Here is a 56,276-nt window from a genome sequence, read left to right as displayed (position 1 = left end):
CAATACGCAGAGCATTCTGGACCAGCCGCACAAAGACCTGCGCCGCGCCCGCGCCAGCGGCATGAGCCTGATCCCCACCACCACCGGCTCGGCCACTGCCATTGCCGAGATCTTCCCCGAGCTGCGCGGCCGCCTGAACGGCCACGCCGTGCGCGTGCCGCTGGCCAACGCCTCGCTTACCGACTGCGTGTTCGAAGTAGAACGCGCCACCACGGCCGAGGAAGTGAACGCCGCGCTGCAGCATGCGGCCAACCATGCTCTGCAGGGCATTCTGGGCTACGAGGCGCGCCCGCTGGTGTCCATCGATTACCGCACCGACCCGCGCTCGTCCATTATCGACGCGCTGTCCACCATGGTGATCAACGGCACGCAGGTGAAGCTGTACGCCTGGTACGACAACGAATGGGGCTACGCCAACCGCACCGTAGAGCTGGCGCGGCTGGTGGGCCTGGCCGACCAGGGCTAAGCCATGCCAGCCCTGTCCACGCTAACGCCGGCCATCCGCCAGTACCTGCTGGTAACGGCCAACTATTGGGCGTTCACCTTGACCGACGGCGCGCTGCGCATGCTGGTGGTGCTGCACTTTCACCAGCTGGGCTACGCACCGTTGCAGATTGCCGCGCTGTTCCTGTTCTACGAGGTATGCGGCGTGGTGACCAACCTGGTGGGCGGCTACCTGGGCGCGCGGCTGGGCCTGAACCGCACCATGAACCTGGGCCTGGCGCTGCAGGTGCTGGCGCTGCTGATGTTGGCCGCACCGGCCGCCATGCTGACCGTGCCGTACGTGATGGCCAGCCAGGCGCTGTCCGGCATTGCCAAAGACCTGAACAAAATGTCGGCCAAAAGCAGCATCAAGCTGCTGGTGCCCGATGGCGAGCAGGGCAAGTTGTACCGCTGGGTGGCGCTGCTGACCGGCTCCAAAAACGCGCTGAAAGGTGTGGGCTTCTTTCTGGGCGGCGCACTGCTGGCCACGCTGGGCTTTGGCGGTGCGGTGCTGGGCATGGCCGCGGTATTGGCGGTGATCTGGCTGTTCAGCCTGTGGCAGCTGCGGCAAGACCTGGGCAAGGCCAAAGCCAAGCCGAAGTTTCGTGAGCTGCTGTCGAAAAGCCCGGCCATCAACGGGTTGTCGGCGGCGCGGCTTTTTCTGTTTGGCGCACGCGACGTATGGTTTGTGGTGGCGCTGCCGGTGTACCTCAGCACCGTGTTTGGCTGGGATTTCTGGCAGGTAGGCGGCTTTCTGGCCGCGTGGGTCATTGGCTACGGCGTGGTGCAAACGCTGGCGCCAGCCATTACCGGCAAAAAGCAGGGCAGGGTGCCGGATGGCCGCAGCGCCTTTGTGTGGGCGGCCATGCTGGCCGGCCTGCCTGCCGTCATGGCCTTAGGGTTGGCCGCAGGCTGGCCCGCTGGCTGGGTGGTACTGGGCGGGCTGGCGCTGTTTGGCGTGCTGTTTGCGGTGAACTCGTCGCTGCATAGCTACCTCATCGTTAGCTACGCCAAGGCCGACGGCGTGTCGCTGGATGTGGGCTTTTACTATATGTCCAACGCCATGGGCCGCCTCGTCGGTACCGTGCTGTCCGGCTGGGTATACCAGCAGTACGGCCTGGCCGCCTGCCTGTGGATATCTACCGTGTTTATTACCGTGGCTGCGCTGGTGTCGCTGGCCCTGCCGCAGCATGCGGCCAACACTGCCCGAGAAAACGCATGAGCCTGCCCAAAGAAAGCGCCGTGAAACTGTTTGAAGCGCTGGCCTCCGGCGTGCGGCTGGACATCTACCGCCTGCTGGTACGCCAAGGCCACGAAGGCATGGTGGCCGGCCAGATTGCGGCCAACCTGGACCTGCCGGCCAATAATGTGTCCTTTCACCTGAAAGGCATGAGCCACGCCGGGCTGGTAACGGTGGCGCAGGAAGGCCGCTTTCAGCGTTACCGCGCCAACCTGGCGCTGATGCAGCAGCTGCTGGCCTACCTGACCGACGAATGCTGCGCCGGCCAGCCGCAGCAGTGCCCCGAGCTGGCGCTGCCGTGCTGCCCGCCGCCGGTTTCCCCGCTTGCTATGCCTACCCTGGAGCCTGACATCATGTCCGACCGTGTCTACAACGTGCTGTTCATCTGCAGTGGCAACAGTGCCCGCAGCATCATGGCCGAAGCCATCCTCAACCAGCTGGGCGAAGGCCGCTTCCGTGCCTTTAGCGCGGGCAGCCACCCGCGCGGCTTTGTGCACCCGCACACGCTGGCCACGCTGCAACAGCATCAGCACGACCCGGCCAGCGCGCGCTGCAAGAGCTGGGACGAGTTTGCCGGCCCCGATGCCCCGGCCATGGATTTTGTGTTTACCGTGTGCGATGCCGCCGCCGGTGAAGCCTGCCCGGCCTGGCCCGGCCAGCCGATGACCGCGCACTGGGGCTTTGCCGACCCGGCCGCGGTAAGCGGCGACGAGGCCACGCAGCACAAAGCCTTTGTGCGCACCTACCGCGATATCACCACCCGCCTGCGCCTGTTCCTCAGCCTGCCCCTGCACAAGTTGGACCGTCTGGCGCTGCAGCATGCAGTGCACGATATCGGCCGGCCAGACACGCTGAGCAGCGAGGCGCTGGCATGAGCAGTGCGTGCGACGCTCGGCCGCCGTCTGCGGCCAACGGTATGAGCCTGTTCGAGCGCTACCTTAGCGCCTGGGTAGCGGCCTGCATCGTGGTGGGCATCGGCCTGGGCCAGCTGTGGCCGCAGGGCTTTGCCGCGCTGGCCGCCATGGAAATCGCCCGCGTCAACCTGCCGGTGGGCGTGCTGGTGTGGGTGATGATCATCCCCATGCTGCTGAAAATCGACTTTGGCGCGCTGCACCAGGTGCGCCAGCACGTGCGCGGCATCGGCGTGACCCTGTTTGTGAACTGGCTGGTGAAGCCGTTTTCCATGGCCCTGCTGGGCTGGCTGTTCGTGCGGCAGCTGTTTGCCCCGTGGCTGCCGGCCGACCAGCTGGACAGCTACATCGCCGGGCTGATCCTGCTGGCGGCTGCCCCCTGCACCGCCATGGTGTTTGTGTGGAGCCGGCTTACTGGGGGCGACCCGTACTTTACGCTGTCGCAAGTGGCGCTGAACGACCTGATCATGGTGTTTGCCTTTGCCCCGCTGGTGGCGCTGCTGCTGGGCGTGTCCAGCATCGCCGTGCCGTGGGCTACGCTGCTGACCTCGGTGCTGTTGTACATCGTGCTGCCGGTACTGCTGGCACAGGCGCTGCGCAAGTGGCTGCTGGCACGCGGCCCCGCCGCGTTCGAGCGCGCCATGGCTGCTATCCAGCCGTGGTCCATGGCGGCGCTGCTGCTCACGCTGGTGCTGTTGTTTGCCTTTCAGGGCCAGGCCATCCTGGCGCAGCCGCTGGTGATCGTGCTGCTGGCGGTGCCCATTTTGATTCAGGTGCTGTTGAACGCCGGTCTGGCCTACTGGCTGAACCGGCGCCTGGGCGAGCAGCACAGCGTAGCCTGCCCGTCGGCACTGATTGGCGCGTCCAATTTCTTCGAGCTGGCGGTGGCCGCCGCCATCAGCCTGTTCGGCCTGCACTCCGGCGCCGCGCTGGCCACGGTGGTGGGGGTGCTGATCGAGGTGCCGGTGATGCTGCTGGTGGTGCGCGTGGTCAATGGCAGCCGCGGCTGGTACCAACAGGGCTAAGGTTGGCCGCACTGTGCAGCAAAAAGCCGATGGCGAGGGCCATCGGCTTTTTGCTGCACAGTGCGGGCGTTTACTGCGGCGGCTGCCACACGCCATCGTAAAAGAAGCGGCGGTAGCTGTGCAGCCACGGCTGGATATCGTGGCCGCCGGCGGCCAGCCAGTCTGCGTTGTAATAGCTGTTCAGATAGCGGCTGCCGTCGTCGCAGATCATGGTGACGATGCTGCCTGGCTCGCCACGCTGCAGCATGTCGGCCATCAGCAGGCACACGCCGTAAAAGTTGGTGCCGGTAGAGCCACCGCACTTGCGGCCCAGCACTTCTTCCAGAAAGTGGATGGCGGCGTAGCTGGCTACATTGGGCACGCGAATCATGTGGTCGATCACCGTGGGGATGAACGACGGCTCCACCCGCGGGCGGCCGATGCCTTCCACACCGGAGCCGCCCTCGCAGCTACAGTGCGCGTCGCCGCTAACGTAGCTGGCGTAAAAGGCCGAGTTTTCCGGGTCCACCACGCACACGCGGGTTTGCTTTTGCTGGTAGCGCACGTAGCGGCCAAAGGTGGCGCTGGTGCCGCCGGTGCCGGCGCCGCACACAATCCAGCGCGGCTCCGGCTGCGGCTCCAGCGCCATCTGGCGGAAGATGGTATCGGCAATATTGTTGTTGCCGCGCCAGTCGGTGGCGCGCTCGGCGTAGGTGAACTGGTCCATATAGTGGCCGTTCAGCTCGCGCGCCAGGCGCTGCGATTCGTCGTAGATAGTGGCCGGGTCGTCCACCAGGTGGCAGCGGCCGCCGTAAAACTCGATGGCGCGAATCTTCTCGCAAGACGTGCTGGCCGGCATCACCGCAATAAACGGCAAGCCCAGCAGGCGGGCAAAGTAAGCTTCCGACACCGCTGTGCTGCCGCTGGACGCCTCGATCACCGGCGTGCCTTCCTTGATCCAGCCATTGCTCAGCGCGTACAAAAACAGCGAACGCGCCAGCCGGTGCTTCAGGCTGCCGGTAGGGTGGGTGGACTCGTCCTTGAAATACAGCTGGATACCGGGTGCCGCCGGTAGCACCAGCGGAATCAGGTGGGTGTCGCTGCTACGGTTGAAATCGGCCTCGATCTTGCGAATGGCCTGCATCAGCCAGCTTGTCATGGTGTCTCCTCGCCGGCCCGGGTTGGCCGCAAACGTCTTATTGGATACAAACCATTGTAGCGGGCCGGAACTGTGGCCATCAGTGGCAGCAGTGGCACAAAACGGGGATACAGTTGGGGGCTTGGGCTTGGGCTTGGGCTTTGGCTTTGGCTTTGGCTTGGGGTTGGCTTGGGTAGCGGTATGGTGGGTAAAGCGCAGCGTGTCCACCAGTCTGGTGTGGGTAAGTAGTGGGCACAGGGTGTGGGCGTCAGGGCGTAGCTTGGGTTGAGCGCAGCGAAGCCCAACGTTTACCGAGCGTTTGGCTACAAGTTTCAAAAGCGCGGTAAACGTTGGGCTTCATTTCATTCAGCCCAAGCTACCGTACTGCAGATTGCTGCCGGTCGCTGTCGGTGACTAGGCGATTACCCGCAGGCTGATTGGTACGAATAATGGACCATGGTGTGATGTGGTTTCTGCTAGCGGATTTGTGTTTACCCAGCAGCGCCGCAAGCCACCTGCGGCCAACCTTGAACGCAAAGAAAAAGGACCCGCAGCGTGTGCTGCAGGTCCTTGCTTTCTTGGTGGGCCCCCCGGGAGTCGAACCCGGCACCAACGGATTATGAGTCCGCTGCTCTAACCAGGCATGAGCTAGAGGCCCTAGAGGGGGTCAATTATAGCAAATAATTTGCTTATTGGTTACCCGGTTCGTTGTCCAGGAAGCTGCGCAGGCGCTCGGAGCGGGTAGGGTGGCGCAGCTTGCGCAGGGCCTTGGCTTCGATCTGGCGGATACGCTCGCGCGTTACGTCAAACTGTTTGCCTACCTCTTCCAGCGTGTGGTCGGTGTTCATGTCGATACCGAAACGCATGCGCAGTACCTTGGCTTCGCGCGGGGTGAGCGAGTCCAGTACTTCTTTGGTGGCGTCGCGCAGGCTGGCGTACATGGCGGCTTCGGCCGGGGCTACGGTCACCGAGTCTTCGATGAAGTCGCCCAGGTGGCTGTCGTCGTCGTCGCCGATCGGGGTTTCCATCGAGATGGGCTCTTTGGAAATCTTCATGATCTTGCGGATCTTGTCTTCCGGCATCTCCATTTTTTCGGCTAGCTCGGCCGGGTCCGGCTCGCGGCCGGTTTCCTGCAGGATCTGGCGGCTGATGCGATTCATCTTGTTGATGGTTTCGATCATGTGTACCGGAATACGGATGGTACGTGCCTGGTCTGCAATGGAGCGGGTAATGGCCTGACGAATCCACCACGTAGCGTAGGTGGAGAACTTGTAGCCACGGCGGTATTCGAACTTGTCCACCGCCTTCATCAGGCCGATGTTGCCTTCCTGGATCAGGTCGAGGAACTGCAGGCCGCGGTTGGTGTATTTCTTGGCGATGGAGATCACCAGGCGCAGGTTGGCCTCGATCATTTCGCGCTTGGCCAGGCGGGCTTTGGATTCGCCCGACGACATCTGGCGGTTGATTTCTTTCAGATCGTTGATGCTCAGCATGGACTTCTGCTGCATATCGGCGATCTTGGTTTGCTTCTCGATAATGGCGTATTTGAAGCGGCCCAGTACGTCGGACCAGTCTTTGCCACTGGCGATTTCTTTTTCAACCCATTCCAGCTTGCATTCGTTGCCGGGGAAGTTTTTCACGAAGTACTGGCGGTCCATGCGTACGCGGGTCACGCAGATGTCCAGGATTTCGCGTTCCAGCTTGCGGATGCCGTTGACGCTGCTGCGCAGGCTTTCGCACAGGCTTTCGATCTGGCGGGTGGAGAAGCGCACGCCCATGAACAGCTCGGTGATGGCCGCCTGGGCTTCGTTGTACTGTTTGCTGGCGAAACCGTGTTTTTCCAGGGCTTTGAGCAGGGCGGCGTATTGCTCGCGTACCTGGGCAAAGTGGGCCAGGGCTTCTTGTTTCAGCTCTTCGAGGTTGGCTTCGCTCACGGCAGCTTCGTCGACGGCTTCGTCTTCTTCGTCTTCTTCTGCTTCGTCGTCGGCCAACTCGGCGTCTACTTCTACCGGCTCGGCAAATTCTACTGCGACCGCGGTGTCGGCTTCGGGGTCGATCATGCCATCGATGACTTCATCGATGCGCAGCTCGCCGGCTTCGACACGGCTGATCAGCGCCAGGACCTCTGCCACGGAACCCGGGCAGGCGGACAGCGCCTGAATCATGAACTTCAGGCCTTCTTCGATACGCTTGGCGATCACGATTTCGCCTTCGCGGGTCAGCAGCTCTACCGAGCCCATTTCGCGCATGTACATGCGCACAGGGTCGGTGGTGCGGCCGAACTCGGAGTCGACCGAGGACAGGGCGGCTTCGGCTTCTTCTACTGCGTCTTCGTCTGCCACGGCCGGGGTGGCGTCGGACATCAGCAGGGTTTCTGCATCGGGCGCTTCGTCGTAAACCTGGATGCCCAGGCCACCAATCATGGTGACGATGTTTTCGATCTGTTCGGCATCGGAGACGTCTTCGGGCAGGTGGTCGTTGATCTCTGCATACGTGAGATAGCCACGTTCCTTGCCCAGAGCAATCAGCTGGCGCAAGCGTTTACGCTGCTCTTCCAGGCTCATTGGCTCGGTTGCCGGTTCGTTGTTCTGTTTCTTGGTGTCGGGAGATGCCGCCATTTGGTTTCCTGCTCGAAAAAGCCGAAAAAAACAATTGATTATATCACAACTACGTGTACGGGGCTCGGTCAGCTGGCTGGGGTTGGCCGCATGCGGCGGGCTAGCAGGGTGCGCAGAAGCTGTAGTTCTTCTTGCGACAGGTGCTCGTAGCCTTTGTTAGACAGTGTCGAAACCAGCTCGTCATCGTAGCGGTCCATGAGTTTGTCAAAACCCAGTATGAAGTTTTCCCGGTCCAGCTCGTTGGGGTTGATGAATTCTTCACTTCTGAGTTGTGAGTCTTGCAGCACCGAATCAATGATGGATTCGTGCTCGGTATGGCGGAAACCTTCCGCCAGCACGGCGCAGCTGGGTAGCTGTTCGCTGGCTTGTACTCTTTCGATGATGGCCACCAGGGCGGCCATTTCGCCTTCGTAGATTTCGTTCTCGCGTATCTGTATGGCCAGTGCCCATTCCGGGTTCATCAGTACGTCGCGGATCTGCTTGCGCATGATGGGGGTGCTGGCCGGGCGGGTGGATTCGCGTGGCAGGCGGTATTCGCGCCGGCCTTTGCGCTCGGGCCGGCTATGGCCCATCAGCATGTCGATTTCGTCGACTTCCATCTGCGCCAGCTCGGCCAGGCGCTTCTTGATGATATAGCCCAACATGGGGGCGGCTATCTGGTCTAGCAAGGGCTTGGCTTGCTTGATCAGGTCGGCGCGGCCTTCCGGGCTGGATAAATCGACGCTGGCGGTGAGCTCGCGGGTGAAGTAGGCCGAGAGCGGAATGCTCTGCTCGCGCAGCGCGGCTTCGAAGGCTTCGCGGCCGTGTTCGCGGATGTAGCTGTCCGGGTCATGCTCTTGCGGCAGAAACAGAAAATGCAGCGCCTTGCCGTCTACCAGCTGCGGCAGGCTGTTTTCCAGCGCACGCCAGGCGGCTTTCTGGCCGGCTTTGTCACCGTCGAAGCAGAAGTACACTTGGTCGGCGTGGCGCAGTAGCTTGCGCACGTGTTCGCCGGTGGTGGCCGTGCCCAGCGTGGCTACGGCGTATTCCACGCCGTATTGCGCCAGGGCGACGACGTCCATATAGCCTTCTACTACCAGCACGGCGTTGGCGTGGCGGATAGCCTGGCGGGCTTCGTACAGGCCGTACAGCTCGCGGCCCTTTTCGAATAGCGGGGTTTCCGGCGAGTTCAGGTATTTGGGCTCGCCTTTGCCCAGCACGCGGCCGCCAAAGCCGATGATGGCGCCACGCTGGTTGCGGATGGGGAACATCACGCGGTCGCGGAAACGGTCGTAGCGGCGGCCTGTGTCTTCGGCCTCGATCACCAGGCCGGACTCCAGCAGCGCAGGGTTCAGGTAGTCGCTGAATACGGCTTGCAGGTTTTGCCAGTCGCCGGGGGCGTAGCCCAGGCCGAAGCGGGCGGCGATTTCGCCGGTCAGGCCGCGGCCTTTCAGGTAGCTGATGGCGTTAACGGCACTTTTGAGCTGCTGCTTGTAGTAGGCAGCAGCCTGGCTGAGTGCGCTTTCCAGCGAGAGCTGTTTTTCGCGCGCGGCGCGGCTGGCTTCAGGGTTGGCCGCACGTTCTTGCGGTACTTGCAGGCCGATGCCTTCGGCCAGGCTTTTGACGGCGTCCACAAAGGGCAGCCCCTGGTATTCCATCACGAAGCCGATGGCGGAGCCATGCGCACCACAACCAAAGCAATGGTAGAACTGCTTGGTGGGGCTAACGGTGAAGGAGGGGGATTTTTCTTTGTGGAACGGGCAGCAGGCCATGTAGTTCTGGCCTGCCTTTTTCAGCGGAACATAGCGATCCACCACGTCGACAATGTCGACGCGGGACAGGAGCTGATCGATGAAGTCCTGCGGGATCATCCGGCGGGCTTAGCCGGCCAGCTTGGCTTTGATGCGGGCAGACACGGCGCCCATGTCGGCACGGCCGGCCATGTGCGGTTTCAGCAGGGCCATCACTTTGCCCATGTCCTGCATGCCGGCAGCGCCGCTGGCGGCGATGGCGCCGTCGATCATGGTGTCGATTTCTTCGGCAGTCAGCTGTTGTGGCAGGTAGGCGCTCAGCACGGCCATTTCGGCTTTTTCTTTGTCAGCCAGGTCTTGGCGCTGGGCAGCTTCGTACTGGGTGATGGAGTCACGGCGCTGTTTCAGCATTTTGTCCACCACGGCCGTGATGCCGGCGTCGTCCAGCTCCACGCGCTCGTCCACTTCTTTTTGCTTGATGGCCGCCATCAGCAGGCGAATGGCTGCCAGACGGTCGGTTTCGCGAGCTTTCATCGCGGTTTTCATGTCTTCGGAGATGCGGGCTTTCAGGCTCATGATGGTGTCCGTGCGGGGTGGGGTAAGGTTGGCCGCAGCAGGGCTGCAGCCAGCGCATAAATGGCAAAACCGCAGGGCGGGCCTGCGGTCTTGTGCTTGCTACCGTAAAGCTTAGTACAGCTTCGGTGGCAGCATTTGGCTGCGGATGCGCTTGTAGTGGCGCTTCACGGCAGCAGCTTTTTTACGCTTACGTTCTGCAGTTGGCTTCTCGTAGAATTCACGGGCGCGCAGTTCGGTCAGCAGACCGGTTTTTTCGATAGCGCGCTTGAAGCGACGCATGGCAACTTCAAACGGTTCGTTCTCTTTAACGCGGATAGTCGGCATTTAGCTGAGGTCCTTAAATCTTTTGGCTTGAGGCATTTCTGCCTCGAGGAAAATGAGTATTCTAAACAACGTTGTAGCTTTTGTAAAAGCCAGATGCGTGGCAACGGGTATTAGTGTGCACTGCGCATCATCCCGAACGGGAAGAAATCACCCCCTCACGTGGCGAACTCGGTGTCGCCGAATAAAAGCGTTTAGGCATACGCCCGGCCAGGTACGCTTCGCGACCGGCCTGGACGCCCAGTTTCATGGCCAGTGCCATACGCACAGGGTCTTGTGCGGCGGCAATGGCAGTATTCATCAGTACCCCGTGGCAACCCAGCTCCATGCCGATGGTTGCGTCCGAGGCGGTACCCACGCCGGCGTCAACCAGCACGGGGACATTCGATTGCTCGATGATGAGCTGCAGGTTCCACGGGTTCAGAATGCCCATGCCGGAACCGATCAGGCTGGCCAGAGGCATGATGGCGCAGCAGCCTATCTGTTCCAGCTCTTTGGCGACGATGGGGTCATCCGAGGTGTAAACCATCACGTCGAAGCCTTCCTTCACCAGGGTTTCGGCGGCTTTGAGCGTGTCGCGTACGTTGGGGTACAAGGTATGCGGGTCGCCCAGTACTTCCAGCTTCACCAGGCGGTGGTCGTCCAGCAGCTCACGCGCGAGGCGCAAGGTCCGCACGGCGTCGTCTGCGGTGTAGCAGCCCGCCGTGTTGGGCAGCAGTGTATACCGGTTTTTTGGCAAAAAGTCCAGCAAATTCGGCTCGTTAGGGTTTTGCCCCAGGTTCACGCGGCGGATGGCCACGGTAACGATTTCGCAGCCGGAAGCGTCCAGCGCGTCGGCGGTTTGCTGGAAGTCGCGGTACTTGCCGGTGCCAACCAGCAGGCGCGATTGGTAGGATTTTCCGGCGATGATCAATGGGTCTTGCACGCTTGGTCCCTTGCTAAAGTTAACCGCCGCCCACGGCGACGACGATTTCCAGCGCATCACCCTCTGCAAGCGGGGTGTTGGCGTGCTGGCTACGCGGTACGATTTCGCCATTGCGTTCTATGGCAATGCGCTTGCCGGTGAGGCCCAGCTCGGCAATCAGGGCGGCCAGGCTGTCTACGTGCCCGGAGAGCGTGCGGTCTTCACCGTTAATACGAATGCGGGGCATGGTGCTAGCGTCTTTCTGCGCGCTGGACGACTTCCACTTGCTGAACCTGTGCCAGCACCTTTTCCAGATGCTGCAGGTTGTCTACCTGCAGGCGGAAATGAATGTGGATGTAGCCGTCCTGGCTGTGGTTGTCTTGCGTGTCGACGGTTTCGATGTTGGCCGAGGCGTGCGAGATGGCGGCGGCGATATCGGCCAGCGCGCCGCGCTGGTTAAACGCCAGAATGCTGATGTTCACGCCGAACATGCGGTCTTTTACTGCTTCCCAGCGTACTTCCAGCAGCTTTTCTGCCTCCACGCGCTGCACGTTGTGGCAGCTGCCGCGGTGAATCAGCAAGCCTTGGTCTTTTTTGGCGATGCCGACAATCTGGTCGCCCGGTATCGGGTTGCAACAGTTGGACAGGTGGATGGCGGCGCCTTCGTTGCCACGGATGGCAATCGGGCCCAGCGCGGCCTGCTGTGCCTGCTGGCCGGATAGCTCCAGCAGCTTGCGCGCCACCACGGCGGCCAGCTGTTTGCCGGTACCGATGTCGGCCAGGATGTCGCTAAAGCGGCGGTTGCGCTCGCCCAGGCGGGCCAGCAGCGCGTCTTCCAGCTCTGGCGTGATGTCCGGCTCAAAGGCCGACAGCGCGCTGGCGGCCTGGCGCAGCAGCTTTTGCCCCAGCTGGATGGCGTCTTGTGTCTGTAGCGATTTCAGGTAATTGCGAATGCCGGAGCGTGCACGGCCGCTTTGCACGAAATTCAGCCACGATGGGTTGGGCTTGGTTTGCGTGGAGGTAATGATGTCCACAGTGTCGCCGTTACGCAGCACGCTGCGCAGCGGTACCAGGTTGTGGTTCACGCGGGCGGCGATACAGCGGTGGCCCACGTCGGTGTGTACCGCGTAGGCAAAGTCCACCGGGGTGGAGCCGTGCGGCAGCACGATGATCTTGCCCTTGGGTGTAAACACGTACACCTCGTCGGGGAACAGGTCGATCTTGATGTGTTCCAGGAACTCGACGGCGTCGTCGCTTTCGGCCTGCATGTCCAGCAGGCTTTGCAGCCACTGGTGTGTGCGCTGCTTGGCCGCGTCGATGCTGGCGTGACCGGATTTGTACATCCAGTGCGAAGCAATGCCTGCTTCGGCCACCGCGTTCATTTCACGGGTGCGGATCTGCATTTCCACAGGGGTGCCGTAGGGACCGAACAGGGTGGTGTGCAGGCTCTGGTAGCCGTTGCCCTTGGGGATGGCGATGTAGTCCTTGAACTTGCCCGGAATGGGCTTGTACAGGCTGTGCAGCGCGCCCAGTGCCAGGTAGCAGCCGGGGTTGTCTTTGACGATGATGCGAAAGCCGTAGATATCCAGCACTTCGGAAAACGACAGGCTTTTTTCCTGCATTTTCTTGTAGATGCTGTACAGGTTTTTCTCGCGGCCTTTGATGGTGGCCTCGATATTGGCCTCCACCAGCTTCTGGCTAACGGCTTTCAGGATCTTGTCCACCACCTCGCGCCGGTTGCCGCGTGCGGCACGCACGGCTTTGGACAGCACGTGGTAGCGGTGCGGGTGCAGGTGCATGAACGCCAGGTCCTGCAGCTCGCGGTAGACCTTGTTCAGGCCGATGCGGTTGGCGATAGGGGCGTAGATTTCCAGCGTTTCCAGCGCTATGCGCTGGCGCTTGTCTTCGCGCATGGCGTCCAGCGTGCGCATATTGTGCAGGCGGTCGGCCAGCTTCACGATGATCACGCGGATATCGCGCGCCATCGCCAGTACCATCTTGCGGAAGTTTTCCGCCTGGGCGGTTTCCTTGGTCTGGTATTCCAGCTTTTCCAGCTTGGACAGCCCGTCTACCAGGTCGGCAATGGTGCGGCCAAACTGGTCGGACAGCGTGGGCTTGGTGACGCCAGTGTCTTCCAGGACGTCGTGCATCAGCGCTGCGGCCAACCCTTGGGCATCCAGCCGCCAGTCGGTGAGCATGGTGGCGACCGCTAGCGGGTGGGTGATGTAGGGCTCGCCGCTTTTGCGGGTCTGGCCTTCGTGCGCGTCGCGCGCGGTGATGAAGGCCTGGCGCAGCAGCTGTACGTCTTCGGGCTTCAGGTAGCGCGACGCGGCCAGGAATAACGCCTCGGCCTCGGCGTCAACGAGGGCGTTGTAGTCGATAGGGGAGGCGTTATCCGCGGTCATCGGCAGAATCAGCCTTTGTGGCGGGTGAGGATTTCGCGGCCAACGTGGCCACCGGCGATCTCGCGCAGGGCAACGACGGTAGGCTTGTTACGGCCTTGCTCTACAAAAGCGGTGGCACCGGAGGCTACCTGACGGGCACGGTAGGCAGCTGCCAGGGTCAGGTCGAAGCGGTTGTGGATGCGGTCGAGGCAATCGTCAACGGTAATACGGGCCATGGTATGTCTCTTTCACAAAGGGTGAAGCAAAAAGATAAGGGATTGTGCGATCCGGATAAAGCCCTAGCGGGGCGTTTGCATGCCGGCAATGCTGCTGCCGTGGCGCTGCAGCTGGCGTGCGGTGTGCAGGCGCTGGCTGCGGATCACGCTGATCAGGTCCAGGCGGGCCTGGTCGAAATCATCGTTCACGATCAGGTAGTCGTACTCGGCGACCTGATCGATTTCCATGCGTGCCTCTGACAGACGGCGCTGGATCACTTCTTCGCTATCGGTAGCACGGCCACGCAGGCGGGCTTCCAGTACGGGCAGCGATGGCGGCAGGATGAACACGGCCACGGCTTCGCCAAAGACCTTGCGGACCTGGCGTGCCCCCTGCCAGTCGATTTCCAGCAGGATATCGTGGCCTGCGGCCAACCTTTCACGCAGCCAGCGCGCGCTGGTGCCGTAGTAGTTGCCGTAGACCTCGGCGTACTCCAGGAAGTCGCCAGCGGCGATCATGCCTTCAAAGGCGGCGCGGTCGACAAAATGGTAGTTCTTGCCGTCCACCTCGCCTTCGCGCGGGGCGCGAGTTGTATAGGATACCGACAGCTCTACACCGGGCTCCGCTTGCAACAGCGCGGCCACCAGCGAGGTTTTACCGGCGCCGGAGGGGGCCACCACGATAAAAATCGAGCCTTGGGCTGACGTCATGTAAGCGCTTCCTAACGAACTTGAGCAATATTTCAGGATACCACAAGGCGCTGTTGTGGTTAAGCCGGGCTTGCCACCGATAAACTGCAGCGCAACAAACGAGCGTTTCAGGTTAAAATCGCGCGTTTTTCAAACAGTTACGTCTCAAAAGACGAGGGGAGGGCATGTCATCATGCTAGAAAGCTTCTTCAAGCTTAAAGAGCACGGCACCGACGTCAAGACCGAGGTCATTGCCGGTTTCACCACGTTCCTGACAATGGCTTACATTGTTATCGTGAACCCGGCCATCCTGTCGATTACCGGCATGGATTTCAACGCCGTGTTTGTTGCCACCTGCCTGGCTGCTGCGCTGGGTACCGCCATCATGGCGCTGGTGGCCAACTACCCGATCGCGCTGGCGCCGGGTATGGGCCTGAACGCCTACTTTACCTTTACCGTGGTAAAAGGCATGGGCGTACCGTGGGAAGCGGCGCTGGGTGCCGTGTTCATTTCCGGTATCGTGTTCCTGGCGGTGAGCCTGTTCAAGGTGCGTGAAGCCATCGTGAACGCCATTCCCCAGTCGCTGAAATTTGCCATCTCGGCAGGTGTGGGCTTGTTCCTGGCCATCATCGCGCTGAAAAACGCCGGTGTGGTGGTGGATCACCCCGCTACGCTGCTGACCATGGGCAATATGCACGACCCGAAAGTGCTGCTGGCTATCCTGGGTTTCTTCATCATCGTGGCGCTGGAGTACCGCAAGGTGCACGGCTCCATCATTATCGGTGTGCTGGCCGTGACCGCGCTGTCCATCATGCTGGGCCTGTCCAGCTTTGAAGGCATCTTCGCCCCGGTGCCGAGCATCGAACCGACTTTCATGAAGATGGACCTGCAAGGCGCCATGACGGCTGGCCTGCTGGGCGTGATTTTCGTGTTCTTCTTTGTGGATCTGTTTGACACCACCGGTACCCTGGTAGGTGTATCGCACCGTGCCGGCCTGCTGGACAAAGACGGCAAGCTGCCACGCCTGAAGCGTGCGCTGATGGCCGACTCGGTAGCCATTACCGCCGGTGCTGCCATGGGTACGTCGTCTACTACTGCCTACATCGAATCGGCTGCGGGTACCGCCGTGGGTGGCCGTACCGGCCTGACCGCGCTGGTGGTGGCCATCCTGTTCCTGGCCTGCCTGTGGATCTCCCCGCTGGCCAAGACTGTACCGGCTTACGCTACCGCGCCGGCACTGTGCTACGTGGCCGTGCTGATGACCCGTGGCCTGGCCGAGATCAACTGGGATGACCTGACCGAATCCGCCCCGGCGGTGATGACTGCCGTGGCCATGCCGTTTACCTTCTCCATTGCTGACGGTATCGCCTTTGGCTTTATCAGCTACGCCGTGATCAAGATTCTGGCTGGCCGCTTTGCCGACCTGAAACCGGCTGTGCTGGTGATTGCCGGCCTGTGGGTGGTGAAGCTGGCGTTCTTCCACTAAGGCATAAAGTATGGAAAACCTGAGTAACCTGGACTATTCGCGCTACCTGAAGGGCTGGATCCGCACCGTGCCGAACTGGCCGAGTGACGGGGTGATGTTCCGCGATATTACCCCGCTGCTGCAGAACCCCAAGACCTTCCGCATGCTGATCGATATTTTCGTGCACCGTTATATGGGCGAAAAGATCGATATGGTGGCGGGCCTGGACGCGCGCGGCTTCATCATCGGTTCGGTGCTGGCCTACGAGCTGAACGTCGGCTTTGTGCCTATCCGCAAAAAGGGCAAGCTGCCCTACACCACGGTGGCGGAAGAGTACGAGCTGGAATACGGCAACGCCACGGTGGAAATGCATACCGATGCGGTGAAGCCGGGTGACCGTGTGGTGCTGATCGACGACCTGATCGCCACCGGCGGTACCATGATGGCCGGTTACAAACTGCTGCAGCGCCTGGGCGCCGAGGTGGTGGAAGCCGCCGGCATTATCGAGCTGCCCGAGCTGGGCGGTGGTGACTTGATGCGCGGCCTGGATATTCCGCTGTTTACCGTGTGCTCGTTCGACGGCCACTAGCCGTTGCGGCCATGGCCATGAAAAGCCCTGCTTGCTTGCGCAAGCAGGGCTTTTTTGTCGGGGTTGGCCGCAGGGCAGTGCTGCGGCCAACCTTGGTAGGCGCTTACAGCTTGAAGCGTGCCAGCAGGTCCTGCAGCTCGTCGGCCAGGCGCTGCAAATCGGCCACCGCACCGCTGGCGTGGGCCAGCGAGGCATCGGTATCGGCCGTCATGGCGTGAATCGCCTCGATATGGCTGGCGATATCGCGGCTGGCCAGTGATTGCTCGGCAGTCGCCGAGGCAATATGGCCCACGGTGTCCAGCACCCCTAGGTTATGGCTGCGGATCTGGGTAATGGCGCCGGCGGCGCGTTCGGCCAGCATCACCCCGTTTTCTACCTGGCGGATGGCGCTGTCCATGCTGCCGGCAGCCCCTGCGGTGGCTTCCTGTACCTGGCGGATACTGGCGGCAATTTCTACCGTAGCCGACGCGGTGCGCTCGGCCAGTTTGCGTACTTCGTCGGCCACGACGGCAAAGCCGCGGCCTTGCTCGCCGGCCCGTGCCGCCTCGATAGCGGCATTCAGCGCCAGCAGGTTGGTTTGCTCGGCAATATCCTTGATCACCTGCACGATGCTGCTGATTTGTTCCGAGCGGTTTTCCAGCCCGTTCAGTACGCCACCCAGGCTGCGGATGGTGTCGGCAATGCGGCCGATTTCGCTGGCGGTGCTGTGCACGCTGTCGGCGACTTGCTCGGCTTCGTTACCTGCGCTGCGTGCCGCGTGCTCTGCTACACGTGCCGATTCGGCAATACGGCTGATGCTGCCGGATAGCTGGCTCACCGCGCCGGCGGTGTGGGTGGCGGCCTGCGCCTGCTGGCTGGAGTGTTGGCTGATCTCGGTGGTTTCGCTGGCCAGTGCGGCTACTGCGTGGTTGACCTGGCTGGTGCGCGTGCGCACATCCAGCAGCATGTGGCGCAGGGCCTGGCTGAAGTGGTTGAACGCCGCGGCTGAGGCGCCGATTTCGTCTTTACCGCTAATGGCCAGTTGCCGTGTCAGGTCGCCATCGCCACCGGATAGCTCGCTCAGTGCGCTTTGCAGGCGGCCTAGCGGGGCTACCAGCTTGCCCAGCAGCAGGGCCAGCGCCAGCAGAATCAGCAGCAGGGCTAGCAGGCTGATGCCTGCTGTTTGCAAGGTGGCGGCACGGGTATCGGCAAACGCACTGGCCAGCGGGATGGAGATGCGTACTGCCCACGGCTGGCTGGTGCGGCCAACGTTGACTGGCTGGATCAGGTGCAGGATGTTGTCTGCGCTGTATTCGAAGGCCTTGCCCTGCTGGATGGCGGTGCTGGCAGCTGGGGGCAGTGTGCTGTCTTTTTTGCCGATGAGCGCTTTATCCGCCGCACCCAGCACCATGGCCTGGCTGGAGTAGATGGTCATGAAGCCGGTGCCGTAGGGCTGTACCTGCGCGGCGAGGGCTTGCAGTTTGCCCAGCCCCATGTCGATACCGGCTACGCCCAGGAACTGCCCGTTGCGGAGGATAGGGTAAGACAGGGTGGCCATCAGTACTTTGATGTCGCGGTCTTCGTAGGGCTCGGTCATCACCGGCTGCCGGCTGGCTTTGGGGCTGGCGTAGTATTCGTCGCCATCGACATCTTCTGCGCCCCAGACCGTGTCTTCTTTGCCGTCTTTGCGAAACCAGTACACCCCGGCACGGCCTTGGGCGTCGTTTTCCGGTTTACCGGCCAGCTCGCTGTCGCGCCCGTCCAGCGCATTGGCTTCCCACAGGGTGAAGATCCCCACGGCATCGGGGTGTTGAGACAGCAGCGCCCGGGTTTGCTGGCTGGCCAGCTGGCGCAGGTCGGGTGTGCCGCTGCCGGGCAGGGCTTGCATGCCGGTGGCCAGGGCTTCGACTGCGGTGTAGCTGCGTTCCAGCAGGATGCGCAGCTTGTCGGCCTCGCCCTGTGCCTGGGTGCGCGCATGCGCCAGGACGCTGTTTTCGGCATGCTGCAGGGTGAGCCAGCTATTCAGCCCGATCAGGGTGGCAAACCCCACCATGACCAGTAGCCCGGCACCGAGCAGCAATTTGGTTTTGATGCTGTGGCGCATGTCTTATCCTTGTTTAAGATATTTAACATTATTCAGGCTTTTCACTGCAGCAAGCAATAAATTTACCCTGATCACAGCCCGCGGCTGCCACCGATGTGGTTATCTTAAACTCTAGACTGTCACGCACAGCTTGCCAGCCCGGTCAGGCTGAAAAGCAAAAAAGCCCCTGACGGGGCTTTGGGCTATGGAGCAAGCAGCGCTTAGCTGTTGCTGCGGGTAATGTTGGCGCCTACGGCGTTGAGCTTGTCTTCGATGTGCTCGTAGCCACGGTCCAGGTGGTAAATGCGGTCCACCACGGTTTCGCCTTCGGCGACCAGGCCGGCAATCACCAGGCTGGCAGAGGCGCGCAGGTCGGTAGCCATCACGGTGGCGCCGGACAGCTTGTCTACCCCCTTCACGATGGCGGTGTTGCCTTCCACTTCGATATTGGCGCCCATGCGGTTCAGTTCGGGTACGTGCATGAAGCGGTTTTCGAAGATGGTTTCCGTCATCACGGCAGTGCCTTCCGCGATGGTGTTCAGCGTCATCATCTGCGCCTGCATATCGGTAGGGAAGGCTGGGTGCGGCAGGGTGCGTACGTTGACGGCTTTCGGGCGGCGCTTCATGTCCAGCGAGATCCAGTCGTCACCGCATTCGATCACGGCACCCGTTTCGGCCAGCTTGTCCAGGATCACGTCCATGGCACGCGGGGCAGCATTGCGCAGCACCACGTGGCCCTGGGTCATGGCACCGGCCACCAGGAAGGTACCGGCTTCGATACGGTCCGGCATGATGGCGTGTTGTGCGCCGTGCAGGCGCTCGACGCCTTCGATCACCAGGCGGTCGGTGCCGATGCCCTGGATCTTGGCACCCATGGCCACCAGGCAGTTGGCCAGGTCGACGACTTCCGGCTCGCGCGCGGCGTTTTCCAGAATGGTGATGCCCTCGGCCAGCGTGGCGGCCATCATCAGGTTTTCGGTACCGCCTACGGTCACCATGTCCATCATGATGTGCGCGCCGCGCAGGCGCTTGGCGCGGGCTTTGACATAGCCGTGCTCGATGGAGATTTCCGCCCCCATGGCGACCATACCCTTGATGTGCTGGTCTACCGGGCGGCTACCGATGGCGCAGCCGCCTGGCAGCGAGACGGTGGCTTCGCCGTAGCGGGCCAGCATGGGGCCCAGCACCAGAATGGACGCACGCATGGTTTTCACCAGCTCGTACGGTGCAACCAGGGTGTCCAGCTGCGAGGCAGTGATTTCGACCTCATGCACGTTGTCGGTCATCACGCGCACGCCCATGCCTTGCAGCAGTTTTTGCGTGGTAGACACATCGCGCAGCATGGGTACGTTGCTGAGCTTCAGCGTGTCGGCGGTCAGCAGGCCTGCACACAGGATGGGCAGGGCGGCATTTTTGGCGCCGGAAACGCGGATTTCACCATTGAGCGGGCCGTTGCCGCCTTGAATGACCAGTTTTTCCATTATGTTTTTTTTAGCCTTGTTGCTGCGCCCATTCTTCCGGGCTGAGTGTCTTCATCGACAGCGCGTGGATTTCGGCACGCATGCGGTCACCCAGTGCGTTGTAGACCAGCTGGTGACGCTGTACACGGTTGCGGCCGGAAAACTCGGGGCTGACGATGACTGCTTCAAAGTGGGTACCATCGTCACCCAGTACCTGGATATGCTCACAGGCAAGGGTGGAGGTGATGACGTTCTGGATATAGTCTGCACTAACCATGGTAAATCCTGTAGGAAAGCTGTCAAAAAACGGTGCGGGCTTACTGGCGTAATTTGTAGCCGCTACCGATCAAATACAAGGACCAGCTTGCCAGTGCGGCAAAGCTGCCCCCCACTACCGCCAGCGAAAGCCAGGGGGAGACATCACCCTGGCCAAAGAAGCCGTAGCGGAAGCCGTCAATCATGTAGAACACCGGGTTTAGGTGGGACACGGTTTTCCACAGGGGTGGCAGGCTGTTGATGGAGTAAAACACCCCTGACAGGAAAGTCAGCGGCATGATGATAAAGTTCTGGAAGGCTGCCAGCTGGTCGAATTTATCGGCCCAGATGCCTGCCACAATGCCCAGTGTACCCAGTACGCCACAGCCCAGCGCGGCAAACGCCAGAATCCACAGCGGGTGGCTGGGTAGCGGCAGGCCAAACCAGGCGGTGACAGCCAGTACGCCAGCACCCACCACCAGGCCCCGTACGATCGCGGCCAGCAGGTAGGCGCCAAAAAACTCCAGCGCGGTAAGCGGTGGCAGCAGCAGGAACACGATATTGCCGGTGATCTTGCTCTGTATCAGGCTGGACGAGCTGTTGGCAAAGGCGTTTTGCGCCATCGACATCATCACCAAGCCGGGTATCAGGAAAGCGGTATAGCTCACGCCGGGGTAGGCTTCAACGTGCTGCGACAGCACGTGCGAAAAAATCAGCTGGTACAGCAGGGCGGTCAGCACCGGGGCCATGACGGTCTGGAAGGCGACTTTCCAGAAACGCAGGATCTCTTTTTTGAACAGCGTCATGAAGCCGTGCATCACACTCGCCCCCCATGCATCATTTTCACAAACACCTGCTCCAGGTCCGTTTCGTGGATAGACAGCTCGCGCACCTCCACTGCGGCCAACCTTAGCTCGCGCAGGACGTCTTCCAGGCGGGCAATATCGGCCAGCTGCAGGATGTGGCGGCCATCCGCCTCGCGCACTTTCAGCGGCTGCAGGCTGGCGGGCAGCGCTGCGGCCAACTTCAGCGAGATCTCGCGGGTAGCGCTATGCGCCAGCAGCTTGTCCTTGTTTTCCAGCGCCAGCAGTTTGCCTTTTTTCAGCATGGCGATGCGGCTGCACAGGGTTTCGGCTTCTTCCAGATAGTGTGTGGTCAGTACGATGGTGTGGCCGGCCTGGTTCAGTTCCTGCACAAAGGCCCACAGGCTCTGGCGCAGCTCTACGTCTACCCCGGCAGTGGGCTCGTCCAGCACGATCACCGGCGGGCGGTGTACCAGTGCCTGCGCCACCATGACACGGCGTTTCATGCCGCCGGACAGCGCGCGCATATTGGTGCCGGCTTTGTCGGTCAGCCCCAGCTTGTGCAGCAACTCGTCTATCCAGGCATCGTTGCGGCGAATGCCAAAGTAGCCGGACTGGAATACCAGGGCTTCGCGTACGCTGAAAAACGGGTCGAACACCAGTTCTTGCGGTACCACGCCCAAGGTCATGCGTGCCTGGCGGGCGCTGCCTACCGTATCGTGCCCCATGATGCGGATATGGCCGCTATCCGGGCGCGACAGGCCGGCCATGGCCGAAATCAGGGTGGTTTTGCCGGCGCCGTTGGGGCCGAGCAAGGCAAAGAATTCGCCCTGCGCTACGGTGAAACTGACGCTATCCAGTGCCTGCAAGCTGCCAAAACGCTTGCTGACGGACTCGATGCTGATCGCGTGGGTCATGGCCAAATGCGGTGTTGTCTGCGGGAAAGCGCGGAGTATACGCCAATCAGGCCGCCGGTGCAGCGCCCTGTAGCCAGCAATCGTCACGGAAAACCCCGACAAAATAAGGGCTTAACATGGCAGATAGATGGCGGTGGATGGTGTCGTTTTCGATGGCAATCATCCAGCTATGGCACAAGCCGCCGTACAAGGAGTGCAGGCCGATGGCGGCGAGCGCCGGTACCACGCCCGGGCGTAGCAGACCTTGCTGCCCGGCCTCTTCCAGTACACGGGTGAGCTGGGCTTGTTTTTCTTGCGTCCAGCTAAGTTGTTCCAGCAGAAGCGGGGCCATTTCGCCCACCTGCTCGCAGCCAATATGGTGAATGGCGCAGATACGGCGCATGCGTTGGTCGTGATAGAGCAGGTCGAACATGGCGTGCACGTGGTGCCACAGCCGTGCTGCAGGGTTGTAATGGGTATCCAGCAAGATGCCGTCAATGATTTCCAGCGCCGGCACGATGCGGTCGCACAGCGCGTTGAACAGGTCCAGCTTGTTGGCGAAGTGCCAGTAGATGGCGCCACGCGTCAGCCCCGCTGCCGCAGCAATGTCGGTCAGCGAGGTGGCGGCCACGCCTTGCTCCCAGAATACCTTTTCGGCGGTATCCAGTAGCAGCTGGCGGGTTTGTTCGGCTTCTTCGCGGGTTTTTCTGGCCATGTCGATAAAAGGGGTATCAAAGCGGGCGTAAGGATAGCGACAAACGGTGGTGTCTGCAGCACTGTTTGTTTACATACATACGTGAATGTATGTATTATCGCACCAAAATAGCCAATGTGCTGCCTGAATGTATGTTGCATCGCCGCAAGCCGGTCGGCACAGCTTGCCGCCATGCCACTTGTATTGTGCTGCCAGCAGCTACACTGAAAACCATCACACACTGCCGGGTGGGGCTGTGCCACCCGCTTGGCTCATTAGCATTGAACACGCCTGCATTGCATTCAGGCCAAACCCTTCTCTTATCAAGGAGCGTTCCGTGATACCCACCAAACTGAACCATGCCGCCCTCCTGCCCCTGGCGATCCTGCTGGCTGCTTGCGGCCAACCTGCTGGCCAGGCAGGCGGCCACGGCGGCCAGATGCCCCCCATGCCGGTATCGGTAAAAACCATGCAGGCAGCCGATGTGGCGCTGGTCAGCGAATATGTTGCGCAAACCAGCGGCTCGCGCGAGGTAGAAGTGCGTGCCCGCGTGTCCGGCATTTTGCAGAACCGTGCTTATACGGAAGGCAGCACCGTGAAGGCGGGCGAGCTGTTGTTCCAGATTGACCCGGCACCTTACCAGGCCGCGGTAGACCAGGCAGCGGCCGCGCTGAAGCTGCAGGAAGCCGGCCTGATTCGCGCCCAGCAAGACCACGACCGCGTGATTCCGCTGTTCAAGGAAAACGCCGTCAGCCAGAAAGACCGTGACGACGCCGTGGCGGCGCTGGCCAGCGCCAAAGCATCGGTTGCTGCCGCGCGTGCCGGGCTGAAAAGTGCGCAGATCAACCTGGACTACACCCGCGTGACGGCGCCGATCGGCGGAGTGACCAGCGCCGAAGTGCGCTCTGAAGGCAGCCTGGTGCAGCCGGGCGAGGGCGGCTTGCTGACCCGCATTTCGCAGCTGGACCCCATCCATGTAAAGTTCTCGCTGTCGGATAACGACGTGCTGAAAGCCCAGAAACTGGCAGCAGAGGGCAAACTGCGCCTGCCCGCCGGTAACCGCTACACCGTGAGCCTGAAACTGCCGGACGGTAGCCAGTATGGCCGTGACGGGGTGATCGACTTTGCCGACCGCGTGATCGACCCGGCTACCGGCACGTCTGCTGCCCGTGCCACCTTTGCCAACCCGCAAGGCCAGCTGCGCCCGGGCCAGTTTGTGCGTGTACAGCTCAAAGGCGCTACCCGTCTGGGCGCGCTGGTGGTACCGCAGCAAGCCGTGCTGTCCAGCCAGCAAGGCAAAATGGTGTGGGTGGTGGGCAAGGACAACACCGCCGAGCCGCGCCCGCTGCAGCTGGGTGACGCCACGCCGGCCGGTTTTATCGTGGAAGGCGGCCTGAAGGCAGGCGAGCAGGTGATCGTGGATAACCTGATCAAGCTGCGCCCGGGTGCCAAGGTGGTACCACAAGCGGCTAAACCTGCTTCTGCGCCGGCTAACGGCTAACCAGGGGGAAGCACACCATGTTTTCAGCCTTTTTCGTACGCCGGCCGATTTTTGCCAGCGTGATCTCCATCGTCATCCTGCTGGCCGGTTTTTTCGGCATGCGGGCGCTGCCGGTGGAGCAATACCCGCAGATCGTGCCGCCTTCGGTCGCGGTGACGGCCAACTACCCTGGCGCCTCTGCCGAGGTCGTTGCCGATACCGTGGCATCGCCACTGGAGCAGGCCATTAACGGTGTGGACGACATGCTGTATCTGCAGTCCACCAGCGCCAGTAACGGCCGCCTCACGGTCACGGTGACCTTCAAGATCGGTACCAACCCCGACCAGGCCACCATCAACGTGAACAACCGCGTGCAATCGGCGCTGTCGTCGCTGCCGGAAGAAGTCCGCCGCCAGGGCGTGAACGTACGCAAGCAGGCGGCCACCTTCCTGCAGGTGATCTCGCTGTACTCGCCGGACAAGCGTTTTGACACCCTGTTCATGAGCAACTACGCGCTGTTGAACGTGGTAGACGAACTGAAGCGTATTCCGGGCGTGGGCCAGGTCACCAACTTTGCCGGCCAGGACTACGCCATGCGTATCTGGCTGCGTCCGGACCGCCTGTCGCAGCTTGGTCTCACTCCGGGCGACGTCGCGCGGGCCATTCGCGAGCAGAACGCGCAGTTTGCCGCCGGCAAGATCGGTGGTACCCCGACTGCGGGTACCCAGCCGGACTTTACCTACACCATTACCACTCAGGGCCGTTTCAGCGAGGTGTCCGAGTTCGAGAACATCATCGTGCGCAGCGGCAGTGGCGGGCAGCAAGTACGCCTGAAAGACGTGGCGCGGGTAGAGCTGGGGGCACTGTCGTATGACTTCTCCGGCCTGCACAATGGCCGCCCCACTATCCCTATCGGTATCAACCTGGCACCGGGTGCCAACCAGCTGGACACTGCCAAAGCCGTGCAAGAACGCATGGACGAGTTGGCCGCACGCTTCCCGCAGGGCCTGTCCTACGCGATTCCGTACGACACCACCCGCTTTGTGGAAGTGTCCATCGAGGAGGTGATCCACACGCTGGCCGAAGCCATGGTGCTGGTGTTTGCCGTGGTGTACCTGTTCTTGCAGAACTGGCGCGCTACGCTGATTCCGGGCCTGGCGGTGCCGGTGTCCATTGTGGGTACCTTTGCCGGCATGTATATCTTTGGCTACTCCATCAACACGCTGACGCTGTTCGGCATGGTGCTGGCCATCGGTATCGTGGTGGATGATGCGATCGTGGTACTGGAAAACGTCGAGCGCATCATGTCGCAAGAGGGCAAGCCGCCGTACGAGGCGACCCTGCAGGCGATGAAAGAAGTGAGCGGCCCGGTGGTCGCCATCGTGCTGGTATTGTGCTCGGTGTTCATTCCGGTGGCGTTCCTGGGCGGTATTGCCGGCCAGATGTACAAGCAGTTTGCGATCACCATTGCCATCTCGGTCACCATCTCCGGCATTGTGGCGCTCACGCTGACCCCGGCGCTGTGCGCGCTGATGCTCAAACCCGAGCACCAGCACAGCAACCGCTTCTTTGATGGCTTCAACCGCTTCTTCGACCGCATGACCGCTAGCTACGGCAACGGCGTGTCGTTCCTGATTCGCCGCAGCCTGCTGGCGCTGGTGATGTTCGGCGTGCTGATCGGCGCCTCGGTATGGCTGTTCAAGCTGATCCCGTCGTCGCTTGCCCCCGAAGAAGACCAGGGCTACATCATTGCTGCCACCATCCTGCCCGACGGTGCTGCCATCAACCGCACCCAGGACGTGATGAACCGCTTCGACAAGCAGATTGCGGCCAACCCGGCGGTAAAAGACGTGATGAGCTTTGCCGGCTTTGACATCCTGTCCGGTACCAACCGCAGCAACACCGGCGTGACCTTCATCACCCTCAAGCCATGGGACGAGCGCAAGGCACCCAACCTGTCGGCACAAGCCGTGGTAGGGGATGTGTTCCAGAAAGGCATGATGGTGCCGGAGGGCTTGGTGCTGGCGTTCAACCCGCCGCCGATTTCCGGTATGTCGTCTACCGGTGGTTTCGAGGCCTATCTGCAAAGCCGTAACGGCGCTACCAGTGCCGAGCTGGCACAGCAGGCGCAGAAGCTGATGATGGCAGCGGCCAAACGCCCCGAGCTGGCCGGGGTGCAAACCACCTTCTCGGCCAACGTGCCGCAGCTGAACGTGCAGCTGGACCGCGACAAGGCCAAATCGCTGGGCGTGGCGGTAGGCGACGTGTTCGATGCCATGAGCAGTACCTTTGGCTCGCTGTACGTGAACGACTTCAGCAAGTTCGGCCGCATCTTTACCGTGCAGCTGCAGTCCGAAGCCGATTTCCGCGATAGCGTGGAAGACCTGCGCAATGTGTTTGTACGCGGCCAGAACGGCCAGATGATCCCGCTGACCAGCCTGGTGAAAATCGAGCAGCGTACTGGCCCTGAGGTGGTAGACCGTTACAACGCCTTCCCGGCGGCCAAGTTCGTGGGTGGCCCGGCACCGGGTTACAGTTCGGGCGAGTCGCTGGCGGCCATGGAACAGCTGGCCCGCGAAGTGCTGCCAGACGGCTACACCCTGGCGTGGACCGGCTCGGCCTTCCAGGAAAAATCCACCGGTGGTTCGTCGTCCATGGTGTTTGTGGTGGCGCTGCTGATGGTGTTCCTGATCCTGTCGGCGCAGTACGAACGCTGGACCCTGCCGTTTGCCGTGCTCACCGCGGTGCCGTTTGCCGTGTTTGGTGCGCTGCTGGCCACCTGGATGCGTGGCTTGGCGAACGATGTGTACTTCCAGGTAGCGCTGGTGACGCTGATTGGCCTGGCGGCCAAGAACGCCATCCTGATTGTGGAGTTTGCCGTGATCAAGATGGACGAAGGCATGAGCCTGGCCGACGCCGCCATTGATGCGGCCAAGCTGCGCTTCCGCCCCATCGTCATGACCTCGCTGGCCTTTATTCTGGGTTGCGTACCGCTGGCTATTTCCAGTGGTGCCGGCTCGGCCAGCCGCCACGCTATTGGTACCGGCGTGATTGGCGGCATGTTGGCCGCAACCTTTATCGCGGCGCTGTTCATCCCGCTGTTCTTCAAGCTGATCATGCAGCTGTCGCAGGGCAAGGCCGCCAAACAAGGAGAAAAACATGAAGTTTAAGCAAGCCCTGATGCCGCTGCTGGTTGCCGCCGCGCTGTCGGCTTGCGCTGCAGTCGGCCCGGATTACCAGCGCCCCAGCCTGCCACTGCCGCAGGGTAGCCAGCAGGCGCAGGTAGACGCACACTGGTGGCGCCAGTTTGGCGACGCCACGCTGAACCGCCTGATTGCTGATGCCCAGCAATACAACCGCGATCTGCAGCAAACCGCCGCCCGCGTAGAAGAAGCTGCTGCAGCGGCCGGTGCCGCCCGTGCCAGCCAGCTGCCGCAGGTCACGGCCAGCCTAGGCGGTGCCCGTGCGCAGACCTCGCGCTACAGCAGTGGCGCCGGAGCGATCGGCGAAAACTACAGCGGCGGCCTGTCGGCCAGCTGGGAATTCGACCTGTGGGGCAAGGAAGCGCGCAAACGCGAAGCGGCCAACGCTGACCTGGCGCAAACCGAACGCCTGCTGGACGGTGCACGCCAGTCGCTGAGCGCCCAGGTAGCCAGCACCTACTTCCAGCTGCTGAGCTACGACGCCCAGCTGTCTGCCGTGCAAGCCACGCTGAAGGGGCGCGAAGAAAGCCTGGTGCTGCGCAAGAAGCGCTTTAACGGCGGCATGACCTCCGAGCTGGAGCTCAAGCAAGCCGAAGCCGAGGCCGCCTCCGCCCGCGCTGCCGTACCGCGCCTGCAGCAGGCCGTACGCCAGACCGAGCACGCCCTGGCGGTGCTGACCGGCGTGAACCCGCGCGAGCTGATTACGCCGCTGGCGCGCGGCAAGGCGCTGAACGCCCTGGCCGTGCCGCTGGACATCCCGGCCGACCTGCCATCGGACCTGCTGCTGCGCCGCCCGGATATTGCGGCGGCAGAAGCGCAGCTGGTGGCGGCCAACGCCCGCATTGGCGTAGCGCGCTCGGCCTACTTTCCCAGCATCGGCCTGTCGGCCGGCCTGGGCAGTGCCAGCCTTGAGCTGTCCAAGCTGTTTACCGGCCCGGCACAAACCTGGAACTTTGCGGCCAACCTGGCTGCGCCCATTTTCAATAATGGCCAGATTGCCGCCGGGGTAGACGCCGCCAACGCCCGCCAGAAGCAGGCGCTGGCCGCCTACGAAAAAGCGGTGCAGGCAGCGTTTGCCGACACACTGGACGCCTTGTCTGCAGTGGGGACCTCACGCGATACCGAAGCGGCCCAAGCCCAGCAGTTGGCAGCCATGCGCGACGCCCTGCGCCTGGCACGCCTGCGCTACGACGCGGGCTACAGCAGCTATCTGGAGGTACTGGACGCCGAGCGCAGCGTGTTCCAGCTGGAGCAAGCACAGTCCGATGCACGCCTGTCGCGCCTGCGTGCCGTGGTGAGCTTGTATAGCGCGCTGGGGGGTGGCTGGCAGCCCGGCTAAGCCGCGTTGTGCGTTGTCTTGCCGCCCGTCAGGTCAGGTGCCTGGCGGGCTTTTTTTCTGCACACTGGCTAGCGTCTGTGCAACGTTTTTTACGGCCCGGCCAGCTTGGTTGGCAGCAGACCGGCCCAGGAGAAAGGCATGAGCCTGTTCGGCTTTCTGAAACAGTTTATCCGCCAGCATTGGCCGCGTTACCTGGCGGCGGCCACCATGCTGGCCTGCGTGGCGGTACTGACGGTCAGCATTCCGCGCCAGGTTGGCCGCATTATCGATGGCCTGGTGGCTGGCAGCCTGAGCGGTAGCGCCTTGCACTGGCAGCTGGCCGCATTATTGGGCATGGGGCTGGCCATTTACTTTTTGCGCGTGGGTTGGCGCCTGCAGCTGTTTGCCGCCAGCTACCGGCTGGGGGGAGACCTGCGCGTGGCGCTGTACCGCAAGCTGGCGGCGCAGGGGCCGGGTTTTTACCAGCACCAGCGCACTGGCGACCTGATGGCCCGCGCCACCAACGATATCGACGCGGTAGAGATGGCCGCCGGCGAGGCCATGCTGGCCGGTTTTGACGGCGCGCTCACGCTGGTGTTGGTGCTGGGCATGATGACGCTGGGGGTGGACTGGCGGCTGGCGGTGGTAGCGCTGCTGCCTTTCCCGCTGATGGCCTTGGGTTTCTGGCGCATTTCACGCCACGTGCACCAAGCCTCAACCGATTCGCTACAGCGCTTTTCGGCGCTGAACGACCACGTACAGGAAACCCTTAGCGGCGTGCGCACCCTGCGGGCGCTGGGGCTGGAAAACCGCAACCGCCGCACGATGGCGCAGCTGGCGGCCAACGCCGCCGACGCCAGCCTGGCGGCCCAGCGCTGGGAGGCGGCGTTCGAACCCACGGTGGGCATGACACTGACCGCCGCCAGCGTGCTGACGCTGTCGCTGGGCGGCTATCTGGTGTGGCACGGCGGCCTGAGCATTGGCCAGCTCACCAGTTTTTCCATGTATCTGGGCCAGCTGATCTGGCCCATGTTTGCGGCCGGCTGGGTGCTGGCGCTGCTGGAGCGTGGCAAGGCGGCCTGGGCGCGGCTGGACCCTATCCTGTCCGCCCCGCTGACCATAGACGACCATGGCAGCGAAGCAGGCAGCCCCGCCGGCACGCTGCAGCTGCATGAGGTGGGCTTTAGCTACCCGCAGCAGCCGCAGCCCGCGCTGGCTGGCGTTAGCCTGAGCCTGCCCACCGGCGGTGTGCTGGCCCTGGTCGGGCCTACCGGCAGCGGCAAGTCCACGCTGCTGAAGCTGCTGCTGCGCCAGTACCACCCCACCGTTGGCCGCATCCTGTGGCAGGGGCGGGCGCTGGACGATTACACGCTCAACGCGCTGCGCCGCGCGATCAGCTGGGTACCGCAAGAGGCGTTTTTGTTCTCGGCCAGCGTGGCCGGCAATATCGCGCTGGTGAAACCCGACGCCAGCCGCGCCGATATCGAGCGCGTAGCACAGCTGGCCGCCGTGCACGACGATATCCTGCGCCTGCCGCAAGGCTACGACACACCGGTGGGCGAGAAAGGCGTCAGCCTGTCTGGCGGCCAGCGCCAGCGGGTAGCCATCGCCCGGGCGCTGCTGTCAGATGCCCCGCTACTGGTACTGGACGATGCGCTGTCTGCGGTCGATACCCAGACCGAAACTGCCATCCTGCAGCACCTGCGCGCCGCGCGGCAGGGGCGCACGTTGCTGATCGTGAGCCACCGCCTGTCTGCCGTGGTGGACGCCGACGAGATACTGGTACTGAAACAGGGCCGCGTGACCGAGCGCGGCCAACATAGCCAGCTGTTAGCCCTGGACGGCTGGTACGCCAGCCAGTGGCGCTACCAGCAACTGGAGGCCAGCCTGGATGAGTGCTGAGCGACAACAAGCCATGGCGCTACTGCGCCACGCCGCCGCCCCCGAACGCCACCACGTGTGGCTGGGCTTTCTCTGCCTGCTGCTGGCTGCGCTACTGGAAGCGTGCGGCCCGCTGCTGGGCAAATATTTTATCGACAACTACCTGCTGCCACGGCATTGGGTAGCACTGGACGTGGCCCTGCTGCTGGGGGGTATTTTGCTAAGCGGCCTGGCGGCGACCTTGCTGCGCTACCTGCAGCTGCTGCGTCTGGCCGGGGTGGCCATGCGCTCGGTACGCCGCCTGCGCGAGGAGGTATACGGCCATGTGCTGGCGCTGCCGATGGCGTTTTTCGACAAGGCCATCACCGGCCAGCTGGTTAGCCGCGTGACTAACGATACCGAGGCAGTCAAGCAGCTGTACGTGCAGGTGCTGTTTGTGATGCTGGACAGCATCATCGTGGTATGCGGTGCGCTGGCGGCCATGGCGTGGCTGAACTGGCGGCTGGCGCTGGTGGTGATGCTGCTGTTGCCGGCGGTATTCTTGATTGTGTGGCTATACCAGCGCTGGAGTGCGCCGTCGGTCACGCGGGCGCGCCAGCTGCGCAGCGATATCAACGCCCAGGTGGCCGAATCCATTGCCGGCATGAGCGTGCTGCAGGCCAGCGGGGCGGAGCAGCGCTTTGCCCGACGGTTTGCCGATACCAACCAGCAGCTGTACGGCGCGCGCATGGCCGAGCTGCGCGCCAACGCCTGGCTGCTGCGCCCGGCGCTGGACCTGCTGAATGTGCTGCTACTGGCCACCGTCATCTGGGTATTTGGCAGCCATCGCGTGAGCGGGCTGGAGGTGGGCGTGCTGTACGCCTTTGTCAGCTACATTGCCCGCGTGGTGGAGCCGCTGATCCAGATCACCATGCAGTTTTCGCAGCTGCAGCAGGCGGTGGTCGCCGCCTCGCGGGTCAATGGTTTGCTACGTGAAGGGTTGGCCGCAGCCGGGGGCGAGGGCCGCAGTATTGTGGCGGGCGAGGTGGCCTTTCGCGGCGTGCGCTTTGGCTACGATGCTGCCCACCCGGTGCTGCACGACGTGTCCTTGCACATCCCTGCCGGTGCGTTTTACGGCATTGTCGGCCATACCGGCAGTGGCAAATCCACGCTGCTGTCGCTCTTGCTGCGCTTTTATGCACCCCAAGCGGGGGATATCTGCATCGATGGCCGGCCGCTAACCGAGATGAGCGATCTGGCTTTCCGTGCCGGTGTGGGCCTGGTACCGCAAGAGCCGTTCCTGCTGGCGGCCAGCGCGCGCGACAACATCGATATGGGGCGTGGCCTGAGCCAGGCTGCGATCGAGGCCGCTGCGCAGGCGGCCGGTGTGCACGCGCTGATCATGTCGCTGGAGCAGGGCTACGACACGGAAATGGGCGAAAGCGGCACCCGGCTGTCAGTCGGACAAAAGCAGCTGATTGCCATTGCGCGGGCGCTGGCGGGCCAGCCGCGCATATTGCTACTGGACGAGGCGACATCGCATATCGATAGCGAAACCGAGCAGCTGGTGCAGCAGGCGCTGGCGCGCTTGCACGGCAAGGTCACGTTGATTTCGATTGCGCACCGGCTGTCTACCATCCGTGATGCAGACCGGATTGTGGTGCTGAACCACGGCGCCATTGCCGAGCAGGGCAGCCACGACGCCCTGATGGCGATCGAGGGCGGCCTCTATCAGCGCCTGTACCTGCTGCAGCAGCTGGAGAGCGAAGCAGCACAGGGCTAGGCCCGTGGCGTGAGGGGAAAAGTTGGCCGCATGGCGACCCGCAGGCAAAACGGCTACCCGAGGGTAGCCGTTTGTTTGAGCCGGTGCGCGGGCTCAGGGGGCCGGTGCAGCCGCCAGCGGGGCCGAGGCTTCTGGCTGCTGCGGTACGGCAGTAGCAGGCGCCGAGGCAGGTGCATCGTCTGGTACCAGATCGTCGATATTGTCGTCGTCCGGGTTTTGCTGGCTGGCGGGCGGGGTGAAGCCCACCTTGGCATTGCGGTACTGCAGATAGCCGTCGCGCATATAGCTGTAGCGGTCCAGAGCAGCCTCGCTGAATGTGTCATCCAGGCCCAGCAGTTTTTCACGGGCACCCACGCCGTACAGCACGGTGGCCGCAACGGCATCGCGGTTTTCCTGGAATACCCACGAGCCGCTGCTGTAGCCGAACGATAGCCCGACACCGGCACCATCGCGCACAGTGCTTGGGCCCAGTAGCGGCAAAACCAGATAGCTGCTTTGCTTCCAGCCGTAGTGGGCGAAGGTATCACCCAGGGTGGCTTTATAGCTGGGCAGGCCCATGGGGGTAGCCAGGTCTATCAGGCCGAACAGCCCGAAGGTACTGTTGATCGACACGCGTAGCACGTCGGTCGCCGTTTTTTTGCCTTCCAGCTGCAGGGCGTGGTTGGCCAGGCTGTAGACATCGCGCAGGTTGTCGAACACATTGCCTACGGCAGTGCGTACCGGCTGCGGCGTGATAGTGCGGTAGCCTTCGGCTGCTGGCTTCAGCACGTACTGGTCGGCTTTGTCGTTAAAGCTGAACACCACGCGGTTCATGGGTTCCAGCGGGTCTTGCGGGTGGCCACCGCTGCTGGCACAGGCAGTCAGTGCGCAGCAGGCCACCAGAATCAGCGGCTGTTTCATGGTGTGTTCGTCCGGGTCTGGCCCAGTAGCGGTGTCAGCTCGTACAGCTGGGCCAGCACATGGATGCTATCGGGTACGTTACGCAGGTGCAGTTGGCCGCCTTGCGCCTGTTGTTGGCGCATGGCGTTCAGCAGCAGGGCAATGGCGGCGGAGTCCACCTTGCCCAGTGCTGCCAGGTCCAGGGTGATGTCTCCGCCTTGCAAGGCTGCGGCCAACTCGGCCTGGATGGCCGCGGCGCTGTCCATGCCCACGTCACCTTGCAGGGCAAGCTGGCCGGGGGCGGTACGGATCACGCTCATGCCGGCTTGCCTGGCTGGTTTTTGTCTTTCAGCAGTTTGATCAGGCCATCCACGCCGTTTTTGCGGATTTCTTCGCCAAACTGGTTGCGGTAGATGGTGACCAGGCTGGCGCCTTCTACGCTGACATTAAAGATCTTCCAGCCCTGTGCGCCTTTGTACAGGGTGTAGTCCACCATCACGTTTTTCTTGTCGCCGTTGCCTGGCAGGGTAACTTCGGACTTCACCACGGCTTCACGGCCGTTGTTGTTGATCTGCGCGTTGGGTTTTACGTCGATTTGCGCGCTCTTGAAGCGGGTCATGGTAGACGAGTAGGTGCGTACCAGCAGGGTCTGGAACTGCTCGGCCAGCTGGCTTTGCTGTGCCGGGGTGGCGGCGCGCCAGTCTTTACCCACAGCCAGGGCGGTCATGCGGGTAAAGTCGAATAGCGGTACGACCATGTCTTCTACTTGCTTGCGAACCTGGGCAGTGTTCTTGCCGTTTTCTTTTTTCAGCAGGTCCAGGGCATTTTGCGAGGTGGTGCTGATCACGTCTACCGGGCTATCGCCAGCGGCCAGCGCCGGCGTGGACAGGCCAATCATCAGCAGCAGGGTGGTGAACAGTTTTTTCATGATGTGCGTCTTTCTCTGGAGAGGTCTGGTTTATTCTGTTTTGGCCGGGGCGTCTTGGCTGCCCTTTTCGGCAAAGCTGGTCATGAACTTGCCGATCAGCTGCTCCAGCACCAGGGCGGAGGAGGTGAGGCTGATGCTATCGCCACTGGCCAGGTTGTCCGGGTCACCGCCTTGTACCAGGCCGATGTATTGCTCGCCCAGCAGGCCGGCGGTGAGGATCTCGGCGCTGGTATCGCGGCTGAACTGGTACTGTTTGTCCAGTGTCAGGGTGGCACGGGCTACGTAGCGCTTGGTATCCAGCTCGATCTTGGTCACGCGGCCAACCACGACACCGGACGACTTCACCGGTGCTTTTACTTTCAGGCCGCCGATATTGTCGAAATCTGCTGTCAGCGTGTAGGTGTCGCTGCCGCTTTGCGGCGTCAGGTTAGCGACCTTCAGCGACAGGAAAGTCACGGCAGCAATACCGATGGCTACAAACAGGCCAACCCATAAATCAATCGTAGAGCGTTTCATTGTGTAGTTCCTAGAACATGAAGGCGGTCAGGACAAAGTCCAGCGCCAGAATGACCAGTGCCGAGGTGACCACGGTACGTGTGGTGGCGGACGACACGCCAGCGGCTGTCGGGGTGGCGTCGTAGCCTTCGAATACGGCGACCAGCGTCACGGCCATGCCGAAGAACAGGCTCTTGATCAGGCCGTTCACCACGTCGTAGTGCAAGTCGACGTTATTCTGCATTTGCGACCAGAAAGTACCGGCGTCCAGGCCGATCATTTCGACCCCGACCAGGTAGCCACCCAGGATACCCATGACATTGAACAGCGCCGCCAGGATGGGCATGGAAATCACCCCGGCCCAGAAGCGCGGGGCGACCACGCGGGCGATGGGGTTGACCGCCATCACGCTCATGGCTTCCAGCTGTTCGGTGGCTTTCATCAAGCCGATTTCGGCGGTCATGGCGCTGCCGGAGCGGCTGGCGAACAGCAGTGCGGCCAACACCGGGCCCAGCTCGCGCAGCAGCGACAGCGCGACCAGCGCGCCCAGCGCGTCGGCGGAGCCAAAGCGTGCCAGGGTGTTGTAGCCCTGCAGGCCCAGCACCATGCCGACAAACAGGCCGGATACGATGATGATGATCAGCGACAGCACACCGGCGAAATACACTTCGCGGATGGTGAGCCGGAAGCGCAGCAGGCTCTGGCCCGAGTTCAGCAGGATGGCCACAAAGAAGCGGCTGATGAAACCCAGGCGCCAGATGGCGTTGATGCTGAGCGCCCCCAGGCGGCGGATAGGGTTGAGCAGGGCGTTCATGCGGTTTCCCCCTTGATGCCGAATGCCTCGGCCAGGCCCTGCGTGGCGGGGTAGGCAAAGTGCACCGGGCCGTCTGCCTCGCCCCGTACAAACTGCTGCACCCAGGGGGACGACGAGTGGCGGACTTCGTCAGGCGTGCCTTCTGCGGCAATCTTGCCGCCGGCAACAAAGTACACGTAGTCCACGATTTCCAGCGATTTGTGCACGTCGTGCGTCACCATCACGGCGGAGGTACCCAGTGCATCGTTCAGTTTTTTGATCAGCAGGGCGATGGTGCCCAGCGAGATCGGATCCAGGCCGGTAAACGGCTCGTCGTACAGCATGATCTGCGGGTCTAGCGCAATGGCGCGTGCCAGGGCAATACGGCGCGCCATACCGCCGGACAGCTCGGCCGGCATCAGCGCTTCGGTACCCCGCAGGCCTACCGCGTTCAGCTTCATCAGTACCAGGTCGCGGATCATGCTCTCCGGCAGGCGGGTGTGTTCGCGGATGGGAAAGGCCACGTTGTCGAATACCGACAGGTCGGTAAACAGCGCGCCAAACTGGAACAGCATGCCCATGCGGCGGCGGTGCTGGTACAGGTCGCGGCTGCTCATGCGGCCAACGTCTTGCCCGTCTACCAGTACCTGGCCTTTTTGTGCCAGTACCTGGCCGGATATCAAGCGTAACAGCGTGGTTTTACCGCTACCGCTGCCACCCATGATGGCGACCAGCTTGCCGCGGGGGATGGTGAGCGAAATGTCCTGCAGTATCGGCCGGTCGCCGTACGCAAAACTGACATTCTTGAGCTCTATGAAACTGTCGGAAGACACGGTCAGGGATTGTCCTGTGAAATCAAGAAGAAACAGGGAGCCGGCTTGCCGACCCCCTGTATGCATTTTATCTGCCTTGTGTGCACTGCGCAAAATGCCAGCGCACTTATTTTGTGTAGAAATTGTTACCGCACGTGATTATTTATATCGAAAACCACGACAGAAACAAAATGCTACGGTCAGGCTTTACACCCCGCGCAGCAGCTCGTTGATGCTGGTCTTGCTACGGGTTTGCGCGTCTACCTTTTTCACGATCACGGCGCAGTACAGGCTGTGGCTGCCGTCTTTCGATGGCAGGTTGCCCGATACCACTACCGAGCCCGGCGGGATGCGGCCGTAGCTGATTTCGCCGGTTTCACGGTCGTAAATCTTGGTGGATTGGCCAATGTACACGCCCATGGAGATCACCGAGCCTTCGCCCACGATCACGCCTTCTACCACTTCGGAGCGTGCGCCGATAAAGCAGTTGTCTTCGATGATGGTCGGGTTGGCTTGCAGTGGCTCCAGTACGCCACCAATACCGACGCCGCCGGACAGGTGCACGTTTTTGCCGATCTGGGCGCAGCTGCCTACGGTGGCCCAGGTGTCTACCATGGTGCCTTCGTCTACGTAGGCGCCAATGTTCACGTAGGACGGCATCAGGACGGTGTTCTTGGCCACGAAGCTACCCTTGCGTGCAACGGCACCCGGTACGGCGCGGAAGCCGGCTTGCTGGAAGCGTTCCTGGTTCCAGTCGGCAAACTTGGTGTCTACCTTGTCGAAATAGCGGCTCACGCCGTCGTCCAGCAGCACGTTGTCGCGGATGCGGAACGACAGCAACACGGCTTTCTTCACCCACTGGTGTACCACCCAGTCGCCGTCGATTTTTTCGGCAACGCGCAGGTGGCCGTTGTCCAGCTCTTCGATGACCTGCTCTACCGCGGCCTTCAGCTCGGGCGATACGGTGGCCGGGGTGATCTCGGCGCGGTTTTCAAAAGCCAGTTCGATAATGGGCTGGATCGGGTGCATATGGTTCAGTCCTTGGGCAATGTGGATGGTGGTCATGATCTCGATGTCTGTTATGTACGGCTTTTCACAAAGCGGATTAGGCGCGGCACGGCGGCTTCGCACTCGGCCAGCGGGGCCACCAGCGCCAGGCGGATACGGCCGGCGCCAGGGTTCACGCCGTGGGCATCGCGGGCCAGGTAGCTGCCGGGCAGCACGGTAATGTGTTCTTCGGCAAACAACGCGCGCGCAAAGGCGGCATCGTCGCCACCGGGTACTTCGGCCCACAGGTAGAAACCTGCGTCCGGGCGGCTCACATTCAATACCTGTGCCAAAGGCGCGGTGACAGCGTCGAACTTGGCAGTATACGCTGCGCGGTTGGCCGCGACATGTTCTTCGTCCTGCCAGGCGGCAATACTGGCCTGCTGGATGGTCTGGCTCATGGCGCTGCCATGGTAGGTGCGGTACAGCAGGAATTTTTCCAGGATGCGCGCGTCACCCGCCACAAAGCCGGAACGCAGGCCCGGCGCATTGCTGCGCTTGGACAGGCTGGTAAACATCACCAGGCGCTCGTAGCTACGCCCCAGCTGCTGTGCAGCCTCTAGCCCGCCCAGCGGTGGTGTATCGAAATAGATCTCGCTGTAGCATTCGTCGCTGGCGATGATAAAACCATAGCGGTCGGACAGGGTGAACAGTGTGTTCCAGTCATCCAGCGACATCACCGCACCGGTGGGGTTGCCGGGGCTGCACACTACGACTACCTGCGTGCGCTGCCAGACGGCTTCCGGTACCGCCGCCCAGTCCGGCTGGTAGCCGTTGGCCGCCAGGCAGTTCACGTAGTAGGGTTCGGCGCCGGCCAGTAGCGCGGCGCCTTCGTAGATCTGGTAGAAGGGGTTGGGCGAGATCAGTACCGGCTTGTCGCTGCCGCGCGGGTCGATCACCGCCTGCACAAACGAAAACAGCGCCTCGCGGCTGCCGCATACCGGCAGAATCTCGCGGGCCGGGTCGACGGCAATGCCGTAGCGGCGCTGCAGCCAGCTGCTGCACGCCTGGCGCAGGGCATCGCTGCCCAGGGTGGCCGGGTAGGCGGCCAGGCCGTCCAGGTTGGCGATCAGCGCATTTTTTACCACGTCGGGCGTAGGGTGTTTGGGCTCGCCGATGGACAGGTTGATATGGGCCAGCTCGGCTGGGGGCGTGACGCCGGCCAACAGGCCGCGCAAGCGCTGGAACGGGTAGGGCTGCAACAGATCGAGGTGGGGGTTCAACGCCGCTTCCTTGCAATGCAACAAAAGGACAATAGTAAGAAAACAATATGGATTTTGTAAAACAAAAGCTGTTGGCCGTGAGCTGTGCCCTGACCACGGCACTGGTGTGGGGGCTAATGTGGTACCCGTTTCGCGTACTGCACGAGGCGGGGTTTTCCACGGCGGCTACTTCGCTGACGGTATATATGGTGTCGGCTTCCCTGGGTGCATTCGTGTTTCGCGAGGTGTTCCGGCGGCAGTTTCGCTTTGACCGTGTGCTGATTCCGCTGACTTTGCTCTATGGCTGGTGCAATTTCAGCTATACCTGGGCGGTGTCGGAAGGCCAGGTCATGCGCGTGCTGCTGCTGTTCTATTTGTCGCCCTTGTGGACGGTACTGTTTTCGCGCCTGCTGTTGCGCGAGCGGCTCAGCCCGGTGGGCTGGGCGGTAGTGGCGCTGTCGCTGCTGGGCTGTGTCACCATCCTGTACCGCCCCGACATGCTGCAAGGTGGTCTGCTGCAAAGCCGTGCTGACTGGCTGGCGCTGTCTGGCGGCATCAGCTTTGCGCTGGGCAATGTGCTGTCCAAGCGTGCCAGCAGCCTGCCGGTGCCGGTGAAGTCGGCGTCGGTGTGGCTGGGTGTGGCCGGCTGTGGGCTGGTCTCGCTGCTGTGGCGCGGCCAACTGGGTGCCGAGCTGGCGCTGATCGACTGGCCTATTCTGCTGATGATCCTGGTACTGGGCGTGACGCTGTTGTCTACCAGTATTATCTCCATGCACGGGCTCAGCATACTGCCGGCTACCCAAGTGATGACGCTGATGTTGATGGAGCTGGTGTTTGCTGCCGTATCGGCCTGGCTGCTGGCTGGCGAACACATGCAGCTGCAGGAGTATATTGGCGGCGCGCTGATTGCCAGTGCCAGCCTGCTGTCTGGCCGCATCGTGGCCAAGCCGCGGGTGCAGCCCGCGGTGGCCAGTGCCTAGTGCGCGTTATGGGGCAGGGCTTGCACAGCGTGCTGTTGCTGCCATAATCCGGCCACTTTTTCTCAGGCAAACACTATGACAACACCGGATATGACAAGCTTGCGCGCGGCCCTGGCGCCAGCATTGGCACAGCAACTGTGGCAGCTGCTGGCTGCCGGTAGCCGCGGCCAGACGGCTGGCCAGTTGGGCGAGGCATGCAAGCAAGACGGCGAGGCGGTGCAGGCGCAGCTGAGCACCATGCAGGCGGCGGGCTTGTTGCTGGTCAGCGACGGCGTGTTTGCGGCCAACCCTGCCGCGCACGCCTTACTGGCGGCGACCGAACCACCGCCTGTGCGTAATGGTTTGCTGATCGGCCGCAAGAATATCGAAGCCATCGTTTCGCGCGACCGCAAGCGCCGCAGCTAGGCGTACTACTGCGCTAGCTGGTACTGGCGTATCAGCGCGGCCAGCTGGCCAGTCTTGCGCAGGGTTTGCAGGCCATCATTGAAGTCGGCCAGCAGCTGTTCGCCATCGGCTAGCTGCTGGCGCAGGCCAACATGCAGCGGCATCACAGCCAGTGGCGGGTCTTGCCAGCGGATCGACAGGCGTTCTTTCGGGCTCAGGCTGGCCAGCAGGTGCTGCGCCAGCACTTTGTCTATCAGTACCAGATCCAGCCGCCCTGCGGCCAGCTTGCGCAGGTTGGTCTGGTCGTCGGCCGCCAGCTCCTGTTTGAGTCCTGCGCGCTCGAACACATCCGGGTTCTTGTAGCCGCGCACGGTACCGATAACCCGGGTGCGCAAGCCGGACAGTGGCTGGGTGGCCAGCGGCTTGTCCACGCGTCCGTAAAACCCCATCACGGTATTCACCAGTGGCTGGCTGTAATGCAGGTATTCGGCGCGCGCCGGTTCGTACCACACCGCCATGACACCATCAAACTGCCCGGCCTGCACCTCGGCCATCAGTCTGGCCCATGGCCGGTAGTGTAGTTTCAGCGTATGGCCGTGCTTGGCCAGGGCGGCACGGGTGATGGCTGCCACCACGCCATCGCCGGGCAGCTGCGGCGAGAAGTAGGGCGGGTAGTCGGTACTGGCCAGATTGACCACGCGCCCGGCATGCGCGTTACCGCACAGCAGGGTGGTGAACACTACCAGCCAGGCAGCAAGGCGGTGGATCATTCGTCCCACGGCCACCAGTCCGGTGCCGGCTGCATGGCACTGGCCGGGTACTGGGCAAACAGGTTGGCCGCAAGCCGCTGCGGGTGCTGGATGCCGTGTTCGTTCAACCATTCGTCCAGCGCTTCGGTTTGTTCCTCGCGCCCCATCAGGCGGTATAGCAGCGCCCAGTCTTCCGGGCAGCACCACGGCAGGCCGTCGGCCTCGAAGCGCGCACTGGCGTCAAATGGCCAACGGTAGCTGCCTTTTTCCAGCTTGATGGCCATGTCGGCGATCAGGTCGGCGGTCAGCCCGTTGCCCATATCGAAGCGGGCAAAGTGGCGGGTAGCGTATTGCGGGTGCGGCGGCGGGGTAATGTCCTGGCCATGGGCGGCCAGCACGGCGCGCACGGCGGCAAAGTCGGTGGCGGTGGTGACGATGTCGAGGTCACGTGGCTGCTCTACCAGGTCCAGGTGTTGCAGCAAGGTGCTGCCACCAATGGCCCAGCAGTGGCCGGCCAGTAGCGGTGCCAGCGTCTGTGCCAGTTGCAGGGGAGTGCTCATGCAGAATCCTTCAGGGGAGCGGTGTGCCGGCTTAGTAGTGCGGCGGAATCTCGTCGCGCAGCGAGCGCTGCTCTTCCGGCTGGTTGCCGGCTTGCTGCATGCGGTACAGGTGGCGCAGCTGCTCTTGTAGCAGGTCGATCTGCTGCTGCTGGCGGGCGATGGTGAGGTTGAGCGTGTCCAGCAGGTCGTCCTGCAGGGCGACCTTGATTTCCAGCTCGGTGAGGCGCGATTCCATGGCGTGTTCCGTCAATGTTTGACCCGCATTGTAGCGCAGCCCCACCGTTTATCGCTTACAGCACCATCGCGGCTACCCAGCCTGCGGCCAACAGCGGCAGGTTGTAATGGATGAAAGTGGGGATGACGGTATCGCGCATGTGGTCGTGTTGGCCGTCCACGTTCAGGCCCGATGTTGGCCCCAGTGTGGAGTCGGATGCCGGCGAGCCAGCATCGCCCAGCGCCCCGGCGGTGCCGATAATCGACACGGTGGCCAGCGGCGAGAAGCCCAGGTGCAGGCACAGCGGCACATAGATGGCGGTGAGAATAGGCACGGTGGAAAACGACGAGCCGATGCCCATGGTCACCAGCAGGCCGACAAACAACATGGCAAACGCCGCTGCACCACGGCTATGGCCAAACAGATCGGCCGATACCTTCACCAGCTCGCCAATCTGGCCGGTGGCTTGCAGCACTTCGGCAAAGCCCTGGGCGGTGATCATGATGAAACCGATCATGGCCATCATTTTCATGCCGTCGCTGAACACGCCATCGGCGTCGCCCCACTTCACCACACCGCTGGCGATGAACAGCAGAAAGCCGGCCAGCGCGCCCAGCATCATCGAGTCGCTGTACAGCTGCACGCCAAACGCGGCGGTAATGGCAAACAGCGAGGTCAGTAGCGACTTGCGGCCAACCTTGGCATGGGTGCGCTCGGTGTGTTCGATCTTGCCCAGGCTGTACTGGCGCGGCTTACGGTAGCTGACAAACACCGCCAGCAGCAGGCCGGCCAGCATGCCTACGGCAGGAATGGCCATGGCGTGCATCACGTTCACATCCGCCACGTGCATGCCGGCTTTTTCGATATTGCCCAGCAGAATCTGCTTCAAGAAGATTTCGCCAAAGCCCACCGGAAACAGCATATAGGGCGTGGTGAGGCCAAAGGTAATCACGCAGGCTACCAGGCGGCGGTCCAGCTGCAGGCGCGCCATCACGTACAGCAGCGGCGGCACCAGCAAGGGGATAAAGGCAATATGAATGGGCACCAGGTTCTGGCTCATCACGCTTACCACGGCCAGTAGGGCGATCATCAGCCACTTCAGCCGTTGCTGGCTGCTGTTGTTTTGCAGCTGGCGCACGGCGGCGTCGGCCAGGGCATGCGGCAGGCCGGATTTGGCAATAGCTACGGCAAACGCGCCCAGCAGGGCGTAAGACAGCGCCACCGAGGCGCCGCCGGTAATGCCTTTGTTGAATGCTGCCAGGGTTTGCGGCAGGTCCAGCCCGCCGAGCAGGCCGCCCACCAGCGAGGCGACAATCAGGCTGATGACAACATGGGTACGCGCCAGCGACAGGGCCAGCATCAGGGTAATAGCGACAGGGATGGCAAACATTTGTATATACAAACTTGTTGTTTTATAAGGAAAAAAGGGCGGCAGCCTACCCCGTCGCAGGCTGGCTGTCCAGCACGCTGGCCCACGCCATAAAGCAAAACCCCGGTAGCCTGGGCTAACCGGGGTGATAAAACCGCCACCGTTGGGGTGGCTGGCGGGGGCGCTTACAGTGGCAGTACGCGGGCAGTGCCGCCGCCGGTAATCACCTTCACGCGCTGGCCTACGCTCAGGACCACATCGGCTTCCTGCACGATGGACACGGTGCGGCCTTTTTCCATTTGCACCGTCAGCTCATAGGCGTTTTTGGTGTTATTGCGCTGCACGGCCTCGCTGGCCAGGCCGCCAGCCATGGCACCCACGATGGCACCGGCTACCGAGCCGCTACCTTTACCGATATTGCTGCCGGCCAGGCCACCCAGCGCGGTACCGCCCAGGGTCAGCAGGTCGTTTTTATCGCCTTCCATCTTCACGTTCTTGATGTCCAGAATCTTGCCGTATTCCACTTCGTGAATCTGGCGCATCTGGCCTTTGCTGTACACCTGGGCCGAGTCGGAGCTGGTGGCACAGCCGGTAAGTGCCACCATGGTCAGCATGCCGGCGATCAGGATTTGTCTGGATTTCATGGTGTGTACTCCCTTGATGATTCGTTTATTGCCGCTATTTGACCACGTTTGCGGCCAAGCGTTTGCACTAACAGGGTAACGCTTTGTGACGGTTGATGACAGCACGGGCAGAGGGGCTGGTTACCAACTGCAGGTTCCAACGGACAGCGGGTGCTATCACGATAGCCAGTCAGCCATAGCGTGCCATAAGGCGTGATGTGCTCTGCGCATGTTGTGGCGCGCAGGCGTGGCACCGCGGCTAGCCCTACTCGCCTGCCAAACGGGCGGCGAAGTCTGCCGGGATGGCCGGGCGGCCGCGCTCGTTGATGGCGGTGCCCACGATCAGGCCTTCCAGTACGACTTTGTTATCGGCCAGGCGGATGACCTGCTGGCGGAAGCCGAAGCGCACCTTGGACACGGCTTCGAAGGCCACGGTCACGGCAAAGCGGTCGCCGCTGGTGAGCGAGCCTTTGTAGTCCAGCTCGGCGCGTACTACTACCAGGTTCACTTCCTCGCGCGCCAGCTGGGCAAAGTCGATGCCTTTTTCCAGCAAAAACTCGTGGCGGGCGTGTTCCAGGTAGTTGAAGTACACGCCATTGTTAACGATGCCCTGCATATCGCATTCGTAATCGCGTACTTTCATTTCCAGGGTAAAAACAGACATCGGCAGGCTCCATCAGCGGGATGACAAGGTGGCGTGGCGGTCTGTGCCGCCTGTTCGCCAGACACGGGGTGGGCAGTGTAGCGCAGCGCGCGTCAGGCCGGGAGGGTTGGCCGCATCATGATGGGGTGGGGGCGGTGTGTTGCTGCCATGCCGGTGCTGGTGTGAGTGAGGGTATCGCCGCCGTGCTCAGTACGGCATAGAGCCTCGGCGTTTCACGGTGGTCAGTATGTAGCGGGTCAGCGCGAGCATACCGAATCCCGCCAGGCACAGTTGGATGGCCGGCCACTGGCCAGTCATGAGTGCTACAAGCATCAAGCCCAGCAGCAGGCCTGCGCCGAGGTAGGGGAGTGGCGAGCGATGGCTGACAGGCGGTGTGAGCGGGGCGGGGTGCAGCTCGCCCAGGGTGAGTACGCGTGCGGGGCCGGCGCGAAAGCTGGCCAGCCATGGCGCGGCATCCTGCATGTGCTCGCTGGCGTCGTGCGCGGCCAATGCGGCGGCGCTGGCCCAGGTTTCGGTGAGGACAAAGCTGTTTTCCTGGCCGCTGACGCGGTGTAGCTGATAGCTCAGGCAGCCGGCTTCTGCGCGTACTTGCGGTGCCAGCCAGGCAAAAGCCTGTACTTGTTCTTCTGCACGGCCGGGCAGGGTCTCGATCAGTACAATCTGTTTGATGGGGTGGCTCATGGCAGCGATCACTCCGTGACGGTCAAGGTAAACCGCATGCTGCCATGTGCGTGGTTGTCGATAAAACAGGGTTGGGCCTGCACGGGCAGGGCCGGGTGAATCTGTTGTGTTACTCGCGGCCGACAAAGTCCTGCGGGCGCAGTGCCTTGATGACGTACAGGTCGAAGCGGGTGGATTTGCCATCCAGCACCACCGACGGTTTCACGCCTTCGATCGGCACACCGCGCTGTGGGCGCTTCACCACCACACGGCCAGTGGCGGCGGCGATGGCAGCCTCCAGCAACGCGGCGCTGTCCATGTCGTCGCCAATCACGTGCTGGAAGGCCTGCATGCCTTTCTTGGCGGCGGCGCTTTTCTTGTCGGTGTCGGGGAACATGGGGTCGACAAACACCACATCCGGGCGTTGTGACCACGGCAGCTCGGCTTGCTCCGCCAGCCAGGTGATGGCGTTGGTGTGAATCAGCGTCATGCGTGCCACGATGTCCTGGGTGTCCGGATGCACGCTGGCGCGCTCCAGCGCGTCGAATAGCAACGCTGCCGCCACCGGCGAGCGCTCCAGCAGCGTGACCTGGCAGCCCAGCGTGGCCAGCACAAAGCTATCGCCGCCCAGGCCTGCGGTGGCGTCCACAATGCGCGGCAGGTCCTTGGCGCCTTTCAGCCCCACCGCCTTGGCCACCGGTTGGCCGCGGCCGCCGCCTTGCTCGCGGCGGTGTTTGGCGGCACCTTCGACAAACTCGGCGTACACCGCGCCGTGCTTGCCGGTGGTGACCAGCTCTAGCCTTTCCGGCCCCAGCTCCAGCCAGTAGCCACTGTCCGGGCGCTGTTTTACCAGCGGCAGGGCAAAGCGTGCGGCCAACCTTTCGGCGGTGTCGCGGCGGGCGCTTTCGGCGCAGTACAGGGGCGTGGCTTGCATGGTTTTTCCTTTTTTGACGCGGCGAAGATACGGTATCGCACCGTGCGCGGCAACTGCTTTGCCTGTCGATAAATGCGCTGGCTAGGATGGCGCCATGTACAAGCTTGTTTTCCTGTGCGCCGGGGTGGTGCTGTGTGCGCTGCTCCCTGTGCTGCCGCCGTGGTTTTTGCTGCCCGCGCTCTGGCTGATGCTGTGGCCGCTGTGGTGGCGCAGCCGCCGCGCCTGGCTGTGTGCCTTGCTGTGGTTCAGCCTGGGGTTGAGCTACGCCAGCTGGCGTGCCGAGCTGCGCCTGGCGCAGCGGCTGGACCCGGCGCTGGCGGGTAGCGTGCTACAGGTACAGGGGGTGGTACGCGGCCTGGCCGACCCGGGTGAGTTTGGTACGCGCTTGCGTTTTGAGGTACAGCAGGCCGAGGTGGCGGTGCCGTCGCTACTGCTGCTGAACGATTACCGCCAGCGGCCCTGGCCGGCTGGCAGCCGCTGGGCGCTGTCGGTACGGCTGCGCCAGCCGCACGGTGCGGCCAACGTCGCAGGCTTCGATGCCGAGCGCTGGTACTGGGGCGAGGGGGTGCTGGCCACCGGCACGGTGGGTAAGGCGCGGCATGCGCTGCCCGTTACCGGGTTGGACGGGATAGCGCGGTTGGATGCACTGCGCGAGCACATTGCCCTACGCCTGGCCCGGCAGGGGGCGCTGCGTGACGGTGCCTTGCTGGCAGCGCTGGCAGTGGGGGCGCAGCAGGGTATAGACCGCACAGAATGGGGCGCACTGGCGGCTACCGGCCTGACGCATATTGTCAGCGTATCGGGTTTGCACATCACCCTGGTGGCCGCGCTGGTGGCCGGGGGTGCCACGCTGCTACGGCGGCGTTGGCCGCAGGTTCCGGCCAGCTTGCCGCTGTGGGCGGGGGCGAGTGTGGCGGTGTTTTATGCGCTGCTGGCGGGTTTTTCGGTACCGACACAGCGCACCGTATGGATGCTGCTCACCGTGTGCGTGGCCCTGGCGCTGCAGCGTGGCCTGTCGGCCTTGCAGGTGTGGCTGGCGGCGCTAACGGTTGTTTTGCTACTGGACCCGTTTGCGGTGCTGGCAGTGGGCTTCTGGTTGTCGTTTGGCCTGGTGGGGGCATTGATTGCTGGCGAGGTAGGCTTGCGCCAGCGCCAGCCAGCCTGGCAAACGGCGTTGTGGGCGCAGTGGCGCGCTACGCTCGCATCATTCGTGCCGCTGTTGTGGCTGTTTGGCAGCTTTCCCTGGTTGTCGCCGCTGGCCAATGCGCTGGCCATTCCGCTGGTGTCTTTCGTGCTGACCCCGCTGGTATTGTTGGCCGCAGCCTTGCCATTGGACAGCCTTGCCTGGCTGGCCGGCTGGGTAGCGCATGCCTTCTGGTGGGGCGTGGACTGGCTGGCGCAGTGGCCGCCGTATCGCCGGCCATTACTCCCGTGGCAGCTGTTGCCGGCGGGCTTGCTGGGCAGCCTGGTGTGGCTACTGCCCTTGGGCCGTGCCTGGCGTAGCTGGGGCGTGGTGCTGCTATTGCCGCTGCTGCTGTACCGCGCGCCACGCCCGCCTGCGGGCGAGCTGTGGGCCGAGGTGATCGACGTGGGGCAGGGCCTGGCGGTGTTGCTGCGTACCGCCCAGCACGATGTGCTGTTTGATACGGGTGCGGGGGATGCCGGGCGGGTGCTACTACCGGTACTGCACGCGCGCGGTGTGGCCCAGCTGGATGCCGTGCTGCTGTCGCATCACGATAACGACCACGATGGTGCGGCCGAGACCCTGTTGCCCCAGCTGCCGGTGCGGCAGCTTTTCCGGGGGCAGCCAGGCAGTGCGGCCGGCTGGCGCGGCCAACCTTGTCTGGCTGGGCAAAGCTGGGCGTGGGATGGCATACGCTTTGACGTGCTGTGGCCTAGGCCGGCTAGCCAGGGCGAAGACAACGCCCTGAGCTGTGTTCTGCGGGTAGCCACCCCCACCCAGGCGCTGATGCTGACCGGCGATGCTACTTTGGCCGTAGAGGAAACCTTGGTACGGCAATACGGCGCTGCGCTGCGCAGCCAGGTGCTGGTACTGGGCCACCATGGCAGCCGTACCGCCAGCGGGCAGGCCTGGCTGGACACAGTACGGCCGCTGCACGGTATCGTGAGTGCCGGCTACCAGAACCGCTATCGCCACCCGCATGCCGAAGTGCTGGCCAGCCTGAGCGCGGCGGGCATCGTGCTATGGCGTACCGATACCCAGGGCGCGGTGCAACTGAAGCTGGGGCAGGATGTGCAGCTGACCACCCTGCGCCAGGACTGGCGGCCTTACTGGGCAGCCAGGTAGCTGGTGGCCACCACGGTATTGCCATTGCCCAGGTAGTCCAGCTGGTCGAATGACAGCTTGCGGGCAATCAGGATGCCGCGGCCATGGCTGGCCAGCAGGGTATCCGGTGCGCTGTCCTGAAAGTTTTGCCAGTCAAAGCCTTGTCCTTCGTCGCGGATGGTAAAGCGCAGTGCCTGCGCGTCGCGCGTCATGTCGACATACACGCGGCGCTGGCCCATGCGCGGGTCGGCCAGGCGTTTTTCCAGCTCGCTTTCCCATTGTTCCAGGCTCTGCAGCCGGGTTTTTTCCTGGTAGCTCACTTCCAGGTTGCCGTGTTCGATGGCATTGACGATAAGCTCGAACAAGCCGGTGGCGACCTTCTCTGGCTGTGGGCTGGCTTTGGCCAGCAGCGAGGTAACATGTTGGGCTTCTTGCAGATTATGAAAGCTGAAACTGGCGCTGTTCATGTGCCGCAGGGCACCGGCTTGCTGGCTGGCCAGTTCCTTAAAGTGCTGGTGGCGGTCCCAGTGCACCGCGGCGGCAGCCACCACGGCCAACAGCATGTCGCGCGAGAAGGGCTTGGTCAGGTAGTAAAAGGCACCGGACGACAAACCTTCCTGCACGCTGGCGGCCGCACCCACGGCGGTTTGCATGATGGCGGGCACAAAAGCCAGCTTGCCTGAGGATTTCATGCGGCGCAGCAGGTCGAAGCCACTGATCCCCGGCATCATTTTGTCCAGCAGGACGGCAGAGAATGTTTCGCCTTCTTGCTGCAGTATCTGCCACGCACTCTCGCCGTCTTCGGCCTGCACTGTGTCGTAGCCTGCGTCTTGCAGCAGCTCGGTCATCAGTTCCAGGTTGAATGGCTCATCGTCTACCAATAGCAGGCGCTTGCCCATGCTTAGCTCTCCTTGTGCGACGCGCTGTCGCTATGCGTTTGCGGCAGTGTGAAGCTGAAAATGGCGCCACCGTCGGCGGCATTATGAACAGATATCAGGCCATGGTGGGCGCTGATGATTTCGCGGCTGATGGCCAGGCCCAAACCGGTGCCGCCTGCACCGGTCTTGGTGAGGCTGCTCTGGATGAACTTGTCGAAAATACGCTCCTGCTCGCCCTGGGGCACGCCGGGGCCGTGGTCGCGGACGGACACATTCAGCAGGGCGGGCTGGCCGGGTGTCAGGCTGAAACCGATTTCTACCCGGCTGCCGCCAGGGCTGAACTTGATGGCGTTGGATAGCAGGTTGCGCACGACCTGGCCAATGCGGAACGGGTCCATCTCGGCCTGTAGCCGTGAAGGCGAGGGGTGTTGTACCAGGGTGACATGGCACTTGCTGGCCTGGCCCCGCAAATCTTCTACTGCCTCGCGTACGACTTGCTCCAGGTCGCTGCGCGAGAACTGGTAATCCATCTTGCCCACTTCCATTTTGGCCAGGTCCAGCAGGTCGTTCAGCAGTGATAGCAGCCGGCTGCCGCTATTGTGGATGCGTTCGAAGCAGTGGGCGATCTTGTTGCCGTCGCCGCCGTGGCTGCGTGCTTCGCCCATTTCGGCAAACCCCAGGATGGCGTGTAGCGGGGTGCGCAGCTCGTGCGACATATTGGCCAGGAACTCGGTTTTGGCGCGGCTGGTTTCTTCTGCCAGGTCGCGCGCCTGGCGCAGCGCTTCTTCGGTATTGCGCTGGGTGGAAATATCCTGATACAGCCAGACCGAGCCCAGGCCGGGGGTATCCGGCTTCACGGCACGGCCATACATGTTTACCCACAGGGTGCTGCCGTCGCCCCGCTGCAGGCGCAGGGTGTTCTGGGTGACCTGGCCTTCGTATAGCAGGGGGTAAATCAAGCGGCCGGTGCGCAAATAGTGCTCGTCACTGTCGTAGATCAAGCGGGTAGAGTGGTCGACGGTGCTGCTTTCTTCGCGGGCAAACAGCTCCAGGAACGCTTTGTTTACCTGTTTGAACTGGCGGTCCACGATATACGCCATGGCCATGGGGCTGGCATCCAGCAGGGCGGTCAGCTGGCGGTTCTGGGTTTCTACCTGTTCGGCTAGCGAGTCTTTCAGGCGTATCAGCGCTGCCTCGCGCTCTTTGCGGGCGGCAATGTTGCGGCACACCACCAGGTACACCGGCTCGGATAGCTGCGGGCGGATCAGGCTCAGGCTGAGTTCGACTTGCAGCATGAAGGATTGGTCGCAGATCAGCATGGCTTCAAACGGCAGCCCCAGCAGGGGGCTGGCGTGCTGCTCGAAGCGCTGGCCGTTGCGGCAGTGCAGCTCGCTAATCAGCGCGCCGGCCGGTAGCTGCAGCAGGGCATCGCGTGGCTGGCCTATCAGGGCGGCGGCGGCGGGGTTCACTTCCAGTACTTCGCCCTGTGCAGACAGCAGCAGCATGCCATCGGCCGCATCGTGCAGCACATGGCGGTAGCGTTCTTCAGCCTCTTGTAGCGGCTTGATATGCTGCTGCAGTTCCGCTTGTTGCAGGCGCAGTGTCTGGTTGCTTTGTTGCAGCATCGACAGGGCGCTGTTTTGCTTGTCGATCTCTTGCAGGTTGCCCCGGTTGTAGTAGCGCCCACCCAGCACCAGGATGCCTAGCGCCAACAGTGTACCCAGCGCCAACGGCAGCTGTTGGTCGCCAGGTTGGGGGCTGTCATTGAGCGGGCTGAGCTCAAAACGGATACGTTGGCCGCCGATGATGCGGGTGGCACTGAGCAACGGCAGCGCCGGGCTGGCCTGGCCGGGGTGGCTGTCTGCGATCAGCTGCGGCGGGTCATCGTTCAGCAGCAGGCGCAGCCGCAGCTGCAGGGCGGGGGGGGTGTCTTTGTTGAGCCTGGCCAGTAGTGCATCGTTATTCAGGCCGAACATCACCATGATGGCTTGGGATTTGGCCTTGGGGTTGAAAAAAATGGCCATGCGCTGCAGGTTGCCGGCACGAATGCGTGCGATAACAGGTTGCCCGCTGGCACTGGCTTGCATCAGGGTGCGATAGACAGCGGGCTCGGCGCCGAGGTCGAGCCGTGACGGCAGCGCCTTGCCATCGTCCGGGTGCTGCAAGGTGGCGACAAAGTGCATGGCACGCTGGCCTGCATTGCTCAGTTGGCCGCCTTGAAATTCGCGAATGCTCAGGCTCTGCTGTTCTTCTATGGTCTGGCGCTGGGCCGGCGAGATGCGTTCTATCAGCGCAACAAAGTCGAACGCTTCGCTAGAGGCCAGTACATAGGGGGCGTAATGCTCAAAGCTATTGTGTACGGTGCGGTCGTTGGTGCTGACCAGCAGTTCGGTGGCGGTCTGCCCGGCTTGGGTAAGCTGTTGTATCCGCTGCGTCAGATGCTCCAGTTGCAGCGTGGCTTGAGTCAGTTGCTGCTTGCGGTAGGCATTCTGGTTTTCGCGCTCTTGCAGCACGGTGGCCAGCAACCAGACACCCAGCGCCAGCACGATGCTGCCAAGCCAGGTGAGCCGGGTTTTCTGGTTGGGTATCATGGCGCAGCCACCAGGCGCAGCGTATCAGGCTGTTGCCAGGTTCTGGTACAGCTGGGTGAACTCCTGCGCCAGCTTGTGCTTCGGGTCCAGGTAGACCATGGGCAGGCTGCGCTCGTGCGATTCACGGATCTTTACCGAGGCCGACAGCGGTGGTGACAGTACCGGGTGGCCTTCGTCGCGCAAGGCTTGCACCATACGGGCTGGCAGGCTGGCTCGCGGCTGGTACTGGTTCACGATGATGCCTTCTATCTGTAGCTCGGGATTGTGGTCGGCACGGATCTCTGCAGCGCTGTCCAGCAGACCCAGCAGTGCGTGGCGAGAAAAAGTATCGCAGTCGAAAGGGATCAGGCAGCGCTGCGCGGCAATCAGGGCCGAGCGGGTGTAGAAGTTCAGCGCAGGGGGGGTGTCTATCCAGATTTCGTCGTAGCTGGTGTTCAGCTGCAGCAGCACCTCGCGCAGTTTGAACATCTTGTAGCGCGCCTCCAGCTTGACCATCAGCTCGGTCAGCTCCGGGTGGGACGCCAGCAGGTCCAGGCCCGCATGCGCAGTAGGGGTGATGAATTCTGCCGGGGCTTTTTCAAACATGCTGATGGTTAGCATTTGGTTGAAAAAGCCGGCCGCATTACCCGCCGGCGGGGTGTGGCTGCCGGTCAGGTAGTGGCTGGCGTTTCCTTGCGGGTCCAGGTCGATAAGCAAAACCCGTTTGCCCGCTTTTGCGGCGGCTGCCGCCAGGTTGACGGTAATGGTGGATTTGCCCACCCCGCCTTTCTGATTGAATACCACACGACGCATGATCACCCTTTACATAGAAGCGGTTACCGCCTGACACGGGGTTGGCCGCAAGTTTGCCAGCTAGCCTGTTTTGCCAGGGGTATTAGCCCTGTTGTTTGCATACATAGTCGACTTGCTGGAAACCAGCCGACTGGCGAACCACCGGCATGGCACGAATTTCGTTGTCATTATAGGTGCGGTTAATGATTTCCCGGCCATTATCATCCAGCAAAATCATGCGGGTCAGGCGGAATGTGGCGGCGGCGCAGTCTACCTCCCAGTGGTTTATCGACTGTTTGTGGCGCGGCGTATTCAGGAAGTTTTCTTTTTTGGGGTTGAAGATGGTTTTGCGGTCGCGAAACTGCACCAGTGTGCCCCTGCGTTGCAGGCTCAGCTTGTCGACTTCGTGCAGGATATTCCCGTTGGGCGTCACCCCCATGATCACCCATTCAGCGTTGGGAATGGCCACCGGTTTGCCAGCAGGGGCAGGCTGGCCGGTCACGCCGCCTGCACTTGGCCGCGGGGCGGGAGAGGCAGGGCGGGGTGCCGTGGCACAGCCTGCCAGGACGCTGGCAAGCAAGAGGGCGGGAATCAGGTATGGCTTCATGGTGTGGCTCGCTGGGCAATAAATGACAAGAAGTCTCGCATACTCGCCGGTAAAGCCAAAGTGGCGGGAACTTGGCTGCCGTGCGGTATTCGAAGCTTTCGAGTGCCATCGCGCTTCATTGTTTCACTTTGTCTCCAGGTATTTATTGTGCGCGGCCATCCTCGGGTGGCCGCTTTTTTTGCGTACAATGGCGGTCTTCTAGCAGGAACGCCGATGCAGGACGCACTTAACCTACTCCAGAACACCTTTGGCTACCCCGCCTTTCGCGGCATGCAGGCCGATATCATCGACCACGTGTCGCAGGGCGGCCATGCGCTGGTACTCATGCCTACCGGTGGCGGCAAAAGCTTGTGTTTCCAGATTCCTGCCCTGCTGCGGCCGGGCGTGGCGGTGGTGGTCTCCCCGCTGATCGCCCTGATGCAAGACCAGGTCGCTGCCCTGCGCGAAGCCGGGGTAAAAGCTGCTTGCCTGAACTCGGCCACCAGCCAGGACGATGCCCGCGATATCGCCTACGCAGCCCGTTATGGCGACCTGGACTTGCTGTACGTAGCACCAGAGCGCTTGCTTAGCCCACGCTTTCTCGACTTTCTGGCCAGCCTGCCGCAAATCAGCCTGTTCGCCATAGACGAAGCGCATTGTGTCAGCCAGTGGGGCCATGACTTCCGTCCCGAATACCAGCAGCTGGGTGTGTTGTTCCAACGTTGGCCGCAGGTGCCGCGCATCGCGCTGACGGCTACCGCCGACGCGGAAACCCGCGCCGACATGCTGCATTTCCTGCAGCTACAAGATGCACGCCAGTTTGTTACCAGCTTCGACCGGCCCAACCTGTTTTATCAGGTAGTCGAAAAAGACAGCGCCAAGAAGCAGTTGCTCGCCTTTATAGAAAACGACTATCCGGGTGCTTCCGGTATTGTCTATTGTCTGTCGCGCAAGCGTGTGGACGATACCGCACAGTGGCTATGCGAAAACGGCATCCGTGCCTTGCCTTACCACGCCGGCATGAGCCATGCCGAGCGCGAGGCCAACCAGCGTGCCTTCCTGCGCGAAGACGGCCTGGTCATGGTGGCCACCATTGCTTTTGGTATGGGGATCGATAAGCCAGACGTGCGCTTTGTTGCCCATATCGACTTGCCCAAAAGCCCGGAAAACTTCTATCAGGAATCCGGCCGTGCCGGCCGCGACGGCCTGCCGTCTACCAGCTGGCTATGCTACGGCCTGAACGATATGGTGCAGCTAACGCAGATGATCGAGTCCGGCGACAGCCCGGAACAGCAAAAGCAGGTAGAGCTCAGCAAGCTCGATGCCATGCTGGGCTACTGCGAAACCGCCAGCTGCCGCCGCCAGCAAATCCTGGGCTATTTTGGCGAAGCCTCCCAACCCTGCGGCCAGTGCGACAACTGCCAGCGCCCGCCCACCACCTTCGATGCCACCGTGCAGGTACAAAAGCTGCTGTCCTGCATTTATCGCGTTGGCCAGCGCTTTGCCGCCAGCCACGTGATTGATGTCTTGCTGGGGCGGCCCAACGCCAGCGTCACCCACTTTGGCCACGACAAGCTGTCTACCTTCGGCATTGGCCGCGAGCTGAACCAGAAAGGCTGGCGCTCCATCATTCGCCAGCTGGTAGCGCGCAAGCTGCTGGTAGTCGATATCGTGCGCGGCCAATCCTTACTGCTTACCGATGCTTGCCGCCCGCTACTCAAAGGCCAGGAAACCATCGCACTGCGCCCGCTGGCCGACGACAAAAAACGTCAGAGCGTGCACGCCGAACGCTGGCTGCGTACCGAGCGCGAAGAACGACTGTGGCAAGCGCTGCGCCGCTGGCGTAAAGCCATGGCCGACGAACATAACGTGCCAGCTTATGCAGTGTTTTCCGACAAGAGCCTGCAAGAGCTTGTTCTGCAAAAGCCGCAAAGCCTGGCCGCCCTGCGCAAGATTTACGGCTTGGGCGAGCTGAAAGTGGCACGTTATGGCCAGCCGCTACTGGAAATCCTGCAAGACGCGCTGGCACATTAAGCCCGCCGGCCTGCACATGGCATTGCTGCACCTACGCAGTTACAATAGCGCGACATCAAATTTCGGAGAAACGTCATGCCCGTGAATCTCAAGCCCATCGATAATGCTCAGCTGGCCCCCATTGCCGGCCTGGATCTGGCCTATGCCGAAGCCGGTATCAAAAAGCCTGGTCGCAAAGATGTGCTGGTCATTCGTATCGATAAAGGCAATACCGTAGCGGGCGTCTTCACCCAAAACCGCTTCTGCGCCGCCCCGGTACAGATCTGCAAACAGAACCTGGACGCCGGCGTGCAAATCCGCGCCCTGGTGGTAAATACCGGTAATGCCAACGCCGGAACCGGCGAAAGTGGCCGCCAGCACGCCCGTGAAGTGTGTGCCGCGCTGGCCACCGAGCTAGGCTGCCTGCCCGAGCAAATCCTGCCGTTCTCCACCGGCGTTATCCTGGAGCCACTGCCAGTCGACAAAATCATCACGGCCCTGCCAACCCGCCAGCCCGCCACCTGGGCCGATGCAGCAGAAGCCATCATGACTACTGACGTGGCACCGAAAGCCACCAGCCGCACCATCCAGATCGACGGTCAGACCGTCAACATCACCGGTATCGCCAAAGGCGCCGGCATGATTCACCCTAATATGGCCACCATGCTGGGCTTCATCGCCACCGACGCACCCGTTACCCGCCCGGTACTGACCCAGCTGGTAAAAGAGGTGGCCGACCTTAGCTTCAACAGCATCACCATCGATGGCGACACATCCACCAACGATAGTTTCATCCTGATCTCCACCGGCCAGAGCAGCGCACCGCGTATCGACAGCGTGACGCACCCGGCCTACGAACAGCTGAAGGCCGCACTGCTGGAAGTGTCCATCGAGCTGGCACAAGCCATCGTCCGCGATGGCGAAGGCGCCACCAAATTCATCACCGTGCAAGTAGAAGGTGGCCGTACCGTCGCCGAGTGCAAAGCAGTTGGCTACGCCATCGGCCGTTCGCCGCTGGTGAAAACCGCCTTCTTCGCCTCCGACCCGAACCTGGGCCGCCTGTTGGCCGCCATCGGCTACGCCGGCATTCACGACCTGGACGTAGACCGCCTGGAAATGTACCTGGACGACGTGCTGGTAGCCAAAGACGGTGGCCGCAACCCGCTCTATAAAGAAGAGGACGGCCAACGTGTGATGAAGCAAGACGAAATCACCGTCAGAGTCGTACTCAACCGCGGCCTGTCCAGCGCCACCGTGTGGACCTGCGACTTCTCCTACGACTACGTCAAGATCAACGCCGACTATCGCAGCTAAGCCAGATCACCCCAGGTAGTCCCGTCAGAGCCATGCGCAAGCATGGCTCTTTTACATGGTGCGCTATCCGGATTGTCATGCACCAAGCTGGAGCTATCTTGTTAAAACGGCTTTATCCAGTAAATACAGCAGTAAACAGCATGAAAATCATATTTGCAGATGTGAAGTTACCCGCACATGGCCTGCTGTAGCGACATTATGAAAAGTTTATTGATGTTTTTTCAATTTAAAATCTTTTAAGATCATAGGCTTGCCGCATTTTGATTGCTGAATGGCTGATTTTTTTAAAAAACGCTGTTGACGAGTCGAAATCGCAAGCGTATAGTTCACACCATCAGCTGACGACGCAAACGAAACAAGCAGTCAGCACCGCTCTTTAACAGACCAAATAACCGATAGGTGTAAGTGTCTGGCTAAGCCAAATACTTGCACTGCAAAGATTTAGAGAAACGATGTTTCTT

Annotated in this window: 52 protein-coding genes and 1 tRNA gene (1 of these 53 running past the window's edge); 16 read left to right on the top strand and 37 right to left on the bottom strand. The window is 62.1% G+C overall.

Annotated features, from left to right (window positions below; genetic code table 11):
• The 4 genes in view from ACZ9XP_RS11515 to arsB are tightly spaced (at most 3 nt apart) and all read left to right on the top strand, a layout consistent with a single transcriptional unit that may run on beyond the window.
• Positions 1-466, top strand: partial view of an ArsJ-associated glyceraldehyde-3-phosphate dehydrogenase gene (locus ACZ9XP_RS11515; protein WP_147685988.1) — the end only. 545 nt of this gene lie to the left of the window's left edge; the window shows 466 of its 1,011 coding nt (coding positions 546-1,011); its start codon lies off the left edge, out of view; it ends in the stop codon at positions 464-466.
• A 3-nt stretch (positions 467-469) separates the two neighbouring features.
• Positions 470-1,705 (top strand): organoarsenical effux MFS transporter ArsJ, encoded by a 1,236-nt coding sequence (arsJ, locus tag ACZ9XP_RS11510; RefSeq protein ID WP_465188491.1) that lies wholly within the window; start codon positions 470-472, stop codon positions 1,703-1,705.
• Entirely contained in the window at positions 1,702-2,598 is an 897-nt protein-coding gene (locus tag ACZ9XP_RS11505; protein WP_465188490.1) for an arsenate reductase/protein-tyrosine-phosphatase family protein, read from the top strand. The genes arsJ and ACZ9XP_RS11505 overlap by 4 nt, the downstream gene beginning before the upstream one ends.
• Complete coding sequence (gene arsB / locus ACZ9XP_RS11500) at positions 2,595-3,659, top strand: ACR3 family arsenite efflux transporter (protein ID WP_147685982.1); 1,065 nt, start codon at positions 2,595-2,597, stop codon at positions 3,657-3,659. Before ACZ9XP_RS11505 ends, arsB begins: the two co-directional genes overlap by 4 nt.
• A 70-nt stretch (positions 3,660-3,729) precedes the next feature.
• Here the strand turns inward: arsB and ACZ9XP_RS11495 are convergent, their stop codons facing one another.
• The 11 genes from ACZ9XP_RS11495 to gmk form a co-directional block, all read right to left on the bottom strand.
• On the bottom strand, positions 3,730-4,797 hold the full coding sequence (locus tag ACZ9XP_RS11495) for a PLP-dependent cysteine synthase family protein (protein ID WP_147685980.1): 1,068 nt from the start codon (positions 4,795-4,797) through the stop codon (positions 3,730-3,732).
• Between the two features lie 558 nt (positions 4,798-5,355).
• Positions 5,356-5,434 (bottom strand) — tRNA-Ile (locus ACZ9XP_RS11490).
• A gap of 31 nt (positions 5,435-5,465) precedes the next feature.
• Complete coding sequence (rpoD, locus tag ACZ9XP_RS11485) at positions 5,466-7,394, bottom strand: RNA polymerase sigma factor RpoD (protein ID WP_465188489.1); 1,929 nt, start codon at positions 7,392-7,394, stop codon at positions 5,466-5,468.
• Between the two features lie 68 nt (positions 7,395-7,462).
• Positions 7,463-9,244, bottom strand: a complete 1,782-nt coding sequence (dnaG, locus tag ACZ9XP_RS11480; protein ID WP_438698035.1) for a DNA primase — start codon at positions 9,242-9,244, stop codon at positions 7,463-7,465.
• 9 nt (positions 9,245-9,253) lie between these two features.
• A complete protein-coding gene (locus ACZ9XP_RS11475) occupies positions 9,254-9,700 on the bottom strand; it encodes a GatB/YqeY domain-containing protein (protein WP_465188488.1) in 447 nt (148 codons plus the stop codon).
• Between the two features lie 111 nt (positions 9,701-9,811).
• Complete coding sequence (gene rpsU / locus ACZ9XP_RS11470; protein WP_144373731.1) at positions 9,812-10,024, bottom strand: 30S ribosomal protein S21; 213 nt, start codon at positions 10,022-10,024, stop codon at positions 9,812-9,814.
• Positions 10,025-10,151: 127 nt separating this feature from the next.
• Entirely contained in the window at positions 10,152-10,946 is a 795-nt protein-coding gene (locus ACZ9XP_RS11465; protein ID WP_026108125.1) for a thiazole synthase, read from the bottom strand.
• A 19-nt stretch (positions 10,947-10,965) separates the two neighbouring features.
• A complete protein-coding gene (gene thiS / locus ACZ9XP_RS11460) occupies positions 10,966-11,172 on the bottom strand; it encodes a sulfur carrier protein ThiS (protein WP_017509858.1) in 207 nt (68 codons plus the stop codon).
• Between the two features lie 4 nt (positions 11,173-11,176).
• Positions 11,177-13,336 (bottom strand): RelA/SpoT family protein, encoded by a 2,160-nt coding sequence (locus ACZ9XP_RS11455; protein ID WP_438698039.1) that lies wholly within the window; start codon positions 13,334-13,336, stop codon positions 11,177-11,179.
• Positions 13,337-13,338: 2 nt separating this feature from the next.
• A complete protein-coding gene (gene rpoZ, locus ACZ9XP_RS11450; protein ID WP_017509856.1) occupies positions 13,339-13,545 on the bottom strand; it encodes a DNA-directed RNA polymerase subunit omega in 207 nt (68 codons plus the stop codon).
• 63 nt (positions 13,546-13,608) lie between these two features.
• A complete protein-coding gene (gene gmk, locus ACZ9XP_RS11445; protein ID WP_147685970.1) occupies positions 13,609-14,235 on the bottom strand; it encodes a guanylate kinase in 627 nt (208 codons plus the stop codon).
• Between the two features lie 172 nt (positions 14,236-14,407).
• Between gmk and ACZ9XP_RS11440 the strand changes: the two genes are divergently transcribed.
• Both ACZ9XP_RS11440 and ACZ9XP_RS11435 read left to right on the top strand, forming a co-directional pair.
• Positions 14,408-15,700 (top strand): NCS2 family permease, encoded by a 1,293-nt coding sequence (locus tag ACZ9XP_RS11440; RefSeq protein WP_147685968.1) that lies wholly within the window; start codon positions 14,408-14,410, stop codon positions 15,698-15,700.
• 10 nt (positions 15,701-15,710) lie between these two features.
• Positions 15,711-16,268: an adenine phosphoribosyltransferase gene (locus ACZ9XP_RS11435; RefSeq protein WP_147685966.1), complete on the top strand. Its 558-nt coding sequence runs from the start codon at positions 15,711-15,713 to the stop codon at positions 16,266-16,268.
• Between the two features lie 103 nt (positions 16,269-16,371).
• On the opposite strand, the gene ACZ9XP_RS11430 is transcribed toward ACZ9XP_RS11435, so the two are convergent.
• The 6 genes from ACZ9XP_RS11430 to ACZ9XP_RS11405 form a co-directional block, all read right to left on the bottom strand.
• Positions 16,372-18,351: a methyl-accepting chemotaxis protein gene (locus ACZ9XP_RS11430; protein ID WP_465188487.1), complete on the bottom strand. Its 1,980-nt coding sequence runs from the start codon at positions 18,349-18,351 to the stop codon at positions 16,372-16,374.
• A 200-nt stretch (positions 18,352-18,551) separates the two neighbouring features.
• Entirely contained in the window at positions 18,552-19,811 is a 1,260-nt protein-coding gene (gene murA, locus ACZ9XP_RS11425; protein ID WP_147685962.1) for a UDP-N-acetylglucosamine 1-carboxyvinyltransferase, read from the bottom strand.
• Between the two features lie 10 nt (positions 19,812-19,821).
• Complete coding sequence (locus tag ACZ9XP_RS11420; RefSeq protein WP_017509850.1) at positions 19,822-20,067, bottom strand: BolA family protein; 246 nt, start codon at positions 20,065-20,067, stop codon at positions 19,822-19,824.
• 40 nt (positions 20,068-20,107) lie between these two features.
• Positions 20,108-20,863: an ABC transporter permease gene (locus tag ACZ9XP_RS11415; protein ID WP_017509849.1), complete on the bottom strand. Its 756-nt coding sequence runs from the start codon at positions 20,861-20,863 to the stop codon at positions 20,108-20,110.
• Entirely contained in the window at positions 20,863-21,765 is a 903-nt protein-coding gene (locus tag ACZ9XP_RS11410; protein WP_147685960.1) for an ABC transporter ATP-binding protein, read from the bottom strand. Before ACZ9XP_RS11410 ends, ACZ9XP_RS11415 begins: the two co-directional genes overlap by 1 nt.
• A 46-nt stretch (positions 21,766-21,811) precedes the next feature.
• A complete protein-coding gene (locus tag ACZ9XP_RS11405) occupies positions 21,812-22,459 on the bottom strand; it encodes a TetR family transcriptional regulator (protein WP_147685958.1) in 648 nt (215 codons plus the stop codon).
• Between the two features lie 316 nt (positions 22,460-22,775).
• Between ACZ9XP_RS11405 and ACZ9XP_RS11400 the strand changes: the two genes are divergently transcribed.
• From ACZ9XP_RS11400 to ACZ9XP_RS11380, 5 genes are all read left to right on the top strand, one after another.
• On the top strand, positions 22,776-23,939 hold the full coding sequence (locus ACZ9XP_RS11400; RefSeq protein ID WP_147685956.1) for an efflux RND transporter periplasmic adaptor subunit: 1,164 nt from the start codon (positions 22,776-22,778) through the stop codon (positions 23,937-23,939).
• Between the two features lie 17 nt (positions 23,940-23,956).
• Complete coding sequence (locus ACZ9XP_RS11395; protein ID WP_147685954.1) at positions 23,957-27,088, top strand: efflux RND transporter permease subunit; 3,132 nt, start codon at positions 23,957-23,959, stop codon at positions 27,086-27,088.
• The gene (locus ACZ9XP_RS11390) at positions 27,078-28,460 is read left to right on the top strand and encodes an efflux transporter outer membrane subunit (protein WP_147685952.1); all 1,383 of its coding nucleotides are present in this window, start codon (positions 27,078-27,080) and stop codon (positions 28,458-28,460) included. Before ACZ9XP_RS11395 ends, ACZ9XP_RS11390 begins: the two co-directional genes overlap by 11 nt.
• Before the next feature lie 138 nt (positions 28,461-28,598).
• A complete protein-coding gene (locus ACZ9XP_RS11385; protein WP_147685950.1) occupies positions 28,599-30,341 on the top strand; it encodes an ABC transporter transmembrane domain-containing protein in 1,743 nt (580 codons plus the stop codon).
• Complete coding sequence (locus tag ACZ9XP_RS11380; protein ID WP_170253676.1) at positions 30,331-32,082, top strand: ABC transporter transmembrane domain-containing protein; 1,752 nt, start codon at positions 30,331-30,333, stop codon at positions 32,080-32,082. Before ACZ9XP_RS11385 ends, ACZ9XP_RS11380 begins: the two co-directional genes overlap by 11 nt.
• A gap of 93 nt (positions 32,083-32,175) precedes the next feature.
• On the opposite strand, the gene ACZ9XP_RS11375 is transcribed toward ACZ9XP_RS11380, so the two are convergent.
• The 8 genes from ACZ9XP_RS11375 to dapC all read right to left on the bottom strand — a co-directional run bounded on the left by ACZ9XP_RS11375 (position 32,176) and on the right by dapC (position 38,259).
• Positions 32,176-32,982, bottom strand: coding sequence for an MlaA family lipoprotein (locus ACZ9XP_RS11375; RefSeq protein WP_465188486.1), 807 nt, complete (start codon positions 32,980-32,982; stop codon positions 32,176-32,178).
• Positions 32,979-33,281, bottom strand: a complete 303-nt coding sequence (locus ACZ9XP_RS11370) for an STAS domain-containing protein (RefSeq protein WP_438699137.1) — start codon at positions 33,279-33,281, stop codon at positions 32,979-32,981. Before ACZ9XP_RS11370 ends, ACZ9XP_RS11375 begins: the two co-directional genes overlap by 4 nt.
• On the bottom strand, positions 33,278-33,889 hold the full coding sequence (locus ACZ9XP_RS11365) for a Tgt2/MlaC family protein (RefSeq protein ID WP_147685944.1): 612 nt from the start codon (positions 33,887-33,889) through the stop codon (positions 33,278-33,280). Before ACZ9XP_RS11365 ends, ACZ9XP_RS11370 begins: the two co-directional genes overlap by 4 nt.
• A 30-nt stretch (positions 33,890-33,919) precedes the next feature.
• Positions 33,920-34,405 carry an outer membrane lipid asymmetry maintenance protein MlaD gene (gene mlaD / locus ACZ9XP_RS11360; RefSeq protein WP_147685942.1) on the bottom strand — a complete coding sequence of 162 codons (486 nt, stop codon included), beginning with the start codon at positions 34,403-34,405 and terminating at the stop codon, positions 33,920-33,922.
• A gap of 10 nt (positions 34,406-34,415) precedes the next feature.
• Positions 34,416-35,198: a lipid asymmetry maintenance ABC transporter permease subunit MlaE gene (gene mlaE / locus ACZ9XP_RS11355; RefSeq protein ID WP_147685940.1), complete on the bottom strand. Its 783-nt coding sequence runs from the start codon at positions 35,196-35,198 to the stop codon at positions 34,416-34,418.
• The gene (locus tag ACZ9XP_RS11350) at positions 35,195-36,010 is read right to left on the bottom strand and encodes an ABC transporter ATP-binding protein (RefSeq protein ID WP_147685938.1); all 816 of its coding nucleotides are present in this window, start codon (positions 36,008-36,010) and stop codon (positions 35,195-35,197) included. Before ACZ9XP_RS11350 ends, mlaE begins: the two co-directional genes overlap by 4 nt.
• A gap of 186 nt (positions 36,011-36,196) precedes the next feature.
• Positions 36,197-37,018: a 2,3,4,5-tetrahydropyridine-2,6-dicarboxylate N-succinyltransferase gene (gene dapD, locus ACZ9XP_RS11345; RefSeq protein ID WP_147686058.1), complete on the bottom strand. Its 822-nt coding sequence runs from the start codon at positions 37,016-37,018 to the stop codon at positions 36,197-36,199.
• 50 nt (positions 37,019-37,068) lie between these two features.
• The gene (gene dapC / locus ACZ9XP_RS11340) at positions 37,069-38,259 is read right to left on the bottom strand and encodes a succinyldiaminopimelate transaminase (RefSeq protein WP_147685935.1); all 1,191 of its coding nucleotides are present in this window, start codon (positions 38,257-38,259) and stop codon (positions 37,069-37,071) included.
• A 47-nt stretch (positions 38,260-38,306) separates the two neighbouring features.
• On the opposite strand from dapC, the gene ACZ9XP_RS11335 reads away from it, so the two are divergent.
• Together ACZ9XP_RS11335 and ACZ9XP_RS11330 are read left to right on the top strand one after the other, a co-directional pair.
• Positions 38,307-39,218 carry a DMT family transporter gene (locus ACZ9XP_RS11335; RefSeq protein ID WP_147685933.1) on the top strand — a complete coding sequence of 304 codons (912 nt, stop codon included), beginning with the start codon at positions 38,307-38,309 and terminating at the stop codon, positions 39,216-39,218.
• Between the two features lie 90 nt (positions 39,219-39,308).
• Positions 39,309-39,623 (top strand): hypothetical protein, encoded by a 315-nt coding sequence (locus ACZ9XP_RS11330; protein ID WP_465188485.1) that lies wholly within the window; start codon positions 39,309-39,311, stop codon positions 39,621-39,623.
• A gap of 5 nt (positions 39,624-39,628) precedes the next feature.
• Here the strand turns inward: ACZ9XP_RS11330 and ACZ9XP_RS11325 are convergent, their stop codons facing one another.
• From ACZ9XP_RS11325 to ACZ9XP_RS11290, 8 genes are all read right to left on the bottom strand, one after another.
• Positions 39,629-40,372: a transporter substrate-binding domain-containing protein gene (locus ACZ9XP_RS11325; RefSeq protein ID WP_170253674.1), complete on the bottom strand. Its 744-nt coding sequence runs from the start codon at positions 40,370-40,372 to the stop codon at positions 39,629-39,631.
• Complete coding sequence (locus ACZ9XP_RS11320) at positions 40,369-40,911, bottom strand: hypothetical protein (protein ID WP_147685927.1); 543 nt, start codon at positions 40,909-40,911, stop codon at positions 40,369-40,371. The genes ACZ9XP_RS11325 and ACZ9XP_RS11320 overlap by 4 nt, the downstream gene beginning before the upstream one ends.
• A 31-nt stretch (positions 40,912-40,942) precedes the next feature.
• Entirely contained in the window at positions 40,943-41,146 is a 204-nt protein-coding gene (locus ACZ9XP_RS11315) for a SlyX family protein (RefSeq protein ID WP_017510314.1), read from the bottom strand.
• 55 nt (positions 41,147-41,201) lie between these two features.
• On the bottom strand, positions 41,202-42,515 hold the full coding sequence (locus tag ACZ9XP_RS11310; RefSeq protein WP_465188484.1) for a Na+/H+ antiporter family protein: 1,314 nt from the start codon (positions 42,513-42,515) through the stop codon (positions 41,202-41,204).
• Between the two features lie 164 nt (positions 42,516-42,679).
• On the bottom strand, positions 42,680-43,138 hold the full coding sequence (locus ACZ9XP_RS11305; protein ID WP_240801380.1) for an outer membrane lipoprotein: 459 nt from the start codon (positions 43,136-43,138) through the stop codon (positions 42,680-42,682).
• Positions 43,139-43,382: 244 nt separating this feature from the next.
• The gene (locus tag ACZ9XP_RS11300; RefSeq protein ID WP_147685923.1) at positions 43,383-43,781 is read right to left on the bottom strand and encodes an acyl-CoA thioesterase; all 399 of its coding nucleotides are present in this window, start codon (positions 43,779-43,781) and stop codon (positions 43,383-43,385) included.
• Between the two features lie 186 nt (positions 43,782-43,967).
• On the bottom strand, positions 43,968-44,462 hold the full coding sequence (locus tag ACZ9XP_RS11295; protein WP_147685921.1) for a putative quinol monooxygenase: 495 nt from the start codon (positions 44,460-44,462) through the stop codon (positions 43,968-43,970).
• A gap of 109 nt (positions 44,463-44,571) precedes the next feature.
• Entirely contained in the window at positions 44,572-45,375 is an 804-nt protein-coding gene (locus tag ACZ9XP_RS11290) for a class I SAM-dependent methyltransferase (protein ID WP_147685919.1), read from the bottom strand.
• Between the two features lie 94 nt (positions 45,376-45,469).
• Here ACZ9XP_RS11290 and ACZ9XP_RS11285 point away from each other — a divergent pair, with 94 nt between their 5' ends.
• Complete coding sequence (locus ACZ9XP_RS11285; RefSeq protein ID WP_147685917.1) at positions 45,470-47,683, top strand: DNA internalization-related competence protein ComEC/Rec2; 2,214 nt, start codon at positions 45,470-45,472, stop codon at positions 47,681-47,683.
• Here ACZ9XP_RS11285 and ACZ9XP_RS11280 read toward each other — a convergent pair.
• From ACZ9XP_RS11280 to ACZ9XP_RS11265, 4 genes are all read right to left on the bottom strand, one after another.
• Positions 47,665-48,561 carry a response regulator gene (locus ACZ9XP_RS11280; RefSeq protein WP_147685915.1) on the bottom strand — a complete coding sequence of 299 codons (897 nt, stop codon included), beginning with the start codon at positions 48,559-48,561 and terminating at the stop codon, positions 47,665-47,667. The two genes, ACZ9XP_RS11285 and ACZ9XP_RS11280, sit on opposite strands and share 19 nt — an antisense overlap.
• A gap of 2 nt (positions 48,562-48,563) precedes the next feature.
• Entirely contained in the window at positions 48,564-51,131 is a 2,568-nt protein-coding gene (locus tag ACZ9XP_RS11275; RefSeq protein WP_147685913.1) for an ATP-binding protein, read from the bottom strand.
• Between the two features lie 24 nt (positions 51,132-51,155).
• Entirely contained in the window at positions 51,156-51,923 is a 768-nt protein-coding gene (locus ACZ9XP_RS11270) for a ParA family protein (protein WP_147685910.1), read from the bottom strand.
• 82 nt (positions 51,924-52,005) lie between these two features.
• On the bottom strand, positions 52,006-52,509 hold the full coding sequence (locus tag ACZ9XP_RS11265; RefSeq protein ID WP_147685908.1) for a surface-adhesin E family protein: 504 nt from the start codon (positions 52,507-52,509) through the stop codon (positions 52,006-52,008).
• Positions 52,510-52,722: 213 nt separating this feature from the next.
• Between ACZ9XP_RS11265 and recQ the strand changes: the two genes are divergently transcribed.
• Together recQ and argJ are read left to right on the top strand one after the other, a co-directional pair.
• The gene (recQ, locus tag ACZ9XP_RS11260) at positions 52,723-54,522 is read left to right on the top strand and encodes a DNA helicase RecQ (RefSeq protein WP_465188483.1); all 1,800 of its coding nucleotides are present in this window, start codon (positions 52,723-52,725) and stop codon (positions 54,520-54,522) included.
• 75 nt (positions 54,523-54,597) lie between these two features.
• Complete coding sequence (argJ, locus tag ACZ9XP_RS11255) at positions 54,598-55,815, top strand: bifunctional glutamate N-acetyltransferase/amino-acid acetyltransferase ArgJ (protein ID WP_147685904.1); 1,218 nt, start codon at positions 54,598-54,600, stop codon at positions 55,813-55,815.
• Positions 55,816-56,276 lie beyond the last annotated feature (461 nt).

The sequence above is a fragment of the Vogesella perlucida genome, assembly GCF_979366545.1.
This window is presented reverse-complemented; position numbering and strand designations above follow the sequence as displayed.

Bases quoted from the DNA above. Each gene is read 5' to 3' on its own strand.
- arsJ (WP_465188491.1), top strand. From the start codon at position 470: ATGCCAGCCCTGTCCACGCTAACGCCGGCCATCCGCCAGTACCTGCTG.
- ACZ9XP_RS11505 (WP_465188490.1), top strand. From the start codon at position 1,702: ATGAGCCTGCCCAAAGAAAGCGCCGTGAAACTGTTTGAAGCGCTGGCC.
- arsB (WP_147685982.1), top strand. From the start codon at position 2,595: ATGAGCAGTGCGTGCGACGCTCGGCCGCCGTCTGCGGCCAACGGTATG.
- ACZ9XP_RS11495 (WP_147685980.1), bottom strand. From the start codon at position 4,797: ATGACAAGCTGGCTGATGCAGGCCATTCGCAAGATCGAGGCCGATTTC.
- rpoD (WP_465188489.1), bottom strand. From the start codon at position 7,394: ATGGCGGCATCTCCCGACACCAAGAAACAGAACAACGAACCGGCAACC.
- dnaG (WP_438698035.1), bottom strand. From the start codon at position 9,244: ATGATCCCGCAGGACTTCATCGATCAGCTCCTGTCCCGCGTCGACATT.
- ACZ9XP_RS11475 (WP_465188488.1), bottom strand. From the start codon at position 9,700: ATGAGCCTGAAAGCCCGCATCTCCGAAGACATGAAAACCGCGATGAAA.
- rpsU (WP_144373731.1), bottom strand. From the start codon at position 10,024: ATGCCGACTATCCGCGTTAAAGAGAACGAACCGTTTGAAGTTGCCATG.
- thiS (WP_017509858.1), bottom strand. From the start codon at position 11,172: ATGCCCCGCATTCGTATTAACGGTGAAGACCGCACGCTCTCCGGGCAC.
- rpoZ (WP_017509856.1), bottom strand. From the start codon at position 13,545: ATGGCCCGTATTACCGTTGACGATTGCCTCGACCGCATCCACAACCGC.
- gmk (WP_147685970.1), bottom strand. From the start codon at position 14,235: ATGACGTCAGCCCAAGGCTCGATTTTTATCGTGGTGGCCCCCTCCGGC.
- ACZ9XP_RS11440 (WP_147685968.1), top strand. From the start codon at position 14,408: ATGCTAGAAAGCTTCTTCAAGCTTAAAGAGCACGGCACCGACGTCAAG.
- ACZ9XP_RS11435 (WP_147685966.1), top strand. From the start codon at position 15,711: ATGGAAAACCTGAGTAACCTGGACTATTCGCGCTACCTGAAGGGCTGG.
- ACZ9XP_RS11430 (WP_465188487.1), bottom strand. From the start codon at position 18,351: ATGCGCCACAGCATCAAAACCAAATTGCTGCTCGGTGCCGGGCTACTG.
- murA (WP_147685962.1), bottom strand. From the start codon at position 19,811: ATGGAAAAACTGGTCATTCAAGGCGGCAACGGCCCGCTCAATGGTGAA.
- ACZ9XP_RS11420 (WP_017509850.1), bottom strand. From the start codon at position 20,067: ATGGTTAGTGCAGACTATATCCAGAACGTCATCACCTCCACCCTTGCC.
- ACZ9XP_RS11415 (WP_017509849.1), bottom strand. From the start codon at position 20,863: ATGCACGGCTTCATGACGCTGTTCAAAAAAGAGATCCTGCGTTTCTGG.
- ACZ9XP_RS11410 (WP_147685960.1), bottom strand. From the start codon at position 21,765: ATGACCCACGCGATCAGCATCGAGTCCGTCAGCAAGCGTTTTGGCAGC.
- ACZ9XP_RS11405 (WP_147685958.1), bottom strand. From the start codon at position 22,459: ATGGCCAGAAAAACCCGCGAAGAAGCCGAACAAACCCGCCAGCTGCTA.
- ACZ9XP_RS11395 (WP_147685954.1), top strand. From the start codon at position 23,957: ATGTTTTCAGCCTTTTTCGTACGCCGGCCGATTTTTGCCAGCGTGATC.
- ACZ9XP_RS11390 (WP_147685952.1), top strand. From the start codon at position 27,078: ATGAAGTTTAAGCAAGCCCTGATGCCGCTGCTGGTTGCCGCCGCGCTG.
- ACZ9XP_RS11385 (WP_147685950.1), top strand. From the start codon at position 28,599: ATGAGCCTGTTCGGCTTTCTGAAACAGTTTATCCGCCAGCATTGGCCG.
- ACZ9XP_RS11380 (WP_170253676.1), top strand. From the start codon at position 30,331: ATGAGTGCTGAGCGACAACAAGCCATGGCGCTACTGCGCCACGCCGCC.
- ACZ9XP_RS11375 (WP_465188486.1), bottom strand. From the start codon at position 32,982: ATGAAACAGCCGCTGATTCTGGTGGCCTGCTGCGCACTGACTGCCTGT.
- ACZ9XP_RS11370 (WP_438699137.1), bottom strand. From the start codon at position 33,281: ATGAGCGTGATCCGTACCGCCCCCGGCCAGCTTGCCCTGCAAGGTGAC.
- ACZ9XP_RS11365 (WP_147685944.1), bottom strand. From the start codon at position 33,889: ATGAAAAAACTGTTCACCACCCTGCTGCTGATGATTGGCCTGTCCACG.
- mlaD (WP_147685942.1), bottom strand. From the start codon at position 34,405: ATGAAACGCTCTACGATTGATTTATGGGTTGGCCTGTTTGTAGCCATC.
- mlaE (WP_147685940.1), bottom strand. From the start codon at position 35,198: ATGAACGCCCTGCTCAACCCTATCCGCCGCCTGGGGGCGCTCAGCATC.
- dapD (WP_147686058.1), bottom strand. From the start codon at position 37,018: ATGCACCCGATCCAGCCCATTATCGAACTGGCTTTTGAAAACCGCGCC.
- ACZ9XP_RS11335 (WP_147685933.1), top strand. From the start codon at position 38,307: ATGGATTTTGTAAAACAAAAGCTGTTGGCCGTGAGCTGTGCCCTGACC.
- ACZ9XP_RS11330 (WP_465188485.1), top strand. From the start codon at position 39,309: ATGACAAGCTTGCGCGCGGCCCTGGCGCCAGCATTGGCACAGCAACTG.
- ACZ9XP_RS11325 (WP_170253674.1), bottom strand. From the start codon at position 40,372: ATGATCCACCGCCTTGCTGCCTGGCTGGTAGTGTTCACCACCCTGCTG.
- ACZ9XP_RS11320 (WP_147685927.1), bottom strand. From the start codon at position 40,911: ATGAGCACTCCCCTGCAACTGGCACAGACGCTGGCACCGCTACTGGCC.
- ACZ9XP_RS11315 (WP_017510314.1), bottom strand. From the start codon at position 41,146: ATGGAATCGCGCCTCACCGAGCTGGAAATCAAGGTCGCCCTGCAGGAC.
- ACZ9XP_RS11310 (WP_465188484.1), bottom strand. From the start codon at position 42,515: ATGTTTGCCATCCCTGTCGCTATTACCCTGATGCTGGCCCTGTCGCTG.
- ACZ9XP_RS11305 (WP_240801380.1), bottom strand. From the start codon at position 43,138: ATGAAATCCAGACAAATCCTGATCGCCGGCATGCTGACCATGGTGGCA.
- ACZ9XP_RS11300 (WP_147685923.1), bottom strand. From the start codon at position 43,781: ATGTCTGTTTTTACCCTGGAAATGAAAGTACGCGATTACGAATGCGAT.
- ACZ9XP_RS11295 (WP_147685921.1), bottom strand. From the start codon at position 44,462: ATGAGCCACCCCATCAAACAGATTGTACTGATCGAGACCCTGCCCGGC.
- ACZ9XP_RS11290 (WP_147685919.1), bottom strand. From the start codon at position 45,375: ATGCAAGCCACGCCCCTGTACTGCGCCGAAAGCGCCCGCCGCGACACC.
- ACZ9XP_RS11285 (WP_147685917.1), top strand. From the start codon at position 45,470: ATGTACAAGCTTGTTTTCCTGTGCGCCGGGGTGGTGCTGTGTGCGCTG.
- ACZ9XP_RS11280 (WP_147685915.1), bottom strand. From the start codon at position 48,561: ATGGGCAAGCGCCTGCTATTGGTAGACGATGAGCCATTCAACCTGGAA.
- ACZ9XP_RS11275 (WP_147685913.1), bottom strand. From the start codon at position 51,131: ATGATACCCAACCAGAAAACCCGGCTCACCTGGCTTGGCAGCATCGTG.
- ACZ9XP_RS11270 (WP_147685910.1), bottom strand. From the start codon at position 51,923: ATGCGTCGTGTGGTATTCAATCAGAAAGGCGGGGTGGGCAAATCCACC.
- ACZ9XP_RS11265 (WP_147685908.1), bottom strand. From the start codon at position 52,509: ATGAAGCCATACCTGATTCCCGCCCTCTTGCTTGCCAGCGTCCTGGCA.
- recQ (WP_465188483.1), top strand. From the start codon at position 52,723: ATGCAGGACGCACTTAACCTACTCCAGAACACCTTTGGCTACCCCGCC.
- argJ (WP_147685904.1), top strand. From the start codon at position 54,598: ATGCCCGTGAATCTCAAGCCCATCGATAATGCTCAGCTGGCCCCCATT.